Source organism: Arthrobacter sp. SAFR-179 (assembly GCF_059414945.1).
The window spans coordinates 1-56310 of the sequence record NZ_JBPFDM010000007.1; the positions used below are offsets into that span (position 1 = coordinate 1).

Genomic DNA, 56310 nt, shown 5'->3' on the forward strand with positions numbered 1-56310 from the left:
CCACAGCGCGGAACGGCCAGTACCAACTCTGCCAGCCAGTCCCAGACCAGCCACTCCAATCCTCACAGTCGTTTTGAAGCATCAAAGCGACACTTAGTGCTACTTACTTGGGGGGGGTCAGCCGGCGAAGAACTCGCTCAGTTCCTTGATCAGCCTGTCCGGAGCCTTGATGGCGCCGTCGTGGCCGAGGCCGGGCAGGATGGTGTAGCTGGAGCCGGAGAGCACGTCGTGGATCTGGCCGCAGGCGATGCCGAAGTAGGCGGGGCTCTTTTCGCCCACCACAATCAGGGTCTCCAGGGGGAGCGCCTGGAACGGCTCGGCCGGCATGTCGGCGGCAATGATGGCCTTGATCTCGCGGACGCCGGTGCGCATCAGCTCGCGCTGCTGCTTGCCTTCGGTGGTGCCGGCCGTCAATTTGTTGGCCAGGGTCAGCATGGACAACGGCATGCGCGATGAGAAGGAACCGCCGGCTTCCAGGCCCCGCTGAATCACGGCGAGGGCGCGGTCATGGTCTCCGGCGGCAATGGCGCGCTCATACTCCACAATCCAGTCGGCGGTGACGCTGCCGTTCACGGAGACGGCGGGGTCGTAGACGGCGAGTCGTTCCACCGGCAGTGTCCGGGCCGCGTGCAGGGCGACGGCGCCGCCGAAGCTGTGCCCAAACACATCGGTGCTGGAGGTGTGCTTCATGACGGTATCCAGGTCGCGGATGTCCACGTCCAGCGTGTAATCCTCGGGCTGCGGGGACGAGGATCCGCGCCCGCGCCGGTTGAAGGTGTGCACCGGGCGGCCCAGGGCGGCGCTCAGTTTCTGGGCGAACTTGGTGTAATCCGCAGCCGTCACCATGGAAGGCGGCACAACCACCACGCCCGAGCCCGCAGAAGCAAGTTCAGCGCCGGTGGAGAAGAGCTCCACAGTGCCGCCGTCGGGGGTCCTGATGTTCTCTCGCGTCATGCTCCGAGCCTAGCCGAGCAAGCCGGGTGGGGCATCCCGGCGGCCGGCGGTACGCAGGGTCACGCCAGGCGGTTGATGAGGGCCTGGCTCGCCGCGCGGATGGCCGGCAGCCGGTCCCCGAGTCCGCACAGGATCAGCCCGGCGTCGGCGGCCTGCATAGCGGAGTCAGCGCCGTCCGCGCCGTCCGCGCGAAGGTAGATCAGGGATTCCACTAAGCGGAAGGTGAAGTCGCCGCCGTCCGGTCCGCCCGGCGCGGCTGACACCCCCGCGCCCAGTGCCCCGTACAAACGCCTGAGCTCCTGGCGGTGGCTGTGGAACCGGGCAAAGCGGTCGCTCCGGACCTCGGGCAGGTGGTACAGCACGCCAAGGTTCCACCGTGCGCTGCACAGCTGGGTGCCGTCATAAAGCGCGACGGCGTGAAGGCGGCTTCCAGCCGGACTTTCGGTTCCCGGGGTGTCGGTGGGCAGGGCGGCCACGGCACGTGCGAACGTCAGCCCGCCGGACACCGTCCCCTCGAGCAGGTCCTCGAGGATATCGTCCTTGGTCTTGAAGTGGTGGTAGAGGGATGACTGCCGGATGCCCACCGCGTCCGCGATGGACCGCGTGGAGGTGCTGGCGAAGCCCTGGGTGGTGAACAGCTCCGCCGCGGCGTCGAGGATTTCATCGCGGGCGGTGGCGCCCGGCCGCGAGGGCTGCTGGTGGCGGGGGCGGCCCGGTCCTACGGAAGTCACGGCCCCATTCTTGCACTGCCGGGTGCGCCGAAAATCACCGGCGGGCATGGTGAGGGGACGGAAATCTGCCCGAAACAAGATGTCTATCCGCCTTTTACAGAGGTGAAACTGTTTGGGGACATCCCGCTGGAAAACTATCAAGTGACCGGTAATCAGCAGCCTTCGGCCGAGCGCTGCAGTACCGGGAGGCTTCGCCCCCAAGATCCCTTTCCAGTTCCGGAGATTCCCGATGACATCCACCGTTCTCCCCACCGTCCACCAGGACGATGCAGACCTGACGTCCCTTGGCTACCAGCCCACCCTCCACCGAAAGCTCGGCCGCTACGCTTCCTTTGCCGCGGGCTTCTCGTTCGTTTCCATCCTCACCACCATCTTCCAGCTCTTCGCGTTCGGCTACTCGTTCGCCGGGCCGGCGTTCTTCTGGACCTGGCCGGTGGTCCTGGTGGGCCAGCTGCTGGTGGCCCTGAACTTCGCCGAACTCGCAGCCCGCTACCCCCTTTCCGGTGCCGTTTACCAGTGGGCGCGGCGCGTCGGCGGGGAAGGCGTGGGCTGGTTCGCCGGCTGGTTCATGGCCATCGCACAGGTGGTCACCGCAGCCGCGGCCGCCATCGCCCTGCAGGTGGTCCTGCCCCAGCTCTGGGACGGATTCCAGGTGGTGGGCGGCGATCCCGCGCTCAACACGGTGACCGGTGCCTCCAACGCCGTGGTCCTGGGCGCCGTCCTCCTGGTGGCCACCACCATCATTAACTCCCTCGGCGTAAAGCTCATGGCGCACGTCAACTCCGTGGGCGTCACCTGCGAGATCGTGGGCGTCGCGGCCGTGATCCTGGCCCTCATCAGTGCCGCCCAGCGCGGTCCGGAGGTGGTTGCGGACACCACCGTGCTGCAGGGATCGGACCTCGGTGCTGTTGGAGCCTTCCTGGTCTCCGGGCTGATGGCCGCGTACGTCATGGTGGGCTTCAACTCCGCCGGTGAACTGTCCGAAGAAACCAAGGACCCACGCCGCACCGCACCCCGGACCATCCTCTCCGCCCTGCTCATCTCCGGCGTCGGCGGTGCTCTGATGATCATCACCGCCCTGATGGCGGCGCCGAGCCTCGACGACGGCCGCCTCGCCACCGAAGGCCTCCCGTACGTCCTCACCGCGGTCCTGGGCACCTTCTGGGGCAAGGTCCTGCTGGTGGATGTGGCCATAGCCATCTTCGTCTGCACCCTGGCGATCCAGACTGCAGGTTCCCGCCTGGTCTTCTCCATGGCCCGCGACGGCAAGCTCCCGGCGTCGGCCCTGCTCTCCTCCGTCCACCCCACCCGCGGCACGCCCATGTGGCCCTCCATCGTCATCGGGGCCCTTGCAGTTGCGGTGCTGGCCATCAACGTAGGCAACGCCGCCCTGTTCACCACCCTGTGCAGCGTCTGCATCGTGATGGTCTACCTTGCCTACCTCCTGGTCACCGTCCCGCAGCTGCTCAACCGCCTCCGCGGCGACTGGGATCGGGTGGGGCAGACCATGCCCGCCGGACTGTTCTCGCTGGGCCGCTGGGGCCTTCCCGTCAACATCCTCGCCGTCCTTTACGGCGGCGTGATGGTGGTCAACCTGGCGTGGCCCCGGCCCGAGGTGTACGACCCCTCCGGCGAGAACGGCCTCCTCCTCTGGTCCGCGCCCCTGATGGTCACCGCCGTGCTGCTCCTGGGCCTCTGGGTCAGGAGCCGGAACGTGGCAGCCAAGGCCTGACACCCATTTCCCTCATCTTTTCGACACAACCCAGGACTGACATGACACAGACCCTCGAAACACCAGCAACCGGGACCGCCACCACGGCCGGCGCCCGGGCCCATGCCCGCGAACAGCACGGCAGGACCGCCGAAACCATGCGCCACGTGCCGGCAACTTCCGCCCCGGCGCACCTTCTGGCGGGAATGCCCGACGGCGCGTCCCCCACATGGGCCGAATCCCTCGCCTTTGGCCGCAACACCACCATGTCCCTGGCCCGGGGCACCAGGGTTCGGCTCACGGACACCGCCGGCGATGCCTGTGTGCACACCCTCCTGTACCGCGCCGGCGCCACCCACGAGCGGCTCAATGTCGCCGATACCGTCAAGGTCCCCTGGCAGGCCTACCCCGGCGCGGGCCACCCGCTGCTGTCGGACGCCGGGCGCCTGATGGCAACCATCGTTGCCGATACGTCGAACCGGCACGACGCACTGACCGGCGCCACCACTCTCGCCGGCAACACCGCAAAGTACGGTGCCGGAACCGTCTACAGCGCATCCCCGGCGGCACGGGAGCTGCTCACCCTGGGCGCCCTCAAGAATGGCCTGGGCACCCGGGACGTGGCGCCGTCGATCTCCTTCTTCAAAGGCATCACCGTGAACCCGGCCGGAACCATCACCTTCACCGGCAGCGCCGGGCCGGGTGCCGTCGTCGAACTCCTGCTCCAGATGGACGCCGTGCTGGTCCTGGCCAACACCGCCCACCCGCTGGACCCGCGCACGGACTTCACTGGGACGGCCGTCGACATCACCGCCTGGCACGCGCCCCAGGACCTCGCCGCACTGGAAGCCGGCAGCCTGGCCGGACCACTGGCCCCGGAACACCTGCAGGCCCTCCGCAACACCGAACACGACCTCGCCGCAAGGAACGCCCGATGAACACTGCAATCGATACCAGGTCAACCCCTGACGCCGCCGACGCCGCCGACGCCGCGCTCGCCCCAGGCGCCGTAGTCCTGGACGAATTCGTCGAAGCCCGCGGCCCCTGGTCCGCAGTGGTGGCAGCCGGCGACGTGCTGACCATCGTGGACCTCGAAGGCAACCAGGCCGTGGACTGCCTGCTCTACGCCGTGGCCGACACCGCCGTCCGCTACTCGGCGGCGGCCACCATTGCCGCCCAGCAGTCAATCGTCCTCACCACCGGTTCGGTCCTCCGCGCAGACACCGGCGCGCCCATGATGACCGTCGTGGCAGACGAAGTGGGCGTGCACGACACCATCGGCGGCGCCTGCTCCCAGGAATCCAACACCCTCCGCTACGGACAGCACACCCGCGAACAGCACGCCTGCGTGGAGAACTTCCTGATCGAGGGCTCCCGCTGGGGCCTGGGCAAGCGGGACCTGGTGTCCAACATCAACTGGTTCATGAACGTCCCGGTGGACCCGGACGGCGCCCTGGGCATCGTGGACGGCCTCTCCGCCCCCGGCAAGCGGGTGGCACTCAAGGCTGAGGTGGACACCCTGGTTCTCGTCTCCAACTGCCCGCAGATCAACAACCCGTGCAACGGCTTCAACCCCACCCCCGTCCGCATGATCGTCACCCGGCCGGAGGCAGCCAAGTGAACAGCAGGAACGAGAACACTTTCGACACCCTCCTGATCGCCAACCGCGGTGAAATCGCATGCCGCATCATCGAATCCGCCCGCAAACTGGGACTCCGGACCGTCGCCGTCTTCTCCGAAGCAGACCGCGGCGCCAAGCACGTCCGGCTCGCCGATGAAGCCGTGCTGCTGGGGCCTGCGCCGGCCAAGGAGTCCTACCTCCGGGTTGACGCAATCCTGGCAGCGGCCAAGGAAACAGGCGCCGGCGCCATCCACCCCGGTTACGGTTTCCTCTCCGAGGACGCAGCCTTCGCCGAGGCCGTGGAGGCAGCCGGCCTGGTGTTCGTGGGCCCCACCCCCGAGCAGTTGCGCATCTTCGGCACCAAGCACACAGCGCGCGACGCCGCCCGGGCGGCCGGGGTGCCCATGATCGCCGGTTCCGGGCTGCTTGAGGATGTGGACGCCGCCGTCGCGGCCTCCGCCGCGATCGGCTTCCCGCTGATGCTCAAGGCCACCGGCGGTGGCGGCGGCATCGGCATGACGGTCTGCCGTTCCGAGGCCGAACTCGTGGAAAGCTTCCCCCGCGTGGCCCGCCTGGCCGGTGCCAGCTTCGGAACGGCCGGCGTCTTCGCCGAACGGTACGTCGAAAACGCCAGGCACGTCGAGGTACAAATCTTCGGCGACGGCGAAGGCCGGGTGGTCAGCCTGGGCGACCGGGACTGCTCCCTGCAGCGGCGCCACCAGAAAGTCCTCGAGGAAGCACCCGCCCCGGACCTGCCGGACGAGCTGCGGGAGGAACTGCACCGCAGCTCCCGCGCCCTCTGCGCCTCCCTTAACTACCGCTCCGCCGGCACCGTGGAGTTCGTCTACGACTCCGTCCGCCAGGAAGCCTCCTTCCTGGAAGTCAACGCCCGGCTCCAGGTGGAGCACCCGGTCACTGAAGCCGTCACCGGCGTAGACCTGGTGGAATGGATGCTGCGCCTGGCCCAGGGCGGCAGCGACGCCCAGGCAGTCCTGGCCGGCGTGCCGGACAGCCTCCCGGTGGCCGGCCACGCCGTGGAAGCCCGGGTTTACGCCGAGGACCCGGCCAGGGGTTTCCAGCCCAGCGCCGGAACCGTCACCAACGCCGCCTACCCCACTGCGGCAGAAGCCCGCGTGGACGCCTGGGTGGAAACCGGCACCGATGTCTCCACCAGCTACGACCCCCTCATGGGCAAAATCATCACGTCCGGCGCAAACCGCGCCGACGCCTTCGACCGGCTCGCCGCAGCCCTGGAAGACACCCGGATCGACGGGATCGAGACCAATTTGGGTATGCTGCGCGCCGTGAGCGGCCTGGACGTGGTCCGCGCGGTCCAGCATTCCACCAGCACCCTGGACAACGTGGGGGACCCGGAGCCCCGCATCACGGTGGGCCGCCCCGGCCTGCAGACCAGCGTGCAGGACTGGCCGGGCCGCACCGGCCTCTGGCAGATCGGTGTCCCGCCGAGCGGCCCCATGGACGATCTGTCGTTCCGGCTTGGCAACACCGCCCTGGGCAATCCGGAAGGCGCGCCGGGTCTCGAGTTCACCATGACCGGCCCAAGCCTGACTTTCACGCACGCCACGACCGTCTGCGTCACCGGCGCGGAAGCCACGGTGACTGTTGATGGAACGGAGGTGCCCGCCTGGACCCCCGTGACCGTCCCGGCAGGGGGAACGCTCGACGCGGGCACGGCCGCCGGCAAGGGCCTGCGCGGCTACATCCTGTTCCAGGGCGGCCTGGACATCCCCAAGTACCTGGGCAGCGCCTCCACCTTCACCTTGGGCCAGTTCGGCGGCCACGCCGGGCGGGTGCTCCGCACGGGCGACGTGCTCCGTGCTGTGAAGCAGGCCGCAGGGCAGGAAGCACCCACGGCAGCCGTCCCGCTCGACAGCCGTCCCGCCCTCACCTCCACCTGGGAATTGGCCGTGGCCGAAGGCCCACACGGAGCCCCGGAGTTCTTCCAGCGTGAGGATATCGAGGAGCTGTACAGCGCGGAGTACGAGGTCCACTTCAACTCCGCCCGCACCGGCGTGCGCCTCATCGGCCCCAAACCGCGCTGGGCGCGGACCGACGGCGGCGAAGCAGGCCTGCACCCCTCCAACATCCACGACACCGCCTACTCGGTGGGTGCCCTGGACTTCACCGGCGACACCCCCATCCTGCTTGGCCCGGACGGACCCAGCCTGGGCGGCTTCGTCTGCCCCGTCACCGTCGTGACGGCCGAACGCTGGAAGCTCGGCCAGCTCCGCCCGGGGGACAAGGTCCGGTTCGTGCCCATCAAAGCCGGCCAGGCGCCGTCGGCCAAGGACCTGGGACCCGGCCGCCAACTGGTCCTCCCGGGTGACGCTGATTGGTCGTCAAACCCGTCCATGGCAGCCACGGGGACCAGCCGCGGCTTCCGCGGCGATGGCGACGACGGCGTGCTGGGCCGGGTGCCGGAAGGTTCCGGCCGGCCCGCGGTCACCTACCGCCGCTCCGGCGACGACAACCTGCTGGTGGAATATGGCGAGATGGTGCTGGACCTGGGCCTGCGTGCCCGCGTCCACGCCCTGCACCAGCAGATCGAAGCGCTCAGGGTGCCGGGCGTCGTGGACCTCACGCCGGGCATCCGGTCGCTGCAGATCAAGGTGGACCCGTCCGTCCTGTCCACTGCCCGTCTGCTGGACCTGGTCCAGGAAATCGAGGCCGCGCTGCCCGCGAGCTCCGAACTGGTGGTTCCCAGCCGCACCGTCCGGCTGCCGCTGTCCTGGGATGATCCGGCCACCCGCGAGGCAATCGAACGGTACATGGCGGGTGTCCGGGACGACGCGCCCTGGTGCCCCTGGAACATCGAGTTCATCCGCCGGATCAACGGCCTGGACTCCGTCAACGACGTCTTCGACACCGTCTTCAATGCCGAGTACCTGGTGCTGGGCCTGGGCGACGTGTACCTGGGCGCGCCGGTGGCCACCCCGCTGGACCCGCGGCACCGCCTGGTCACCACCAAGTACAACCCGGCCCGCACGTGGACGCCGGAGAACGCGGTGGGCATTGGCGGCGCGTACATGTGCATCTACGGGATGGAAGGCCCCGGCGGCTACCAGTTCGTGGGCCGCACCACCCAAGTGTGGTCGCGGTATGCCGATACCGCCCCGTTCGAACCCGGATCGCCCTGGCTGCTGCGTTTCTTCGACCGGATCTCCTGGTACCCCGTCAGCCCCGAGGAACTCCTGGACCTGCGCGCCGACATGGCCGCGGGGCGTGGCCGGGGCGTCGAGATCGAGGAAGGGACTTTCTCGCTTGCCGAGCACGAGAAGTTCCTGGCGGAGAACAGCCGGTCCATCGAGGCGTTCCGGGAAAAGCAGGGTGCAGCGTTCGCCGTGGAACGGCAGGCATGGGCCGACGCCGGTGAGTTCGACCGCGCGGACACGCTGGCCGCCGTCGTCACTCCCGTGGTGGACGACGTGGTGGTTCCGGACGGCGGCTCGCTCGTCTCGGCGCCCTTCGCCGCGAGCGTCTGGAAGGTGGACGTGGCGGCCGGGGACCGGGTGGTGAAAGGCCAGCCGCTGGTATCGCTGGAGGCAATGAAGATGGAAACGGTCCTGGAGGCTCCCTGCGACGGCGTGGTGCTCCGCGTCCTGCCGGCGGCCGGGGGCCAGGTAGTGGCGGGCGAGGCAGTGGTGGTCCTCGGTGCCGACCAACCTGCGGGGCTGGAAGAGCTGGAACTGGAAGAGGTAGCAGTATGAGCACGGCAATCAACGGCAGTGCCACGCGGCGTGCCACAGCAGCCCTGGCAGCGCTGGAAACAGTGGACCGGCCGGAAATCTGGATCACGCTCCGCAGTGCGGAGGACCTTCTGGCCGAGGCAGCGTCGATCGACGCCGCCGTGGCAGCCGGCGCGGACCTCCAGCTTGCCGGGCTGCTGCTGGCCGTCAAGAACAACGTCGACCTGGCAGGCATCCCCACCACGGCCGCCTGCCCGGACTTTGCCTACACCCCGGACAACGATGCCGAAGCGGTGGCCCGGCTCCGCGCTGCCGGTGCCCTGGTCCTGGGCGCCACCAACCTGGACCAGTTCGCCACCGGATTGGTGGGGACGCGCAGCCCCTACGGCGCCGTCCGCGACTCGCGCCGGCCGGAGTACATCTCCGGCGGATCCAGCTCCGGCTCAGCCGTGGCGGTGGCGCTGGGACTGGTGGACATCGCGATCGGTACGGACACGGCAGGCTCCGGCCGGGTCCCCGCCGGGCTTCAGGGCATCGTGGGCATCAAGGCAACCCTGAGTGTCGTCTCCACAGCGGGCGTTGTGCCCGCCTGCCGGTCCTGGGACGCCGTCACCATCTTTGCCCGGAACCTGTCCACTGCCGAGCTCGCCATGGGCGTCATGGCCGGCAACTCCCGGGGCTGGCCAGCGGACATCCGTTTGGCTGCACCGGAACGGCCCCGGGTGGCCTATCCCGCAACCCTGCCGGCGCTACCGGACACCTGGGCAGCCGCATTCAACCGCCACGTGGACCGGCTTCAGTCCTTGGAAGTGGAGGTGGAAGCCATCGAATTCGATGCCTTCCTCGAAGCCGCCCGGCTGTTGTACGACGGCGGGCTGGTGGCCGAACGCCACGCTGCCGTGGGCAGCTTCCTGGAAAAGTACGACGCCGGCATGGCCGGTCAGGCGGGCATCGACCCCACCGTGGAACGCATCATCCGCGCGGCCGGCACAGTGCCCGCGCACCGGTACGTCAACGACACCGACAAGCTGGAAGCACTAAAGCAGATGGCGATGGCACAGCTCAAAGGGTTCGACGCCCTGCTGATCCCCACCGCCCCGTTCCACCCCACCCTGGCTGAAGTCGCCGCGGACCCGGTGGGAGTGAACTCGCTGATGGGCACCTATACCAACTTCTGCAACCTGTTCGACCTCTGCGCCGTGGCAGTGCCCGCCGGGGAAGTGGACGGCGCCCAATTCGGGCTCACGGTGGTGGGCAGGACCTTCGATGATGCCGTGGCGGCGGATATCGCCCGCCGCCTGGAGGTCACCCCGGACGCTCCCGCCCTCTTCGCTCCCGGTGCGGCAGCCGAGGTTGACCGCGCCGGTGCCCGTTCGTCGTCGTCCGCGCCCTGGCCGCTGGCAGCCGGTGCAACCGCCGTGCCGCTGGTGGTGGTGGGTGCGCACCGCAAGGGCCAGCCGCTGGCGCCGCAGCTGGAGGAACTCGGGGCGTTCTGGGATGGCCCGGTCCGGACCGCGGCCCGCTACCGCATGGTGGCACTGGACACGGTGCCGCCCAAGCCGGGCGTGTACCGCTCCGAGGACGGCGCGGAACTGGTGGGGGAGAAGTGGCTGCTGTCGCCCGCGGCCCTGGGGATCTTCCTGGCTGCCCTTCCCGAGCCCATGCTCCTGGGATCTGTGCGGCTGGCGGACGGCTCCACCGCCGTCGGGTTCGCCTGTGATGCCGTTGCCGCCGCAGGTGCTGAGGACATCACCGCCTGGGGTGACTGGCTGGCGGACCGGAGCGTGGAACCCAAGCCCCGGACGGTGTGGCGGGACCTGGGGGAGGCTGCCCTCGCGGGGTTCAGCCGCGGGGAGCGCGGATAGCCTCAGCTTCGTCCGGGCGGGATTCCCCGTCCGGACGTTCTTCCTTGAAGTACGCCGCGATGTCCGCCACCAGTTCCTTGACCGCTGCCGGGATGGACCCGTGGAAGCACTTGGGGGAGAGCAGGTAGGTGCTGCCCCGAACCGCCTGGTGCAGCCGCTGGGCTGTTTCCCTGTAGTAGGCAGGACTCTTGCCGCCGGCCATGAAATGGGTATTTGCAGGCAGCACGCTGAAGTCCCGGGCATGGTCCTTTTCGTCGTAGGCTGCGCGCAGTTCGCCCACCCCGCTGGGCATGACCTGGCGGAACATCCTGTTGATCCTGGTCCGGGACAACACGGCCATCAGGCCGGCCAGGACCGGTTCCGGGATCCTGGCCATGGTTGAGCCGGGGCTGGTGGCCTTCTTCATATGCGCCAGCGCATGGCCCACCCTGCCTTGGTTCACGGCATCCTCGAACCCGTCCAGCCACGCGGTGTCGATGCTGCCGTCAATATTCACCGCGGCGTCGTAGACCGCAAGCTTGTCCGGGACCAACGCGGTTCCGGTGAACTCCTGCACCGCATTCAGGGCCACCGCTCCACCCAGGCTGTGGCCCAGGATGTTCCGGGCGCCGGTGGCTTTGAGGACAGTCCGGACATCCTCGATTTCGGTGGCCATGGAGTAGTCCGCCGGCTGCTCGGACGACTTTCCCCGGCCCCGGCGGTCATAGACGTCAACCGCCCAGCCGTCCCCCAGGCCCTTCGCCAGGGCAATCGAGAACGGGCGGTAGATCAACGCCGTCAGGAACGCGCCGCCGATCAGCAGCACCCGCCGTTCGCCGGGCGCCTCTTCGGTGCCGTAGCTGTATAAAGCCAGCCTGCCGCCGTCGTGCGTTGGAAGTACGCGTTCTTTCACCAGCCCATCGTAGGGTGTGCACCTGCGGGGCAACTGGGAGCCCGGGTACCCAATGCCCGGTAAACTTGTGGATTGTGACTTCCCAAAACACCCCCTCGCCCAAGAACGCCCCTGAGCCCGTCGATGCCAGCGAGCAGATGCGGATCCGCATGGAAAAGCGCGCCAAACTCCTGGAGCGCGGCGCTGAGGCGTACCCGGTGGGTGTGGAGCGGACGCATTCGCTCGCCGAGATCCGGGAAAAGTACGCCCACCTCGAGGCGGACGACACCACTGGTGACGTGGTGGGCGTTACCGGCCGCGTCGTCTTCATCCGCAACACCGGCAAGCTCTGCTTCGCCACCCTGCAGGAAGGCGGCACCGACGGCAAGGCCACCCGCCTGCAGGCCATGCTGAGCCTGGCCAACGTGGGCGAGGAAGCGCTGGCAGACTGGAAGGCGCTGGTTGACCTTGGCGACCACGTGTTCATCAAGGGCGAGGTCATCTCCTCACGCCGCGGCGAGCTGTCCATCATGGCCGATTCCTGGTCAATGGCCTCCAAGGCCCTGCGCCCGCTGCCCGTCCTGCACGCGGACCTGAACGAGGAAACCCGCGTCCGCCAGCGCTACGTCGACCTGATGGTCCGTGACGAGGCCCGCGAAATGGTCTACACCCGCGCGGCCATCACCCGCTCCATCCGCGAGACACTGTTCCGGCGCCGCTACGTGGAAGTGGAAACCCCCATCCTCAACCTGGTCCATGGCGGTGCCCTTGCGCGGCCGTTCGAGACCCACATGAACGCCTTCGACCAGAAGATGACCCTGCGCATCGCCACCGAGCTGTACCTCAAGCGCGCCGTGGTGGGCGGGATCGACCGCGTGTACGACATGGGCCGCGTGTTCCGCAACGAGGGCGTGGACTCCACCCACAGCCCTGAATTCACCACCCTTGAGTGCTACGAGGCCTGGGCAGACCAGTTCGTCATGGCCGAGCGGATCAAGGAGATCATCCTCGACGCCGCCGACGCCGTGGGTGCCGGCCGTGTCCTGCAGACCGAGGCCGGCGAGATCAACCTCGACGGCGAGTGGGCGTGGCTGGCCGTCTACCCCGGACTTTCCGACGCCGTTGGGCAGGAAATCACGCCGGACACGCCCGTTGAGGTGCTGCGCGGGATTGCGGAAAAGCACGACGTCAAGGTGGACCCCAAATGGGACGCCGAAAAGCTGGTGGTGGAACTCTTCGGCGAAATCGTGGAGCCCACCCTGCTGAACCCCACCTTCGTCTACGACTACCCGCCGTCCGCCCAGCCGCTGGCCCGCCCGCACCGCGAGGACGGCCGGCTGATCGAAGCCTGGGACCTGATCATTGGCGGCATGGAGCGCGGCACCGCGTTCTCGGAGCTGATCGACCCCGTCATCCAGCGCGAACGGCTCACCGAGCAGTCCATGCATGCCGCCGCCGGCGACGTGGAGGCAATGCAGCTCGACGAGGACTTCCTGCGCGCCCTGGAATACGGTGCCCCGCCCATGGGCGGCATCGGCCTGGGCATCGACCGGCTGGTCATGCTCTTCACGGGCGCCGGCATCCGCGAAACCATCCTGTTCCCCCTGCTGAAGCCCGAAGGGCACTGATCATGGAATACGTGGCAGTTATTCTTCCCTCCCTGGTGGTGGGCCTGCTGTTCTGGTTCGCCATGAAGGCAATCTTCAACGCGGACAAGGCCGAGCGGCAGGCGGAGGCCCGGGCGCAGGCCGAGGCCGACTCCCTCCCGGTGCAGCCCGTGGACCGCCCGGGCCCGGAATCCAAATAGATAAATCCCCCTTCTTTCCGGTTTTATCCCCAAGGAACCAATAGGCGCTTTGACGCGTTGCCAACATAAGAGTCATAATTTTTTTGGGAAACATCCTGCTTTTCTGAAAACCCAAGAGGAAGACCTTTAATGGCACAGAAAGTAAACATCATCCTCGTTGATGATCTGGATGGGGGATCCGCAGACGAGAATGTTAAGTTCGGCCTCGATGGGGTCAACTACGAGATTGACCTGTCGGCAGGCAATGCCGCTGAACTTCGGTCTTCACTGGAGAGGTTCATCAACGCTGCACGCAAGGCATCCGGCGGCCGCAGCACCCAGAGGGCGAAAGCTCCAACGGGAGGGCGCAGCCACGACTCGGCACAAATCCGGCAATGGGCCCGGGATAACGGCTACACCGTTAACAGCCGCGGCCGAATTCAGGCTGAAATCCAGGAAGCCTACCAAAAGGCAAATTCCTAGGACTGCCTTTAGCTTCACTGAAACCCCGCTTACCGCCGCCAGGCGGGGCGGGGTTTTTCAATTCCCGGCATAATCCTGCTATGAGGGGCTGCGCGGGCGGCTCAATTGGCCAAAATATGGAGGTGCTCCAAACGCCCGGCGTCCGTCCGTATTTCATGGCCGTGGACAACCGGGGATGTACGTTCCAGCCACTGGCTGTCTCCATGCGGACCCGGTTCACGGGCCCGCAGCCCGGCGCCGTCCTTATTCCCGCAAGGGCCCGGGTTTCCCCTGTGGCGAACACGCTCCACATCTCCGGAACGGCCACGTAGCATCAAAGTACGTCGTAGCTAGGAGTGTGGCGAAATGTTTGAGCGATTTACGGACCGTGCCCGTCGCGTAGTTGTGCTTGCCCAAGAAGAGGCACGCATGCTGAACCACAATTACATCGGTACCGAACACATCCTCTTGGGTCTGATCCATGAGGGTGAGGGTGTTGCCGCCAAAGCTCTTGAGTCCTTGAGCATTTCGCTCGACGGCGTTCGCGAGCAGGTGCAGGAGATCATCGGACAGGGCCAGCAGGCCCCCTCCGGCCACATCCCCTTCACCCCCCGCGCCAAGAAGGTGCTGGAACTCTCGCTGCGCGAAGCCCTGCAGCTGGGCCACAACTACATCGGCACGGAGCACATCCTGCTCGGCCTCATCCGCGAGGGTGAGGGCGTTGCCGCCCAGGTTCTGGTCAAGCTCGGCGCCGACCTCAACCGGGTCCGCCAGCAGGTCATCCAGCTCCTCTCCGGCTACCAGGGCAAGGAAACCACCGGCGCAGGCGTCGGCGGCGGACAGCCCGAAGGCGCACCCGCCGGTTCCGTGGTCCTGGACCAGTTCGGCCGCAACCTGACCCAGGCTGCGCGCGAGAACAAGCTGGACCCGGTCATCGGGCGCGAGCAGGAAATGGAACGGGTCATGCAGGTCCTTTCCCGCCGCACCAAGAACAACCCCGTCCTGATCGGTGAGCCCGGCGTCGGCAAGACTGCCGTCGTCGAAGGCCTGGCCCAGGCGATTGTCCGCGGGGACGTCCCGGAGACCATTCGTGACAAGCAGCTCTACACCCTGGACCTCGGTTCCCTGGTGGCAGGCTCCCGCTACCGCGGTGACTTCGAAGAGCGCCTGAAGAAGGTCCTCAAGGAGATCCGCACCCGCGGCGACATCATCCTGTTCATCGATGAGATCCACACGCTGGTGGGTGCCGGTGCCGCCGAAGGCGCCATCGACGCAGCCTCGATCCTGAAGCCCATGCTGGCCCGCGGCGAGCTGCAGACCATCGGCGCCACCACGCTGGACGAGTACCGCAAGCACATCGAGAAGGACGCCGCCCTGGAGCGCCGCTTCCAGCCGATCCAGGTCAAGGAACCCTCCGTGGCACATGCCATCGAGATCCTCAAGGGCCTGCGCGACCGGTACGAGGCACACCACCGCGTCACCATCACCGACGGCGCCCTGGCCTCCGCTGCAAGCCTGGCCGAACGCTACATCTCGGACCGCTTCCTGCCGGACAAGGCGATCGACCTGATCGACGAAGCCGGCGCCCGGCTGCGCATCCGCCGCATGACCGCTCCGCCGGAGCTCAAGGCCATGGACGAGCGCATCGCCAAGCTGAAGATGGAGAAGGAATCCGCCATCGACGCGCAGGACTTCGAAGGTGCCGCCTCGCTCCGCGACAAGGAACAGAAGATGATTTCCGAGCGCGCGGAGAAGGAACGCCACTGGAAGTCCGGCGGCATGGACGACATCTCCGAGGTGGACGAGGATCTCATCGCCGAGGTGCTGGCCAACTCCACCGGCATCCCCGTCTTCAAGCTGACCGAGGAAGAATCCTCGCGGCTGCTCAAGATGGAAGATGAACTGCACAAGCGCGTCGTTGGCCAGGATGAGGCCATCAAGGCACTCTCGCAGGCCATCCGCCGCACCCGTGCAGGGCTCAAGGACCCCAAGCGCCCCGGTGGCTCGTTCATCTTCGCCGGCCCCACCGGCGTCGGCAAGACCGAGCTCGCCAAGGCACTCGCGGAGTTCCTGTTCGGTGAAGAGGATGCCCTCATCACGCTGGACATGTCCGAGTACTCCGAGAAGCACACCGTCTCGCGGCTCTTCGGTGCCCCTCCGGGCTACGTGGGCTACGAAGAGGGCGGCCAGCTGACCGAGAAGGTCCGCCGCCGTCCGTTCTCCGTGGTGCTGTTCGACGAAGTGGAAAAGGCCCACGCGGACCTCTTCAACTCGCTGCTGCAGATCCTGGAAGACGGTCGCCTGACCGACTCCCAGGGCCGCGTAGTGGACTTCAAGAACACCGTGATCATCATGACCACCAACCTGGGTACCCGGGACATCTCCAAGAGCGTTGCCACCGGCTTCCAGTCCGGCACCGACACGCAGACCGGCTACAACCGCATGCGTGCCCGTGTCACCGAGGAGCTCAAGCAGCACTTCCGCCCCGAGTTCCTGAACCGTGTTGACGACGTCGTGGTGTTCCCGCAGCTGACCCAGGACGAGATCATCGAGATCGTGGACCTGTTCGTCACCCGCCTGGAGAAGCGCCTCAAGGACAAGGACATGGGCATCGAGCTCACCAAGGCCGCCAAGGTGCTCCTGGCCACCCGCGGCTACGATCCCGCAATGGGCGCCCGGCCGCTGCGCCGCACCATCCAGCGTGAGATCGAGGACCAGCTCTCCGAGAAGATCCTCTTCGGCGAGATCCACCCCGGCGACATCGTCGTGGTGGATGTCGAAGGCGAAGGCGACGACGCGAAGTTCACCTTCGCCGGCAACGCCAAGCCGCGCATCCCGGAAATCGCCCCGAGCGTCTAGCCTCCACAGCCAAAGCCCCGCCACTCCGCAAGGAGCGGCGGGGCTTTCTGCGTTCACGCCACCGTCCGTGGCTGGGTCCGGCGCCGGACATCAGAGATTTCCCGGCGCCTGCTCCTTCGTCGCTTTGACGGCGCCTACATAAATCCCTGATGCCCGGCACCTCGTGCGGAAGGCGGCTTTTGGGACAACCCTGGGGCTGGGCCCTGGAGAGTCCTTGAGCGGCCCTTCCCCGCATAACCGGTGCTGCCCGCGACCGTTTATGCGGTCCAGGACCGGTCCTGTCGCTGGCCTACCGTGGCACCCTCTGTGCTTAGCCTCAAGCGCAGGTGCCGGGGTCATTTGTGTAGCTTGCGTCAAAGCGACGAAGGAGCAGCAAGCGGCAAATGGCGCCGGGGCCGGAGCGGGCCCAACCACGGAAACGCACCCAAGCCCAGGCGCCGGGGCCGGAGCGGGCCCAACCACGGAAACGCACCCAAGCCCAGGCGCCGGGGCCGGAGCGGACCCGGCCATGGGAGCGCACGCAAACCGCAGGGGAGCGTGGCGGCTGTGATGCGGGGCACAAACCGTGTTGAATCGGGGGCATGGCTAACTTGGAACCGGCGATCCCGGAAGAGCAACCACAGACCCCATTCCACGACCTCGACCACTACCTGTCCATCCCGCGGGTAAGCGGACTGGCCCTGAGCCCGGACGGCTCGCGGCTGGTCACCACTGTCGGCACCCTGAACGGCAAGGGCACGGAGTTTGCCACTGCACTGTGGGAGCTTGACCCCGCCGGGCAGAAGCACGCGCGGCGCATTACCCGCAGCGCCAAGGGTGAGGCCGGTGCGGCCTTCGCTGCCAACGGCGACGTCTACTTCACATCCGCGCGTCCCGACCCCGACAGCCCCGACGAAGAGCCGGTGAACGCGCTGTGGCTGCTTCCGGCCGACGGCGGGGAAGCCCGCGTGGTCCTCAGCCGGCCCGGCGGCGTCAGCAAAGTGATGACGGCCCGGGACGCCGACGCGGCGTTCGTGACGGCAGACGTTTTGGCTGGGTCCACTAACGAGGAGGACGACGCCGAGCGGCGCAAGGCGCGCAAGGACGGGAAGGTCTCGGCCATCCTGCACAGCGAATACCCGGTCCGCTACTGGGACGCGGACTTGGGCCCGGGACAGCCGCGGATCTTTGCGGTGGAGGAGGGGGAGGACAAGGGGCCAGGCAAGCCGGCAACCGTTGACGCCACCGCGCCCTTGGTCCTGCGCAACCTGACACCGGAGGCCGGGCCGCGGCTGCGGGAAGCGGAGGCGGTGGTCAGCCCTGACGGCAGGACCATCTACAGCAGCTACACCAAACCACTGGCCAAGGCGGACAGCCGTTCCATCCTGGTGGCGGTGGATGTGGCATCCGGCGGCATGAAGGTGCTGCTGGACCAGGAGGGAATGAGCTACTTCCCGGGCCCCGTCAGCCCGGACGGCGGGACGCTGGTGGTGGTCAGCGAAAGCGACTCCACTCCGGAGGAGGCCCCCGAAATCAAAATGCACCTGCTCGATGTCTCCGGCGCTGCTGCCGGCGAAGCTGCGGGCCTGCAGCCCCTGGCCCACGACTGGGACCGCTGGCCCAAGCCATCAGGGTGGCTCCCGGACGGCTCCGCCATCCTCGTCACGGCAGACGACGACGGCGCGTCGCCGGTCTTCCGGGTCAGCGTTCCGCCGGCTGCGGCTGAGGTGGGCGTCACCCGGGTGACGCAGGACGCCGCGGCCTACTCCGACGTCGTCATTTCCCCTGAGGCGCGAAACGCGTATGCCCTGCGCAGCTCCTATGGATTCCCTGCCGAAGCCGTACGCATCGACCTGTCCACAGGCGAAACCACCCGGCTGCCTGCCCCGGCAGAACGTCCCGACTGCCCGGGGCGCCTTGAGCGCATCGCCGCAACCGCGGCCGACGGATCCCGGGTACCTGCCTACCTGGCGCTGCCGGACGGTGCCTCAGCGGACAATCCGGCGCCGCTGCTCCTGTGGATCCACGGCGGTCCGCTGGGATCCTGGAATGCCTGGACGTGGCGCTGGAACCCGTGGCTGCTGACAGCCAGGGGATACGCGGTGCTGCTGCCGGATCCTGCCTTGTCCACGGGGTACGGACAGTCCTACATCCAGCGGGGCTGGGGCTCCTGGGGGAAAGCGCCGTTCACCGACCTGATGGCCGTCACCGACGCCGCCGTTGAACGGCCGGACATCGATGAATCCCGGACTGCGGCGATGGGCGGTTCCTTTGGCGGCTACATGGCCAACTGGGTGGCAGGCAACACGGACCGGTTCAAGGCCGTGGTCACCCACGCGAGCCTGTGGGCGCTGGACCAGTTCGGGCCCACCACGGATGCCTCGCAGTACTGGCTGAAGGAAATGACGGCGGAGATGGCGCTTGAGAACTCCCCACACCTGCATGCCGAGAACATCAGCACACCCATGCTGGTGATCCACGGCGACAAGGACTACAGGGTTCCCATCGGCGAGGGACTGCGGCTTTGGTACGAACTGCTGTCCAAGTCCCGGCTGGCGGCGGACCAGGACGGGCAGACGCCCCACCGGTTCCTGTACTTCCCGGATGAAAACCACTGGGTCCTCCAGCCGCAGCACGCCAAGGTCTGGTACCAGGTGGTGGAGTGGTTCCTGGCAAAGAACGTCCTGGGCAAGGACATACAACTGCCCGCGGAACTGGGACTGTAGGTGGTTGGCTTCGCGCCGTCGGCCGAGGCATGTGCCGGCGCCCGCACAAATGCCTGACCGCCGCCGCGTGTGGGCGGCGCACCTTTAGTGAAGTGAAGGTGCCGGCGCCATTTGTGTAGCTTGCGTCAGAGCGACGAAGGAGCAGCAAGCGGCAAATGACGCCGGTACCGGAACGCCCCAACCCCATCCGCAACCAGTAGCAGCCGTCCCGCCTCGTAGGATGGCTGTGTGACCGACTCCTTCCATATCCGCCCAGCACGCACCAGTGACGTCCCTGCCATCAAGAAACTGGTGGCGCCCCTGGCAGAGGAGCGCATCCTGATGGCAAAGGAGACGGTGGCGTATTACGAGAGCCTGCAGGAGTTCCGTATTGCCGAGTCCAATGACGGCGGGATGATCGGCTGCGGCGCCCTGCACGTGATGTGGGAGGACCTCGCGGAAATCCGTACCCTGGCAACTTCCGGGGAATGGCGCGGCAAGGGGGTGGGGCACGTCCTGGTGGAAAGCCTGCTGGAGGAGGCCCGTGCCCTTGGTGTTGCGCGGGTCTTCTGCCTCACGTTCGAGGTGGACTTCTTCAAGCGCCACGGCTTCGAGGTTATGGCGGACCAGTCGGCAGTGGACCCGGAAGTGTATTCGGAGCTGCTGCGCTCCCATGACGAAGGCGTGGCCGAATTCCTGGACCTGGCACGGGTGAAGCCCAATACCCTGGGCAACACCCGGATGATCCGCACCCTCTAAGTCCTTGTACAGGTGTTTTGCGCGCTCCCGTCTTGGCTTTACTCGATTTGATGGATAAACTGTTCGCGGCCGATATGTGGGGGGCCTCAGGAAAGGGACAGTCATTGGGGGCTGTCCCTTTGCTGCGTCCCGGGACGGCCGGCCGGGGGAGCGGCGGGCAAACCGGGGCGGAAGGAACCTACCGCCACCTGCGATGACGGTAGTAGGGTCGAAAAACACATCCTTCAGGAGCACAGCCAGGAGCAACGCCGTGAAGAAACTCATCAACGATCCAAAATCCGTCGTCCAGGAAGCTGTCCAGGGCTTTGGCCTGGCGCACGCCGGGCTGGTCACGGTCAGCGAAGACCCCATCTACATCACCCGCAAGGACGCGCCGGTGGCAGGCAAGGTGGGGCTGGTTTCGGGCGGCGGAAGCGGGCATGAGCCGCTGCATGCCGGCTACGTGGGGCAGGGAATGCTCGACGCCGCGGTGCCGGGGGCGGTGTTCACCTCACCGACGCCCGACCAGATCCTTCCCGCCACCCTGGCAGTCAACTCTGGCGCCGGCGTCGTCCATATCGTCAAGAACTACACCGGCGACGTCCTGAACTTCGAGACAGCCGCGGAACTGGCCGAGGCGGAGGGCGTGAGCGTCCGCACGGTGCTGGTCAATGACGACGTCGCGGTGGAGGACTCGCTCTACACGGCCGGCCGCCGCGGCGTGGGCGGCACCGTTCTGGTGGAGAAAATTGCGGGAGCGGCTGCGGAGCGCGGTGACGACCTGGACGCGGTTGCTGCCATCGGGGAACGGGTGAACGCCAACGTCAGGACCATGGGCGTTGCCCTGTCCGCCTGCACCGTCCCGCACGCGGGGACGCCCAGTTTCGACCTGGCCGAGGATGAGATTGAAATTGGCATCGGGATCCACGGGGAACCCGGCAGGCACCGGATCCCGATGGAAAGCGCGGACGGCATCACCAACCGCCTGCTGGAACCCGTCTTGTCCGACCTGAAGATAAGCTCCGGGGACAAGGTGCTGCTGTTCGTCAACGGCATGGGCGGCACTCCGTTGAGCGAGCTCTACATCGTGTACCGGCGGGCCGTGCAGGTGCTCGCCGATGCCGGTGCCACGGTGGAACGCTCGCTGGTGGGCAACTACATCACGGCCCTGGAGATGCAGGGCTGCTCCATTTCGGTCCTCCGGCTCGACGATGAGCTCACCCAACTGTGGGACGCACCCGTGCACACCGCCGCGCTGCGCTGGGGCGTGTGACTGTGGTCCTGGACGTCAACTGGGCCGTGAAATGGCTGACCCTTTGCGCGCAGGCCATGGCCGAACACCGTGTCGAACTGATCGAACTGGACCGTGCCATCGGGGACTCGGACCACGGCGAAAACATGGACCGTGGCTTCCAGGCCGTCCTGGCGAAGCTCGGTGAAGCCACGCCGGAGACCCCCGGTGCGGCCCTGAAGATGACCGCCATGACCCTGATGTCCAAAGTGGGCGGTGCCGCCGGGCCCCTTTACGGCACGGCGTTCCTTCGTGCCGCCACCGCCCTTGGTGATGCCGCTGAGATCGATCCGGGAGCGTGGGCCGGTGCCCTGGCGGCCGCCAGGGACGGGATCGTGGCGCGGGGGAAGGCGGAGCCGGGCGACAAGACGATGGTGGATGCGTGGACACCGGCGGTTGATGCTGCCCGCGCCGCTGCGGACGGCGACGGCGCGGACGTCCTGAGCGTCCTGGTGGCCGCCGCGGAAGCTGCCGAAGCCGGGGCGGTGGCCACCGATCCGCTCATCGCGCGGAAAGGCCGGGCCAGCTATCTCGGCGAACGAAGTGCCGGCCACCGGGATCCCGGAGCTGTCTCCAGTGCGTTGATCCTGCGCGCGGCCGTTGGGGCAGCTGCGTGACCGTAAGCATCGTGGTGGTCTCCCACAGTGAAAAAATTGCCGACGGCGCCGTGGAGCTTGCCACCCAGATGGCACCCGATGTGATGATCCTGGCTGCCGGCGGCACCGACGACGGCAGGATCGGCACCAGCCTGGAGAAGGTCCTTGCCGCCCTTGAACGGGCCGGTGGAGAGTCGGGCGGGGAACAGGCCGGCGCTGAACAGGCCGCCGCGCAGCCCAGCGGCACGGTGGTCCTGACGGACCTCGGATCGGCGGTGATGACGGCCGAATCGGCGCTGGAGTTCCTGGCGAATCCCGCCGGCGTCCTGCTCGCCGACGCACCGCTGGTGGAAGGCCTGGCGGCGGCTGCGGTGGCCGCGCAGGGCGGAGCTGACGTGCAGGCAGTGCGGGAGGCGGCCGAGGCGGCGGCTGGTCCGCCGCGCCAGCCGGAACCTGCCCGGACGGAAGCGACGGACGCGGGACCTGTCAGCAGCGCCTCACCTGATTGCACAGGCGACTTCGAACTGGTCAACCAGGCAGGCATGCATGCCCGTCCTGCCGCGAGAGTGGCAGGCGGCCTGGCGTCGCTTGACGCCGAGGTCACCATCAATGGGGTGGACGGGGCGTCCATGACGGGGCTGATGACCCTCGGGGCGGGCAAGGGCACTGTGCTGCACGTGGAAGCGTGGGGCGCAGATGCGGAGCGTGCAGTGGAGTACGTCGGCGGGCTGGTGGAGGCCGGCTTCGGCGAGCCCTAGCCCCCGTGGCGGGTTCCTGCGAATAAGCTCAATGCCATGGAACGGCCGCTTGCAGAGAACTCCCAGGAAATCGAAGTGCTGGACGGCCAAATCTCCGTAGAGGAACTGCTGGCCGAACTCGGCTTCAACTGGAGTGCTGAACCCGTGGTCGGCGGTGCGGAACCCGGAGCCCCCGGGGGCGAAACCTTCACGCAGCCGGCGCTGTTCTAGTCCACTTCCAAACTCAAGGCCGGGCCTGCTGGTGCAGCCCGGCGTCGTCCAAAACCACCGACGCCGACAGGACCCTCCCGCACTGCTCGCCGAAGGGATACGCCGCATGCGGACTGAACTCCAGGCTGCGAACCGGGAGCGCGGTTCCGTCCGGGGCTGTGGCGGACACTGTCACGGCCATGGGTGATTCGGTCAGGGCGTCCAGCATCAGCACACCAACTTTGGTGCCGTCCGGAGAGGCGGTGGCCGAACAGGCACCCTCCGAGTTGCATCCCGAGTCCACGGAAGTACTGCCCGGGCGGAGCTCGACGTCGCCCTCCTTGCAGGTGCCGTCCTGGCAGGCCCGCACGTGCAGCGCCCCCACCTTCGGCGAGTAACCGGCGGTAACGGTTATGGAGACAGCGGTGGCCTGCGCGATAGCCGGGCAGGCGCTGCCGCGGAAATCGCAGGCGGAGACAAAGGCAGACAGCAGTGCCGCCGTCGATAACACCAGGAGCCGCCCGGGCCTGTGCATGCCTTCAGGCTACGTCGGGTGGGTGCTCAGGGGGCCGGCGGGCGTCAATTGGAGGCAGCATTGTTATGCCGCCGGCCTAACCCACCGGGAAAATGCCGATGAACCAGAACAGTGCCAGGGCAAACACCGCGAAAAAGGCAATCAGGCAGCCGACGGCGGTGCGCGGCTCTGAGGAAACCTGGAGGGATTCGTTGGGGTTCTGCGGGTTGTAGGCCACCTCGATCAGCGACCCCGGCACCGGCTGCTCCACCCCGGAGACCTCGGACTTCCCCATGAAAAGGGTGCCCTGCGGATCGGTGAACTGGTAGGTGGGGTAGTAGCGGAGGTTCCGGTTGGAGCCGCCCACGCCGCTGGTCCAGCCGGTGGCGCTGCCGGTGACGGTCGCCTGCACCTTGGGCCAGGCCGCCATCAGCCGTTCCCGGCGCCTGGTCCTGCGGCCCGCATGGACCAGCGGAAAGATCGCGGCGGCAACGAACAAGGCCCACACGATGTACAGAATGGTTTTCATGGCTTCCCCCGGTTCCGGTCACAAGAAGTATGCCATTTCCGGCATGTGCCTGGCCCGTGGCGGGTCAGGCGGGGAGCCGGTAGCCGCCGTCGTGCATCTCGGCCAGGCCGTCCGCCAGCAGCCCCGCCAGCGCCCGCTCAAGCTGTTCCGGGGCGGTGTTGAGCCGGTGCAGCGCGGCAAGGGGCACGCCGATTCCCTCGGGTGCATAGCCAAGATCTGCCGGCTCCCGCTGGAACATGTCCGCCGGCACGGGGGTTTCGGCCAGCCGCAGCACGGCCAGCACGGCGCCGCGGACCTGGCGGTCGGTGCCGTGCCACGCCTGGCCTTTGGGAACGTACGACGGCGGGGGCTCACCCGCAGCGAGCCAGGCGCAGGAGTCCTGTACCGGGCAGGCAGCGCACTTGGGCGCCCGTGCCGTGCAGACCAGCGCCCCCAGTTCCATGACCGCAGCGTTCCAGCGCACGGAGGTTTCGTCGTCGTCCGGCAACAGGGCGGCGGCCAGCCGCATCTCCGCCGCGGTCAGCGCGGGGGCGGGAAGCGCGACGCCGGAGACCAGGCGGGCGTGCACCCGCCGGATGTTGGTGTCCACCACAGTTTCGCGACGGCCGTACGCGAAGGCGGCCACGGCCGCGGCCGTGTAACTGCCCACGCCGGGCAGGGCCAGCAGTTCCGGGTAGGTATCCGGGACCAGGCCGGCGTGGTCCTGGACAATGGCGGTGGCTGCGGCATGCAGCCGGAGGGCGCGCCGGGGATAGCCGAGCCGACCCCAGGAACGGACCGCTTCGCCTGCCGGTTCGCCTGCCAGTCCGGCGGGGGTGGGCCAGCGCTTGAGCCATTCGTGCCAGACGGGGAGTACCCGGACCACGGGGGTCTGCTGCAGCATGATCTCACTGACCAGCACGCCCCATGGGGAGCAGTGGGGTTCGCGCCAGGGCAGGTCGCGGGCGATTCCGGCGAACCAGGAGTTGATCCGGTGATGGAGCATCTCGAGGTCTGCAGGGCCCGGGGGAGTGACCGCAGCGGCGGCGGTGGAGGTTTGAGTGTCGATGCCACATACCTTAGTTGATGCGTTCAGGCGGGCTGAAAACCGCGTGTGGCCAGTGCGGTGTGACCAGCTCGATCCGGCGTGCGGCGGCGTGGTGGCAGTGCAGAACCGGCGGCGTTCCCTAGCCTAGGAGGATGGGCAGGCAAGGCGATTCAGCAGCACGCGGCACGGCATCCGGTTCCAGCAGCGTCCGGAAGCCCAGCCCTGCTGTGTACCGCCGCCGTCGCCTGGTTGTCGGCGCGGCGCTGCTGCTGGTGCTTGCGCTTGTGGTCAGCGGTTTTGCCCTGGCGGGAGCTTTCAAGGGCGATTCGCAGCAGGCGTCCTCCACGCAGCCTTCTCCAGGCGGCACGGCCGCCCCGTCCGCCTCCGCAAGTCCGTCTGCTGCCGCCACTCCTTCCGGCCCGGCGTCGGCAACCACGTCCGCGACGCCGTCGCCCACTGCCTCTGCCACCCCTTCGTGCAACCAGAACCAGGTGACTGTTTCGGCGTCCACTGACAAACCCGCTTATGGCCCGGGAGAAAACCCGATGCTGACACTGAAGGTGACCAATGGCGGCAGCGTCCCCTGTGAAGTCAACATCGGAACCTCGCAGATGGAATTCCTGGTCACCAGCGGCTCCGACCGGATCTTCTCTTCAAAGGACTGCCAGGCCTCCAGCGAAGACCTGGTGAAGGTGATTGCCCCCGGCGCCAGCGAAACCGCGAACTTCCCGTGGAACCGGAACCGCAGTGCCGAGGGCTGCAAGGCAGTCTCTGCAGCGCCTGGCGGCGGTGGCGCCTACTACATCTTCACCGCCAAGCTGGGTTCACGGGCCAGCCCCAAGGCCGTCTTTCAGCTGAACTGACCCCCACCCTGCATCGATTGCTGAGTAACTGTCGTTTTCGGGGCTGAAAACGGCACCTGCTCAGCAATCGATGGGGGAAGCGCGGGGATGCTTGATAGGGAAGAAGCCTGCGGGGTTCGCCGGGGAAGGGTGAATCTGGTTTAGAGGAAGCGGTCCAGGAGGCTTGCCTCGGCCATCCGGCTGAGCCCCTCACGCAACTGTCCGGGCGCGCTGGTCGCCGATGCCGTCGACGGTCATGAGGTCATCGATGGTGGCTGCCATCAGGAACTGCAGGCCGCCGAAGTGGTCCACCAGGCGGTCCGCCACGGCCTTTGGAACAGCCTTCAGGCCGGACAGCAGCCGGTAGCCACGGGGCTGCACCACGGCATCGAGGTTTACTTCACCGCCCGCAAATCCCACGATTGACGAAATCTTGCCGAGGTCGATCAGCTCCGTTGGCCCCAGGCTGACGAGTTCATTGACGGCCTTTTCGATGTCCTCCGCGGACGCATCGGGGCTGGCGTAGTCGCGGATGATCACGTCACTGCCCGGGCCGCGTCCCACGGTAAGCTCGTCCAGCTGGAGGGAGAGGAGCCGGCCGTCGTCGCCCAGTTCCAGGACGTACTGCGAGATTTCCTCCGAAATACGGCGGACCATTTCCTGCCGCTGCAGGGTGACCGCAACGTCGCGCACGGTCACCATGGCCTCGATTTCCAGGGCCGAGAGCGAACTGGTGACCTGGTCCAGGCGGGCCACGTAGCGCTCCAGGGTGGCAAGGGCCTGGTTGGCGCGGGCCAGGACGTTCTCGGATCCCTCCAGGACATGCCGCAACCCGTTTACGTACAGGGCAATGATCTGCATGGACTGGCTCACGGAGATGACGGGGGCCCCGGTCTGCTTGGCCACCCGCTCCGCCGTACGGTGGCGGGTGCCGGACTCCTGCGTTTCGATGCTTGAGTCCGGGACCAGCTGGACTGCGGCCCGCAGGATGTTGCCCGCGTCCTTGTCGCAGATGATGGCGCCGTCCATCTTGGCCAGTTCGCGCAGGCGGGTGGGGGAGAATTCGATCCCGATATCAAATCCGCCGGAGCAGATGGAATCGATGGTGCGGTCCGAACCCAGGACGATCAGAGCGCCGGTGCGTCCGCGGAGGATCCGTTCCAGGCCGTCGCGGAGGGGCGTTCCGGGTGCAACCCTGCCCAGAGTGGCCCTCAGCGATTCTTCGGGGCTCCGCGCCATAGGTGTTTCCCTTCAAAGATGCGGACCGCCGCCCGCAGGAATGCCGGCGTCCGCAGTTTGCCGGCAGGATCAAAAAGTGCACTGATTCCCGCAAGCTCAATGATAGGGGCAAGAAACTCAACTTCCGCACGGTCAAGCCCCAAAGTGCCCCATTAGGGGGTGCCCCGAACGGCCGGGAAAACGGGCTTTGGGCGGCTGGCCGGGTGGGTACTTTCGACCCGTTTGATGCCTGGCGCTGAGGTGGTGGTCAGCCGGACGGTCCCAGGGGCGTGACCGTTTTGGTGCTGCTGTCCCAGATCCGCGCGCCTGTGCAGCGGCCTTCGAGGCGCAGGGCCAGCAGGTCCAATGCAGTTCCGAGTTGATGCGCGGGAATCCGCCGGGAGATGGTGACGTGCGGTGTCCAGGCCCCCGGACAGGTCTGCGGCAGTGCCCCGGACAGGCCCTGGTGGAGGAGGCGGTGCAGGTCCAGCAGGGGTGAGGTCAACAGAACGGACCGGGCAAGGACATATCTTCCGGTACCGGCGGGAAAGACGATCGCCCCGGAGAAGATGACATCGATGGGCAACCCTTCCCAGGGGCCTTCGTCGGCGGCAACCACGTCCGGGCCGGCGGCAAGCGTGATGTGCGGGCTGTTGCTGGCGGAAGTATGGGCGGCAAGGCTGGGGAGGCCCGCTGCCGCGAGCCGCGCCCAGTCGGCCCTGACGAGTGAGTCCGTGGCGTCGTCAAAGACCAACTCGATGCTGCGCATGAACACATCATGCCCCCACCGGCGTGCTGCCGGCGCCTGCCGGATGTTGCCCCCGCCCGGGGGCTTCAGCGTCCCAGGTCCCGAAGCATCCGTTCCAGGTCCCGGCTGACTTTGGAAAGCGATGCAGCCCGGAGGGCCTTGTGCTCAGCCGCTGTCTGCACTCCGCGTTTCCGGGACGGTCCTGAGGGAAGGGCCGACGCCGGTGCCTGGGTTGGCGCGCCAAGGCCCGCCGGGGCGTTGGCGGGCACATTCGTTGCCAGGTTGGTGGCGAGGGGGTCGAAGAAGAGGTTGCCGGTGAAGGTGGCGCCATGCATCATGCGCCCAAGCTAACCGGCCCGCATTTCACTGCTTTGAACACCCGGTTTCGCCCGCGTTAAGCCGGACCGGTCCCGTTTGCAGCCCTGCGATAAACTTGTACTTTGGCCGTTTGCCAATGACATTCCCCGCCCTCGAGTCGCAGCGCAATACCCGAAAGGCCCCAGGGCAGCCACAACCGCAGCGAAGGTAACACCGTGTCCCAAGATGTCCTGACCCCCGCCCGGATCTCCGGTATCCACAAAGAGGCCGGCCGCCGCAGGACCTTTGCTGTCATCTCGCACCCGGACGCCGGCAAGTCCACGCTCACCGAGGCCTTGGCCCTGCACGCAAAGGTCATCGGAACCGCCGGCGCCTCCAGCGGCAAGGCCAACCGCAAGGAGACGGTCTCCGACTGGATGCAGATGGAAAAGGACCGCGGCATCTCCATCAGCTCCGCGGCCCTGCAGTTCTCCTACCGCGACACCGTGATCAACCTCCTGGACACCCCCGGCCACGCCGACTTCTCCGAGGACACGTACCGGGTGCTGGCCGCCGTCGACTGCGCGGTGATGCTGGTGGACGCCGCCAAGGGCCTGGAAACCCAGACCATGAAGCTGTTCGAGGTCTGCAAGCAGCGGAACCTGCCCATCATCACCGTCATCAACAAGTGGGACCGTCCCGGCCTGGACGCGCTGGCGCTGATGGACGAAATCACCGAGCGGACCGGGCTGCAGCCCATGCCGCTGACCTGGGCCGTTGGGATATCCGGCGATTTCCGCGGCGTTTGGGACCTCCGCAATGACCGCTTCGCCAGGTTCCAGCGCAACAACGCAGGCGCCCAGATCGCGCTCACCGAGTACTTCACCCCGGAGGAAGCCGCGGAAAGCCAGGGCAGCAACTGGTCCGACGCCGTGGACGAGGCCGGACTGGTGATCGAGTCCAACCTGGAGTTCGACGTCGACGCCTTCCACGCCGGCAAGGCCACCCCCATCCTGTTCAGCTCCGCCGCCCTGAACTTCGGCGTCAAGGAACTGCTGGACGCGCTGGTGGACTTCGCGCCGCCGGCGGCGCCCCGCCCCGACGTGGACGGCACCCCGCGGCCCGTTGAGTCGCCGTTCTCCGGCTTCGTCTTCAAGGTCCAGGCCGGCATGAACAAGGCCCACCGCGACCACGTGGCCTTCATCCGTGTCTGCTCGGGGGTCTTTGAGCGCGGCATGGTGGTCACCCAGACCCGCACCGGCAAGTCCTTCGCCACCAAGTACGCCCAGCAGGTGTTCGGCCGCGAACGCGAAGTCATCGACGAGGCCTACCCCGGTGACGTTGTTGGCCTGGTCAACGCCTCCTCCCTGCGAGTCGGCGACAGCCTGTTCCTTGAGGACCCGGTGGAATACCCGGCCATCCCGCTGTTCGCCCCCGAACATTTCCAGGTGGCCCGGTCCAAGGACCCCAGCAAGTTCAAGCAGTTCCGCCGCGGAATCGAACAGCTGGAGCACGAGGGCGTCATCCAGGTGCTCCGCTCCGATGTCCGCGGTGACCAGGCGCCGGTGCTTGCCGCCGTCGGACCCATGCAGTTCGAGGTGGTGGAGGACCGCATGGCGCACGACTTCAGTGCACCCATGCGCCTGGAACGCCTGCCCTACTCGCTGGCCAGGATTTCGACGGCGGAAGCCATGCCTGCGCTGGCCAACGTCATCGGCGCGGAGGTGCTGTTGCGGTCCGACGGCGAATACCTGGCTTTGTTCAACGACGTTTGGGCGCTGCGCCGGATCGAGAAGAACCACCCGGACCTTACCCTCGTGCCCATCGGCACGCACAACCCCGCAAAGTAGGGCCCCATGGCTGAAATCCAACCCCGCGCACTGATCACCGGTGTGGGCACCATCAATCCCCTGGGTTCCAACACCAAGGAAACCTGGGAGGCCCTGCTTGACGGGCGTTCCGGGATTGCGGCGCTGGAGCACGACTGGGCGGAGCAGCTGCCGGTCAGGATCGCCGGGCAGGTCAGGGCGGACCTCTCGGAGCACCTCAGCACCCGCGAGATGAAGCGGATGGACCGGTGCGGCCAGTTCGCGCTGATTGCGGCACGGGAGGCGTGGACACAGGCCGGCGCCCCGGAGGTGGACCCGGAGCGGTTCGCCGTGGTGATCGGCTCCGCGTATGGCGGCCTGGGTTCCACGCTCGAGCAGGACCGCGTGCTGGGACAGTCAGGCCCCCGCAAGGTCTCGCCGCATACCCTCACCCGGCTCATGGTCAACGGCCCGGCCGCGTGGGTATCCATGGACCTGGGTGCCCGTGGCGGCGCCCGGACGCCTGTCAGCGCCTGCGCTTCCGGGGCTGAGGCGATTGTCCAGGCAGCCGAGATGATCCGCGCCGGTGCTGCCGACGTCGTGATTGCCGGCGGTGTGGATGCCTCCGTGAATGACCTGGTGATCAGCGGCTTTTCGCAGATCCGTGCCCTCTCCACCCGTCCGGGTGATCCCCAGCTTGCCTCGCGGCCGTTCGACGGCGGCCGGGACGGCTTTGTGCTCGCGGAGGGCGCCGGGGTGGTGGTGCTTGAGAGCGAGGAGCACGCCCGTGCCCGTGGCGCCGCCGTGCTTGGGGCCGTTGCCGGGGGGGCCGTAACCTCCGACGCAAATGACATCGTGGCCGCAGATCCCGCCATGCAGCGGCGGGTCATGCAGAAGGCCCTGGATTCGGCGGGCATGCAGCCTGCGGACATCGGATTCGTCCACGCACATGCCACCTCCACTCCCGTGGGGGACCGGCTTGAAGGCCAGTCCATCAACGCGGTCTTCGGCAGCGACGTACCGGTCACTTCCACCAAGGGGCATACCGGACACCTGCTGGGCGGCGCGGGCGCCCTGGCCGCCGTCGTGGTGGTTGAAGCCCTGCGGACCGGCAAGGTGCCGGGGACGCTGAACGTGGAGGCGCTGGACCCGGAAGTGGACCTTAACGTCCTCACCGAAGGCGCCCACCAGCTTCCCCCGGGTTACGCCCCGGCCGGGCTGGTGAACGCCTTCGGTTTTGGTGGCCACAGCGTGGCTTTGGTGATCACGGGCGCCTGACTTCAGCCAGAACGCCGGAACGGTGCCGGGACGCCGGAACGTTACAGCGTCCCGGCACCGTTCCGGCGATTTCGGAGCAAACGGTCCCTCACCTCAGTTGCCCGTCCTTGACGAGTGCGTCAAGGATTGGCAACTGGCCTTTCACGAGTTTGCGCCGCGCCTCCTGCTCGGGGAACCAGCGGGCGTCATCAATTTCGGGGTAGTGCTGGATCCTGCCGGACCCCTTGGGCCATTCCAGCGCAAAGGTGTTGCTGCTGATCACGGCGGGGGCGAAATCCACTTGCGCCGCGAAGACCGTGATCAGCTTTCCCGAGGGTTGCCGGAACTCGCCAAGCAGCCGGTATTCGGCCTCGGGGGCAGGGGTGCCCATTTCCTCGGCGAATTCGCGAAGTGCGGCAGTGCGTGGATCCTCGCCATCGTTGTATTCACCCTTTGGGATTGACCAGGCGTGGGCGTCCTTGCGGGCCCAGAACGGCCCGCCCATATGTGCGATCCACACCTGAAGCCCGTCCCGGGCACCGGCGGGGGCGGCCGGGTCCTGGCGGTACAGCAGGACGCCGGCGCTGCGAATGGGCATTGATCCTCCAAGAAGCCAGTTTCAACAGGAAGCGAAGTTGCCGTCCGCCGTTAACGCGGAGTTCACGGCCCTGCTTTAGGTTATTCCTTCAGGCACTCTGCCAGGCACTCTGCCTGGCACCCTGGTCGAAGGGACGGGACCACTCATGGCCAACATTGCCGAGGTTTTGGGACGGCTTACGCCGGAAGAAGTCGATGAGCTCCGCAGCATTGGTCCCCAGGGCCACCTGCCGCGGCATTTGGTGGACGCCCTGGACCGGGCAGCCGGGGGAGCGGGTTCCGGCCGCGGCTATTACGTGGTGAACGGCAACGTGAGCGCCACCGGCGGCCCCCTCCTGGTGCTGCGCAGCGACGTCTCCACATGGCTGGCCGGTACGGCTTCCTGAGCGCTGGCAGGGGCACCCCTGCTTCACGGGGCAGTCCGGAACCTCCCGGATCCCTGTCAGGATTCCGGCAGGATGAAAGTGGCCCTGGTACCGCCACCGGGCCCACTGTCCAGGCTGATTGATCCACCGTGGCCCTCAACAATGGTCTTGCTGACCGGCAGGCCCAGGCCGGCACCCGGAATGGCTGTCTCACGCGAGCGTTCCGAACGGAAGAACTTGGTGAAGGCCTGGTCCTGTTCGTCCCTGGTCATCCCCGTGCCGGTGTCGGTGACCGAGCAGGCCACGCCCGCCCCTGTCCTGAAGGCCCTGACGGTGATCAGGCCGCCGTTAGGGGAGTATTTGATGGCATTCGAGAGCAGGTTCCGGACCACTTGGGCGATCCGTTCCGGATCCATCATGGCGGGCAGCGGCTCCTCCGCATCCAACACCAACTGCAGTCCGTGACCGGCAGCCTTGGGACTGGCTGCGTCCACCTCCAGTGCCACCAGCCGGGAAAGGTCAGCCTTCTCCAGCGAGAGGTCCACGCGTTCTGAGGCCACCGCAATGAGGTCATTGACGAGGCCCAGCAGGTGTTCCGCGTTCCGGCGCACCACCAGGAGCTCCTCGCGGATCTCCTCGTGCCCGGGTTCGTCCAGGATCAGTTCCAGGTAGCCGAGGATGGATGTCAACGGGGTGCGCAGCTCGTGGGAAACAGTGGCAACGAAGCGGTCCTTTGCCGCCATCGCAGCGATCAGGCTGGTGACGTCCACAAACGTGATGACGGAGCCCCCTTCCTGCCCGCCCGCAGGAGGGAAGCTGTGGGAACTTACGGAATAGGCCCGTTGGCGCTCTATCGGACCGGCCCAGTACAACTCATCGGCAAATGCTTCCCCCGCTGCAGCGCGGGCAGCGGGAAGCAGGTTTGCCGGCACGGGAGTGGAGCGGTCGGCCGACCTGAGGCATGCCTGCCCGGTGGCGGGATCAACGACGCCGGCAAGGGCGGGGTCCACCTGCATGGCCCTGTTGGCCAGCACGGTGTTCCCTTTGGCATCCACCACCCAAACGCCCACTCCAACGGCCTTGAGCACAGCGTCGAGCAGTGCCTGCCGGCGGATGCTTTCACGGAGTGTGCGGAACAGGGCCTGCTCGTTTTCAATCAGCCGGGTCCGGTGGCGGCGGATGGTGGTGGCCACCACATGTGCTGTCACCGCGATGATCGACAGGACCAGGGGCAGGATAAGGGTGCGGATCATCGATCCGCCCACCGTCGACGAGCCGCGGACAGCGGCGGGGACAACAGTGCTGAGGACCGCCCCCGCAATGCCCAGGACAGGCATGTACGGCCGGACGTGGGCGGAGAGCCAGATGACGGGGAACACCAGCATCATGCTGAGGACGCTGAAGGGTGGTCCGCCCGCCTCCCGGGTGAACCCGATGGCCAGGCAATCCAGAAGCGGGATGACGACGAACGCCGGTGCAGGGAGCCGGCCCCACGGCACGGCAATGGACGCTGCGGCGATTGCCAGGTGGAACAGCAGCGCCGCCAGGAACAGCCTGTTGGTGAACGTCTCCGGGCTGAAGACCGCCGCGGCCGCCACCACCAGTGCAACGGTCAACGTCACGGGCAGTTGGCTTGCCACTACGCGCTTACGGGCGCTGAGGCTTCCGAACAGTCCGTCAAGACGGTCCGACACTACCGGCTCAGCCGGCACCCTGCGTTCGCGGCCCGCACCTTCGGCAGTGGCCTGCTGTTCTTTGATTGCCAAGCTTCCCCCAGCGCAGAAACCAAAAGCCGCCGTTTGCAGGACGGCCTGGCACCAACAGTACCCGCCGGGAGTGCGTCAGCGGCAAGGGCTTTGCGGGCGCGTGCCCTGGCGAGCCCCTTCTGCTAGCCGATTAGAAGGCTGAGCGCTTCGGTCAGGTGCTCAACTTCGCGGACCGAGAAGCCTGCCGGAACCGGGCCCGGTCCGGTGTGGCTGGCTGGAACCACGGCGTGGGTGAATCCCAGCCGGTGCGCCTCCTGGATGCGCTGGTTGATGCCCGGGACCGGCCGGACCTCCCCGGCGAGCCCCACCTCGCCAAAGGCAATCAGCCGGATGGGCAGGGGCTTGCGGGCCTTGGCCGAGGCGACGGCGAGGGCCACGGCGAGGTCCGTGGCCGGTTCACTGAGTTTCACGCCGCCCACGGTGGCAACATAGGAATCATCCTTGTGCAGAAGGGTCCCCGCCCGTTGCTGCAGCACGGCAAGGAGCATGGATACGCGTGAACTGTCCAGCCCGCTGGTGGCCCGCCGGGGCTGTGAGTTGGGGCTTTCGGCGAGCAGTGACTGCACCTCCGCCAGCAGGGGGCGTCGGCCCTCCATGGTGACCGTGATGCAGGTTCCGGAAACCGGCTCCTTGGTGCGGCTGACAAAAAGCCCGCTGGGATCGGCCAGTCCCTCAATGCCGTTCTCATTCAGGTCGAAGCAGCCCACGTCGTCCGTGGGACCGTACCGGTTCTTGACGGCCCTGAGCAGCCGCAGCCTGGAATGCCGCTCGCCCTCGAACTGGCACACTACGTCCACCAGGTGTTCCAGCAGCCGCGGCCCGGCGATGGAACCGTCCTTGGTGACGTGGCCCACCAGCAGGGTGGTCATGTTCCGGCGCTTGGCTGCGGCAATGATGGATGCAGCCACTTCACGGACCTGGGACACGCCGCCGGCGCTGCCGTCAACGTCCGCGCTGCTGAGGGTCTGCACTGAGTCCACGATCAGCAGCCGGGGTTCGATCTTCTCCACCTGCCCCAGCGCCTGCCCGAGGTCCGTCTCCGCGGAAAGGTACAGCGATTCGGCGACGGCATCGATCCGCTCCGCCCGCAGCTTCACCTGGGCGGCCGACTCTTCGCCGGTGACATAGAGGACGTCCTGGGCAGTCCGTGCGAACTTGGCGGCAACGTCCAGGAGCAGGGTGGACTTGCCCACCCCGGGCTCGCCGGCCAGCAGGATGACGGCGCCGGGAACCAGTCCGCCGCCCAGTACCCGGTCCAGTTCGGCCACCCCGGTAGGCAGGAACGCCGCAGTGGTGGCGTCCACGTCTGCGATCCGGCGGGCCGGCTCTACGACTGTTGTGGCCGCCGTGGTCCGCGCCACCGCCGTGCCTGTTTCCTCAACCGTGCCCCATGCCTGGCATTCGCCGCAGCGGCCCACCCATTTGACAGTGGTCCAGCCGCATTCGGCGCATTTGTATGCGGGCGCCTTGGAGGCCCGGGAAGTCTTTGTTGCCATGCGTTCAACCCTAGTGGCGGCCACTGACATTGGGCGCCTACAGTGCGGGCAGCACGTCCCTGGCTTCGTCCGCGTCCATGCCCGTAGCTTCCAGCAGGTCCACCATCAGGGGCCGGAACAGCATCACCACCGTTTCACCCTCCAGCCGCTGCACCTCCAGCAGCTTGGGGTGCAGGCGCAGGGCGATCTCGCTCAGGTCGCGCCGGGCAGTGCGCAGGTGGGCGCGGCGGACGCCGTCGTGCGATTCCGCAAGGCCCAGCGAAAGCTCGTCAATCGCGGCAGCGGTCTCCTGCAGCACCTCCGCAATGCTGTCCGTCGCCTCGTCCGAGAGGGCGGCGTGGTTGATGGCGCTGGTCAGCCGCCGCGCAAATACGCGGCTGTTGCGCAGCGCAAGGTCGATGAAGTCCAGCGACTGCTTGAGCCTGTCCAGCTCATCCCGGTGCCGGCGGTAGGCAGGTGCCAGGGTGGCCACTTCGCCGGAGGCGCGCAGGGACTGGCGCATGGTGTCCACCAGGGGCTGGCAGTTCCGGCCACGGATCAGCGCGTGCCAGGCCTGCGTGGAGTCGCTGTTGACCAGGGCCCCGGCGCACTCCCGCAGTACTTCCGCCAGTTCATGCAGCAGTTTCTGGACGTCGCGTCGCGGCTCCCGGCGCGGATCCTTGGGCATGAGGATGGTCACCAGCAGCGCGAAAAGCCCACCCACCACGGCGTCGATGCTGCGGGTGAACGGGCCGCCCGCGGGCGCGGGGAGCAGCACCACCAGCAGCGACTGCAGGGCCAGCTGGGTGGTGAAGATGTTTCCGCTGTCCAGGAACCGCGCCAGCAGGATGGAGAAGAGAAGAACGACGGCGGCCACCCAGATGTCGCCGCCCAGCCAGTGCAGGAGCAGGTCACCCACGGCGATGCCGATGGTGCAGCCCAGGCCGACTTCCATGACGCGCCGCAACCGCGGCTCCCGGGAAAATCCGAGCGCGATCAGCGAGGAGGTAGCGGCGAACAGCGGCCCGTGGTGGCCAAGGATCTTCTCCGCGAATGCGTAGGCGCCCACCGCGCAGACTGTCATCTGGATGGCGGGGACGAAGGAGTTGCGGCTGCGGATCAACCCGGTCCGGACGCGGCTGCGCAGGAACCGCCTGCTTGCTGAAAGTCCTGAGGGGATGGCCATGGGTTCAAGTCTATTCAGTGGCGGTGGAGCACCCGGCGAAGGCCACTACGGCCGGACATGTGATCGGCGCAATGGTGACCCGGCATTTGTCAGCCAATATCCCGCCGTCGTTAATCCTCCGTTCACTTTGTACCGCCCATCCCGTTACCTGCGGCCCATAACTTACTTGAAGGTACACAACGTACGCATCGCGCAGCAGGGTTCTCCGTCCCTGTCCCGCACCTGAATAACCCTGGAAGGGGTACATCTAGTGAAGGCACTTCGCTTCGGCCGCCACGCGGCTATCGCTGTCATCGCAGCCGGCGCACTCGCGCTCAGCGCCTGCGGTTCAGACAACGCCACGGGCACCGCGCCTGCCGGCAGCCAGTCCGCCGGCGGCACCAAGGTCACCGGTACCCTGACCGGCATCGGGTCCTCCGCCCAGGGCGCCGCCATGGACGCCTGGAAGACCAACTTCGCTTCCGCCAACTCCGGCGCCACCGTGCAGTACTCCCCGGACGGCTCCGGCGCAGGCCGCAAGGCCATCCTGGACGGCTCGGCCCAGTTCGCCGGCTCGGACGCCTACCTGAAGGATGACGAATACGCGTCCTCCAAGTCCGTTTGCGGCCCCGACGGCGCCCTCAACGTCCCGGTGTACATCTCCCCGATCGCCGTTGCCTTCAACGTCCCCGGCGTCACCGACCTGAAGCTGGACGCCACCACCGTGGCCAAGATCTTCCGCGGCCAGATCGCCAAGTGGAACGACCCCGCCATCGCAGCCCTGAACGCGGGCGTCTCCCTTCCTGATCTCAAGGTCACCCCGGTGAACCGCTCCGACGACTCGGGCACCACCCAGAACTTCACCGACTACCTGGCCGCCGCGGCCTCCGACGTCTGGACCGACAAGGCCGCCGGCATCTGGCCTGCCAGCCTCCAGGGTGAAAACGCCAAGGGAACCTCCGGAGTGGTCAAGACCGTGACGGACACCCCCGGTGCCGTGACCTACGCTGATGACTCCGCCGTGAGCGGCAAGCTGGGCGTGGCACAGATCAAGGTGGGCGATTCCTTCACCAAGATCTCCGCCGACGCCGCTGCCAAGGCCGTGGACGCAGGCAAGCCGGTTGAAGGCCGCGCCGCCAACGACCTCTCCATCAAGCTGGACCGCAAGACCACCATCGCCGGCGCCTACCCGATCGTCCTGGTGTCCTTCCACATCCTGTGCACCACCTACGACAAGCAGGAGACCGTCGACCTGGTCAAGGGCTTCGAGCACTACGTAGTTTCGGCTGAAGGCCAGAAGGCCGCAGCAGAGTCGGCCAAGTCCGCTCCGCTGTCCTCCGACTTGGCAGCCAAGGCTGCCAAGGCCATCGACTCGATCAAGGTCAAGTCCTAGCCAGTGCCGTAAACCGGGTTCCCCGCCTGCCGGAAGGCAGTGCGGGGAACTTGGCTTTGCACCCGCATCCCCAGTCCAGCAAAACGAATCGAAGGGCCGTCGAATGACCGCCACCCCCTTGACCAGTACCCAGGGCGCCGGGCGCGCCGGGGACAAAGTCTTCTCCGGCGCCACGCTGGCCGCCGGGTGCCTGATCCTCGCCGTCCTGTTCGGCGTCGCACTCTTCCTGGTCGTCCAGGCAATTCCCGCGCTCACCGCGCCCGCCGACAAAATCCAGGGCGGCCAGGGCTTCTTTGCCTACATCTGGCCAATCGTCATCGGTACGCTCATCGCCGCTGCCATTGCACTGGTAATCGCCACCCCCATCGCCATTGGCGTGGCGCTGTTCATCTCGCACTTCGCACCGCGCGGCCTGGCCTCCGGACTCGGCTACGTGGTGGACCTGCTCGCCGCCATCCCGTCCGTGGTCTACGGCGCCTGGGGTGCCGCGTTCCTGGCCAAGGAGATTTCGCCGGCCTACGGCTGGCTCGCGGCCAACATGGGCTGGCTCCCCATCTTCCAGGGGCCCGCCTCCACCACCGGCAAGACCATCCTCACCGCGGGCATCGTCCTGGCGGTCATGGTCCTGCCGATCATCACCTCGCTGTCCCGGGAAATTTTCCTGCAGACCCCCAAGCTGCATGAAGAAGCCGCACTGGCGCTGGGCGCCACCCGCTGGGAAATGATCAAGATGGCGGTGCTGCCCTTCGCCCGTCCGGGCATCATCAGCGCCGTCATGCTGGGCCTGGGCCGCGCGCTGGGCGAAACCATGGCCGTTGCCCTGGTGCTCTCCTCCGGTGCCCTGACCGCAAGCCTGATCCAGTCCGGCAACCAGACCATCGCTGCCGAGATTGCCCTGAACTTCCCCGAAGCCAGCGGCCTCAAGGTCAGCACGCTGATCGCCGCCGGCCTGGTGCTGTTCATCATTACCCTGGCCGTGAACATGATCGCCCGCTGGGTCATCACCCGGCACAAAGAATTTTCGGGAGCCAACTAAATGACCTCCACCCTTACCCCCGTCCGCAGCAAGCGGTCGGCGCTCACCAAGGGCCAGCTGCCCAAGTACGCACCCTATGCCGTACTTGCTGCCGCCCTGATCATCGGCGCCGCCATCCTTGCCCTGGTGGGTTTCAACCCGTTCGGCTGGGGAGTGGTCTCCGCCATCCTGTTCGCGGTGGGACTGGTGTCCTGGAGCGCTGCCGTGGAAGGCTCCCGCAAGGCCAAGGACAAACTGGCCACCTGCCTGGTGGTGGGTTCGTTCCTGGTGGCGCTGCTGCCCCTGGTTTCGGTGATCTGGACCGTGCTGGTCAACGGCATCCCCGGGCTCCTGGACCCCGGATTCCTCACCACCTCAATGAACGGCGTGACGGGCGCCTTCGACAACAAAGCTGTGGAGAGCGGCGGTCCGGTAATGGGCGGCATCTACCACGCCCTCCTGGGCACCGTGCAGATCACGCTGCTTGCCACCGTGATCTCCGTTCCCGTGGGGCTGCTCACGGCCATCTACCTGGTGGAGTATGGCAACGACGGCCGCCTGGCCAAGGCCATCACGTTCTTCGTGGATGTCATGACCGGAATCCCTTCCATCGTGGCTGGCCTGTTCGCTGCCGCGTTCTTCTTCGCGGTGGTGGGTCCGGGCACCAAGACCGGTGCCGTGGCCGCCGTCGCGCTTTCGGTGCTGATGATCCCCGTGGTGGTCCGTTCCAGCGAGGAAATGCTCAAGATCGTCCCCAACGAACTCCGCGAGGCCGCCTACGCCCTGGGCGTGCGCAAGTGGCGGACCATCCTCAAGGTGGTTATTCCGACGGCGATTTCAGGCATTGCGTCCGGCGTCACCCTGGCGATCGCCCGGGTCATCGGCGAGACGGCGCCCATCCTGGTCACCGCCGGCTTTGCCACCAGCATCAACTCGAACGTGTTCGGCGGCTGGATGGCTTCGCTGCCCACGTTCATCTACACCCAGATCCTCAACCCCACCTCGCCCTCCAACCCGGACCCCTCCTCGCAGCGGGCATGGGGCGCGGCGCTGGTGCTGATCATCCTGGTGATGGTCCTGAACCTGGTGGCCCGCCTGATCGCCAGGATCTTCGCCCCCAAGACCGGCCGCTGACCAGGGCGCCCTGAAACCAGGCCGTACCCGCCTTCCGCCTTCCCGCGGCGGCTCCTAGACTTCAATCCATACCCAGCAAGTGAAGGAACACCATGTCTAAGCGCATCGACGTCAAGGACCTGAACGTGTACTACGGCGATTTCCTTGCCGTGGAGGACGTCAGCATCAACATCGAGGCCAAGTCCGTTACCGCGTTCATCGGACCCTCCGGTTGCGGAAAGTCCACCTTCCTCCGCACCTTGAACCGCATGCACGAGGTCATCCCCGGCGCCCGGGTTGAAGGTGAGGTCCTCCTGGACGGCGATAACCTCTACGGCCCCGGCGTGGATCCCGTGACCGTGCGCTCGCAGATCGGCATGGTGTTCCAGCGCCCCAACCCGTTCCCCACCATGTCCATCCGGGACAACGTGCTGGCCGGCGTCAAGCTGAACAACAAGAAGATCTCCAAGGGTGAGGCCGACGTCCTGGTGGAGCGCTCGCTCAAGGGCGCCAACCTGTGGAACGAAGTCAAGGACCGGCTGGAGAAGCCAGGTTCCGGCCTTTCCGGCGGCCAGCAGCAGCGGCTCTGCATTGCCCGCGCCATCGCCGTGGAGCCCCAGGTGATCCTCATGGACGAGCCCTGCTCCGCCCTGGACCCCATCTCCACCTTGGCCATTGAGGACCTGATCAATGAGCTCAAGGACCAGTACACGGTGGTGATCGTGACCCACAACATGCAGCAGGCCGCCCGCGTCTCCGACAGGACGGCATTCTTCAACATCGCGGGCACCGGCAAGCCGGGCAAGCTGATCGAATATGGGGACACCCACACCATCTTCAGCAACCCGGTCCAGAAGGCCACTGAGGACTACGTCTCTGGCCGTTTCGGGTAGGCATCGCCCCCGTTGGCGATCTACTGGCCGACTTAGTACGCTCAGCCAGATACTTACAGAACTAGTAGTAAGCCAGCACAAGGAGTTTTGCCATGACGCAGACGGCCAGCAGCCCCCAGCTTACGGTTTCCGTGCCCGCGCAGGATGCAGCTGCACAGGAAGCGAAAGTGCAGGATTTCCTGCCGGAGGTACAGGGTATTGCCGGCGTCGCTGGCCCCCTTGCCGGCGAACCCCTTGCCGCCATCCCGCTCAGTGCCGTCCCCATTGCCGCCGTTCCCCTTGTCCAGGAGCTCGAACCAGCCCTCGGGCTGGCTGCAGCGGCTATTGAGGAAGAGGGCGATGCCCTGTCGGAGGTGTGGCGCACCAGTTCGCACCTTGAAAGCATGCAGTGGGAACTGGACAGCGCCCAGGAGTCCCTGCGCCAGGCGGTCCGAAATGCCTCCGCTGCGGGAGTGGCGCGTGAAGAGCTCTGCACCGCCGCGAACCTGACGACCGACGAGCTCACAGCCGTCCTGATGCCCGCATCCGGCGGCCCGGGGGTCATCCAGCTCTGACCAGTGCCTGCCTCACCGGACAGGAGCCCGCGCCAATAACGGAGCTCACTGTGCGGGGACTGCCCCTGCGCACTGAGGTGCCCGCTCGCTGCGCAGGGACATGCACGGAACCTCCTGCCGTGGTCACTCAGGGATTTCCAGCTGGAATCCGCAGTGGCAGCGCAGGACCCGGGTGGGCAGCGACACCGCGTTGAGGCCGCTGCCCGTGGTGCTGGTTCGGTAGCAAAGCCGCTCAACCTCGTGCTCCGCTTCCTCCATTGGATAACCGCAGTGGATGTACTCATCGCCAAAGAGGATCACCTTGGCCATCCAGCGGACCTGGTTCAGGGCGGCCGCGACGTCGGCGGCGAAGGCGCTGTGTTCCTGGAAGAGGTTGCAGTCATTGCAGGTGTAGGAGACGGTCACGAGGTCCCCACCGGCGGCGCCAATGGCCGTGATGGCGTGGATGGTCAGCTGGTGCCCGGTTCCGCAGGCCTCGCACTGAAGTTGCCGTGGCTGTGGAAGGGGGCGCCGGGAATACGAGGAAGACATGACGCCTGCCTTTTCCGCGTTGTGCATCCAAGCCGCCGTGTTGCTGCAGCGGCGCTTATCCGCAGCCCTGCACGAGGCCCGGACGCCGGTTCCCGGCAACGTTGCCCAGGACCCATTTTTTCGAATCTACGTCACGTCCGTGCCCCTGTACAGGGGAGTTTCGCCCTTCAGTACGCGCGTTCAGCAAGGGCGCGGCCACAGCGGGCAGGCCCACCCGTTGCGGGCTGGACGGGTGCCGGCTAGACAGCGATGGGGGAGAGGGCCAGTGCGAGCACGAAGGCCAGGCCGCAGGTCGCCAGGGGAGTCAGGGCCCAGAGCCACAGGATTCGGATGACCAGTTTGCGGTTCGTCACCGAAAAGTGCTGGTTTTCCCCTGCCCCGAGGGCGCCCGCAGTGACGGTGTGGGTGGTGGAGAGCGGCCAATGGAGCCCGATGGCGCCCACAAAAAGCATCAGTGCGCTGAACGTCTGGGCCACAGATCCGCGCAGCGGATCGATCCTGGTGATTTTGTATCCGATGGTGTGCGAGATCCGCCATCCTCCGAGGAGTGTCCCGGCCGTCATCATCACTGCGGAGAGCCCTGCCACCCAAAGGGGGATCCCGCCGTCGGAATAGCCTGCCGCCAGGAGGGCCAGCAGCAGCACTGCGCTGACGCGCTGCCCGTCCTGCAGGCCGTGGCCGAAGGCAACGGCTCCGGCTGCGACGGCCTGGCCACGGCGGAAGCGCTGGTTCACCACATTGGGTTGCGTGTAGCGGGCCACCCACGTGGCCGGATAGACCAGCAGGAAGGAGCCGCTGTAGGCCACGAGCGGGGACAGCACCAGCGGCAGCACCACCTGGAACAGCAGCGACTGGTCCACCCCGGCAACCCCCGGCCCGCCAATCGCCAGGCTGGCAAGGCCGGCGCCGGCGAGGCCGCCCACCAGGGCATGGGTGGAGGATGCGGGAATGCCGCGCCGCCACATCAGCAGGCCCCAGGCGCAGGCGCTCGCCAGCCCGGCCACCAGGATGGCGAGTCCGTCGGGACCGGCGGGAAGGCTGATCCAGGTCTGGCTGGCCGCGACGGCGAGCAGGGCGCTGAGGAGGGCGCCGATGAAGTTGAAGAACGCGGCAAGGAGCACGCCCACGCTGGGGGTAAGGGCCCGGTTCCGCACGGCCAGGGCAACGGAGTTGGACGCATCGCGGAAGCCGTTGAGGAAGGCAAACGCCGCCGCCAGCAGGACTACCGCGGCGAAGATGACTGCCGCCACCTCAGGATTCCTTGACGATGATGCTGCCTACCTGGGTAGCCACCCGGCGCATGTCCTTGGTGACCTCCACCAGCTGGTTGGCGATGTCCCGGTTGCGGGAGTACTGCGCCCATTTCATGTCCGCGATCATGTCCGCCACCCACACCCGGTGGGTCCGCTCGGCACGCTTGGCCAGGCGCAGGATCTCGATCCAGTAGTCCTCGAGGTCATCAAGGTTGTTGAGCCTGCACATGGCGTCCACCGTCAGCTCGGCCTGCCGGCTGATGATCTCCAGCTGGTCCGCGGCCCGCTTGGGCAGGCGGTCCAGCTTGTACAGGGCCACCAGTTCCGCGGCGGCATCCATCTTCTCCATCGCCTCGTTGAGGTACCGGGACAGGGCGTACATGTCCTCGCGGGGGAGCGGGTTCACGAAGCTGGTGCGCATGTGGGTCAGCAGGGCGAAATGCAGTTCGGCGGATTTGGCCTCGAGGTTGTGCATGTCCTCCACGAGGTTCCCGTGCTCGTCCGCCGGTACGCCAAGGATCTCGGCCAGGGTGGCGGTGGCCAGCACGATCTGTTGTGCCATCTGCGAGAGCAGGTTCAGCCCTTCGGGCTCCTGGGGAAAAAGGCGCAGCTTCACGTGTTTACCGGTCTCCGGGGACTTATCAAGGCGGGGGTTGCTGCCGTGTGACTTGACTCCGGCGGGCAACTGTCGCCTACTCTACCGGCCCATTACAGCAGCCTCTGAATTGGCCCCGGGAAGAGGGCAGAAAAATGGTGCCGAACCGGATACGCCTCTCGGCGGTAGGCCGCTCTAGGCGGCTAATTGTTGAAGCCCGGGGGTTTCGCGGCTCGGCACCGGTTTCAGTCTTCTACTTCACCCGGCCCAAGTCAATCTTGACAGCGGGGCCTTATCCGTCCCGGAAAATGGATCCGCCGGGGCCCGCAGCGGCTCCAGCAAGGAAGCCCAGTTCAGCAGGCAACCCGGCCGGCGAAGCGGCCCCAGCCAGCGAAAAAAATTCGGCCAGGGAAGCTCAGTCCAGCTCGCCCAGGCGCCACGCGTTGGCGGCGTGCTCCAGGTCCTCGGCCGTCTTGACCAACTGGTGGGAATTGCGGGTCAGCTTGCTGGCGTGGGCCTCGTTGGCGTGCTCCGCGCCGTCGGCAAGCGTGGCCTGGCCGAGCGCCACCACCCGGCAGAAGGCGGCGGACCGTTCCAGCGCGACGTCGAAATCGCCGTCGAACGCCCCGGAAAGGATGGCATCGGCCATGGTGCGCATTTCCTCTGCACCCGGCGGCTCAGCAGCGCCGGCCACCACGTTGGAAACCTGCGCGGTGTCCCGGCCCGCCCGGAAGTATACGGAGATGCGTTCGGGATCCTGGACCGTGGCAGCGCGCAGCGCATAGAGCCGCCACAGGGCGCCGGGAAGGGAACGGGCGGGGCTCTCGGCCCACATCTCGGCGATGGCTTCCAGGCCCTGCTCGTCGGCGAGCTTCACCAGGCGTTGGGTGACGACAGGATCATCGCTGTCCCGGCCATGCCGGACCAGGGCCTGCGCGGCAAGGTGGGCGGCCTCCGAGACGCGGGCGGGATCGGCCCCGCCGGCGAAGGGCTCGAAATCCATCGGGGCGAAGGGCTTGGGCTTATGGTGCCGGTTGCTGCCGCCGTATGGACTGGTTCCTGCTTGCTCGCTCATGCCCCCCACGCTACTCCTGTGCGGACGCGGAAATCGAGCATCTGCAGCGCCCGTTGCACGTGCCGCTGAAGGGCGTTTGACGGGGGTTGTCAGTGCACGACGACGGCCCATTGGCCTTGTGCGAAGACGCCGGAACCATGGGTTAGAGTATTAACGTCCAGAAATGGATTGGGCCGGACGGACGGACACAGCGTGTTTGACCGGGCGGCAGGGGCCTTTAGCTCAGTTGGTAGAGCATCGGACTTTTAATCCGTGGGTCGTGGGTTCGAGCCCCACAGGGCCCACCCGCAGGAACCGTGAGGGTCCGCCGCGAAAGCCGGCGGACCCGTTCCATTTAAGTCCCTGCTTTCCGGACTCAGGCGTGAACAATACTTCCGTTGCGCGCAGGCCGCCCCGGAATGCGATGGGAACGGCGGAAGCCCGTCCGGGATCCGCCGAATCCATTGCCTGCACATGCAGATGAGGTTCCGTGCTGTTGCCGGAATTGCCGCACCGTCCCACCGGATCCCCGCAATTAACCAACTGGCCCGGCCGCACGCACAGGCTCCCACGCTTCAAATGGCACAGGGCGATGAAGACACCACTGCCCTCGATGATCACGTGGTTGCCTGCAAGCGCCGGCCACCCCTCCCGCAGCCGTTTGGCCTGCGCCGCTGCGTATCCGATGGACGGAAAGCCGCGGTAGGCGGCGTGGTCCGGCTCCCCGTCATGGGCGGCCTGCACAATCCCGGAGACGGGAGCCGTCACGGCCCTGCCGAACCCCACGAACTGTTCCGTCGGCTGGGGCCGGAACAGCGCCACAAACGTGATTGGTGCAGACCGCCCGTTCCCGTCCACCGGGGTGAAATCGATGGCGTGGCCCGTGGCGAAGAGCTGTGTGCCGTGGCTGGGTACGCGGTTCGCCGGTGAATTCTGCACCAGCCAAGGGCCTGTGAACGGATACTCCAGGTCCACTGCTCCTGCCGGTTTCACCGGCTTGCCTGGTTCACGCGCTTGCCGGGGTCAGCTGGCGGGATCGTATTGGAAGGCCCGCACTTCCTGGGCACAGCGGCAGGCCGCAGCGATCTTCGCGGCCCAGTGCAGCGCCGCTTCGTAGGTGGGCAGCTCCAGCACCGTGTAGCCGCCTTCGATCTGCGCCGTCTGGGGATAGGTGCCCTGGCTGACCGTACCGTCGCCGTCGACCATCACGGGTGGAACGCTCTCATCAATGCCGCCGCCGAAAACCCAAACGCCGGCGTCCTTCGCCTCCTGGACAACTGCGTGCGCCGCGTCCGCCACTGCCTGCAGGCCGCCGTCCGGGATATCCATGGCGCCGCTGAGAAACGAGATCAGATACTTGGTCATTCCGCCGGCTCCTTCATCGCAAAGGCTGGTTCAGCTTCATCCTTCCCACTGCCCGGCTGCCGCGCAAGGATGCGGCAGGACCCGCAACATTGAGCCGCCAGGCGGGGGCCGCAGCGGCTGCAACAGGCACAATAGGCTCATGGCAAAAACCAGCAAGGGCCGGATGCCGCGCCTGGAAGACGTGGCCAAGGTGGCAGGTGTCTCCCACCAGACCGTGTCCCGCGTGGTGAACAACCACCCCAACGTCAGCAAGGCCACCCGGGAAAGGGTGGAGGCGGCCATTGCCGAGCTGGGATACCGGCGCAACACCGCAGCCCGGAGCCTGGTGACGCGGCGCTCGCAGACCATTGGCGTGCTGGCAAGCGAGCTTTCCCAGTACGGCCCGGCGAACACCCTGCTGGGGGTTGAACACGCAGCCCGCAACGCCGGCTATTTCGTCAGTATCGCCGCCCTGCGGGAAGTCAACCGGGATGCCATCTCCAACGCCGTGGGCCACTTCATGGACCAGGCCGTGGACGGGATCGCCGTGCTGGTGCCGCACTCGGACACCCTTGCCGTTCTGGAGCAGATGAATCTTCCCGTGCCCGTGGTGGCCGTGGGTTCGGCCGGCAGCGCTTCCGTTAGCGGCGCCATGGTGGACCAGCGGGCGGGCGCCAGGCTCGCCGTCGAACATCTCATCAAGGAGGGCCACCACCAGATCGGGCATATCGCCGGCCCCCCTGACTGGACGGACGGTGCCGAGCGGGCAGCAGGGTGGCGTGCTGCCCTCCGGGAGGCCGGACTGGATGAGTCCCTGCTGGTGGAAGGGGACTGGAGCGCGGGCAGCGGCTACGCCATTGGCCGCAAGCTGGCGTCAGGACGCACGGCCACGGCCATCTTCGTTGGTAATGACCAGATGGCCCTGGGCCTGCTGCGCGCCTTCACCGAAGCGGGGGTCAGGGTGCCCGACGACGTCTCCGTGGTGGGCTTCGACGACCAGCCGGAGGCGGGGTACTTTACGCCTCCGCTGACCACCGTCCGCCAGGACTTCGAGGAACTGGGACGCCGCTGCATGGACATCATGCTGAAGGAGATCGAGTCCGGCGCCGCAGTGAGCTCCACCGTCGTTCCGCCTGAACTGATCCTGCGGGCCAGCACGGCTGCCCCCGCCTAACCGGCAGCTTTAGCGGCCCGCACAAGGAGCCCAAAAAATATCTCCATGATTCTGCATCCAAATCCGGGGTTGCGCCGGTAGTAGGAGTGTCAGCAAAAAACGCCCGGCAGCCGGGCCGTTCAAGGAGATGGACATGCGCAACAAAATCTTCACCGCAGGTGCCGGTGCAGCAGCCATTGCAGCCGCAATCGCTCTGGCCGGTCCGGCCCACGCAGCAGACGGGGACGCCCAGCTGTCCGTGCTGCACGGTGTTCCCGGACTGACCGTGGATGTGTGGGTCAACGGTGACCGCACCCTGGATGACTTCGCCCCCGGAGCCCTTGCCGGGCCGCTGGCCCTGCCGGCCGGCACCTACGAGATCGCCATTACGGCAGCCGATGCCGCCGACGCCTCCGCGCCCGCCATTGGACCGGTCAGCGTAAACCTGGCTGCAAACGGAAACTACACGGCCGCAGCCCACCTGGGCGCCGACGGCAAGCCCACCGCCAGCCTGTTCACCAACGATGTGTCCCAAATCCCTGCAGGTAAAGGCAAACTGACCGTCCGGCACGCGGCCGCTGCCCCCGCCGTCGATGTCCTGGCAGGCGGCACCGCCGTCATCACCAACCTTGCCAACCCGAACGAGAAGACGCTCACCCTCGATCCCGGCACCGTCCCCGCCGCGGTGGCCGCCGCAGGCACCACCACCCCGGTGATCGGACCGGCGGACGTGGCAGTGGCCGAAGGTACCCACACCATCGTCTACGCCTGGGGCAGCCTGGCCGACCAGAACCTGAAACTCGCCGTCCAGACCATCGAGGGCCTCCATTCCGCACCGGCATCGGTGCCCGGTGCCCTTGACGGTTCCGCGGCTGCCGGTGGAGCGGGCACTGCCGTTGCCACTGCCGGATTCGGCCTGGCCGCGCTGGCCCTCCTCGCCGGGGCCGTGGGCGCAGCCCGCGCGGTCAACACCCGGCGGGCGCAGCTGTAACCGGGGCAGAAACCGGTTGAAGGACCGAACGCAGGGGCCCGGCCAGCACGGTCGGGCCCCTGCGCCGGACACCAAATAACAAGCAGCAACGGAAGGGAGGCGGCAGGCATGAAGGCAGGCACGACGCTGGCAGCGGAGTACCGCCGTCGCCGTCCGGCAGGTGGGGCGGCAGCAGCGATGGTGGCTGTGGCGGTGATTCTGTCCGGCTGCGGTTCCACCGGTTCAGGCAGTTCCGGCAGCGCAAGCGGGCAGGCGGCCCAATCAACGGCTGCCACCATCGTTGCCGATCCCCCGCTTTCCCCACCGTCGCAGGGCTCTGCTGCCCCCAGCGGTCCGGCAGCCGCAACTGTCCCCACCGGACCGGCTGGTTCCCCAGGTCCTGCCGGCCATTCCACCAGCCCGATCCCGGTCCGGCCTGCCACTCTGCCGGCCGCCGCGGCGGTGCCGGCGCCAACGTCACTGGCCGTGGCGGGCACCGCCATCAACATGCCGGTGGTGGCCGGGGGAGTGTCCGCGGAGGGAGCAATGGAAATACCTGACGCCTTTGACCGCGCGGCCTGGTATAAATTCGGCCCGGCGCCGGGAGCGGCTGAGGGAACCGCCGTCATCGCCGGACACATCGACACGAAGTCCGACCGGGCGCCGTTCTCGGCACTGAAGTCGCTCGCGGCCGGAACTTTGATCCGGGTGGGACGGGATGGGGCCGCCCCGCTCACCTACCGGGTGGTGGGAGTGGAAATGATGGCAAAGGACAAGTTCGACGGCGGCGCGCTGTTCCGCCGGTCCGGTCCGCACCAACTGAAACTGGTTACCTGCGGCGGCAGATGGCTGGACGAGCGCATGGACTACAGCGACAATGTGATTGTCACCGCAGTTCCTGAATGAGCCGGTTCCTTTATGAGCCCGTTCCTGCATGATTGGTGGCCAGCCAGTAGCTCGTGCGCCGAAGCCGGGAAGGAGTTGCCTGTGACGCTTCCCGGGCACGCTTCCCGCGGGTGGGATGACGCTCTCACTGACTCCTTCCTGGCCGGGGATGAGCACGCGCTGGCAGCGGCCTACCGTGAGTTCGCGCCCCTGGTGCACACCCTGGCCCTGCGTTCCCTGCCGGACAGGGCGGCGGCGGACGACGTGACCCAGGAGGTCTTCATCCGGGCCTGGCGCTCGCGGAACACTTTCAACCCGCAGGTGGCAAGGCTGCCTGCGTGGATCGTGGGAATCACGCGGAACGCCATCACCGACGCGCACTCGGCCGCGGCCCGGGAAGCACGAAAGGCCTTCGCCGCGGCCGGAGCCGGCATGGGGGAAGACACCGGCACAGGAACAGAGGCAGCGGAAATGCTGGCGGACCGGCTGCTCCTGGACGGTGAATTGGAGAGGCTGGGCGAGCCGCAGGGGTCCATCATGAAGCTCGCCTTCTACGAGGACCTGACGCACGAGCAGATTTCACGCAAGCTGGGCCTTCCCCTTGGTACGGTCAAGAGCCACATCCGCCGGAGCCTGTCGCATTTACGAAGCAGATTGGAGGTAGACCATGCCGCATCTTGATCCGGAACAGTTGAGCCTCCTTGCGCTCTATGACGGCTGGGAGGACCCGGCCGGCCGGGAGCACCTTGCTGCCTGCCCCGAATGCGCCGCCGACTACGCCGCCCTGCGCCGCACCGTGGATGCGGTGAAGACAACCCCTGACACCAGCCGCTTGACCGTCCCCGGACCGCAGGTATGGGCTGGAATCCACCGGGAACTGGGTCTGTCCGAGTCGGTGCGGGAGGATCCGCTGTCCCCGGACTCGGCCAAGGGCGCGGCCGAGGGTGCGGCCAAGGAAACCCCCGCAGCCCCTGCCGTTAAGCCGGCACCTGCGCACGTGCCGCCGTCGAACGTGGTTCCCCTGCGCCGCCGCCGGACCTGGTGGCAGCGCCCCGGCACTTGGGTGGCAGCTGCCGCGGCAGCCGTCCTGGTGGTTGTTGGCGCAGTGTTGACGGTGACCCGTCCGCCCCAGCCCCAGCAGCTGGCCGCTGCCCAGCTGACACCGCTGGCCCAGCACTCCGCCGCAGGATCGGCCAAGGTGGTGACGGCGGGCGACGGGTCCCGCAATCTGGAAATCAACCTGGACAAGGATGAGGCCAAGGGCTACCAGGAGGTGTGGCTGATCGCCCCGGACCTTTCCCGGCTGGTCAGCCTGGGCGTCATGAACTCCACGTCCGGAACCTTCCAAGTGCCCGCGGGCCTGGACCTCGCCCAGTACCCGGTGGTGGATGTGTCAGACGAGCCCATGGACGGCAACCCGGCGCATTCCAGCGTGAGCATCGCCAGGGGCACGCTCACGTCCTGACGGGAGCCTGCCTCCGGCGCAGTGCCCGGGCCCACCGGCTGAGCCTGTTCCACCCCACCACAGTGGCGGCGGTAAGGAGCGCCGCGCCGGCATGCAGATACAGCATCAGGTGCAGCGAGTGGGTTGCCGGGGAGGTGGGCGACGACGGGGCGTCCGGAGTGGGCGGCCCGCCATGGTCGTGGCCCGGCAACGGGACGGCACTGGCCGTGGCGAAGGCGGCGAAGGCCAGGTGCAGCAATTGCTGCGCGGCAGCGGCCGCCACCAGGACTGCCCAGCCGGGAAGCTGCGCCGACGCCGGCCGGTTCCGCCGCAGGGCAAGTCGCTCCAGGACCACCGCCGCCAGGCTGAGCAACGCTGCCAGCGCCGCAACAATGGCGGCTGCGGGCGGCTGGCCCCCACCTGCAAGATGGGCAGCCAGTCCCGGGAGGGTGGCGAGTGGTCCGGCGAGCCAGCTGGGGGCGCTGATGAGGGCACGCCGGCCGTCCGGCTCTTCGCCTTCCATCCGTGCGCCCCCTCCCGCTGCTTGGTCCTGGTTCTCCCCTACCCAATCGGGCCGGCGTCAACCGTGAACCGCGTCAGCGGCCGAAGTGTGAGCGCGGTGCACCTTCCGGCAGCCGGTCCAGCAGCTCTTCTGCCACCTTGCGCACCTTGATGTTCCGGTGGCTCGACGCCTTTGCGAGGATGGAGAAGGCCTCCTCGTAGGAGCATCTGTTCTGCGCCATGATCACGCCGCAGGCAACGTTGATGGACGTGCGGCTGTCCAGGGCCGAGCGGAGGTCGGTGGCCAGCGAGCGGGCGGCGTGCAGGTTGATTGCCATTTGCAGGCTCTTGGTTGCCAGTGCCGCGAACGTGCGTGCCTCGGCAATGGCCTGCAGCGGGAAGGCTTTGGAGTCGTGGGCGAAGAAGGCCAGCGCAGCGGCGGACTGGCCCGGCTCGCTGCTGCCGTTGCCCCGGTCATCTGCCGGGAGGTCAGTATCCAGGCGAAGCCGCACGGCCAGGGCGCTGCCGAACCCGGAGAGCTGCAGCTGTGCGGAGTAGTTCTGCCACCGGAAGTCCCCGTTCCGCTGGAGCACCGCAACCGGGTGCCCGCCGGACATCACGTCGGTGACCGGGCCCTCGGCCATGTCCCGTTCCCAGTCCAGCAGGCGCTCCACTTCAACGGTGGTGCCCGTAACGGCAGGCGTCCGTTTGGGCTGGTGCAGCACCAGGCCGCAGCCGACGTCGATCCCGGCCGTGGCGGCCACATGCCCGGCTGACGCAGCCACCAGCAGGTCGAGGGATTCGGAGAGGGTTTGCGCGCCGTTGACCAGGTCCAGCACGAGGGCCGGGTTCCGGGGCGCACCGCGTTCCTGGCCTGCGGGCTCCGGATGGGGCACGCGCAGCCTGCGGGCGCCCGCAGGGTGGGGAGGGCCGGCGACGGCTGGGGGAGAGCCCTTGGTCTCGAAGGACTCCTCGTCGCCGGCCCCGCTTGATACCCGTGTCCTATGGACCGGGAAGCCTGGGTTTACCTGTCGTGCATGCATTGCCAGTCTCACACCCCCTAGTGAGCCAAGTACCGCCGAAGCAGAACAGGTCTTGTCTCTGTGAAAAACCTAATTGCCGTCCAGCCTCCGGTGGATGCGTATCCAGTACCTGTTTTTTCGATTAGGTAGTACTTGGCCCTGCACGCTGTGGCACCGCTTTGGATTGTTGCCGCAGGTGAGCGCCGCCTGGGACTGCAATCCAAGGCAGCGGCAGCGCTGCGCCGCGGCGGAAGAAAACACTTGACTCACGGCACGGGGCCCTCAACAATATTTCTATAACGTTGTAAAAACCGAGCCGAGGATGCTTTCGTGACCCAGCCAGAACCCGCCGCAGCAAAAATCACCGTTGACCCGTCGTTCACCGTGGGGCCCGTCCGCCGTCGTACTTTCGGTGCCTTTGTTGAGCACCTTGGCCGGTGCGTGTACACCGGCATCTTTGAACCGGACCACCCGGATGCTGACGGCGACGGCTTCCGCAGGGATGTCCTTGAGCTCACCCGTGAACTGGGAGTGTCCACCGTCCGGTACCCGGGCGGGAACTTCGTGTCCGGCTACCGCTGGGAGGACGGCGTAGGCCCGGTGGACCAGCGGCCCGTGCGCCTGGACCTCGCCTGGCATTCCACCGATCCCAACACCGTGGGCGTGGACGAGTTCGCCAAGTGGTCCGCCAAGGCCGGCGTGGAACCCATGATGGCGGTGAACCTGGGCACCCGCGGGGTCCAGGAGGCGCTGGACCTCCTCGAGTACTGCAACATCGACGGCGGCACCGCCCTTTCCGGACAGCGGCGCGCAAATGCGGCCGCCGACGCCTACGGCATCCGGATGTGGTGCCTTGGCAACGAAATGGACGGCCCCTGGCAGATCGGGCATAAGAATGCCCTGGAATACGGGCGCCTGGCCGCGGACACCGCCCGAGCCATGCGCATGGTAGAACCGGACCTGGAGCTGGTGGCCTGCGGCAGCTCCGGGCCCACCATGCCCACCTTCGGTGAGTGGGAGCGCGTTGTCCTGGCCGAGACCTACGAGCTGGTGGACCTGATCTCGGCGCACCAGTATTTCGAGGACTTCGGCGACCTGCAGGAGCACCTCGCCGCCGGACACAAGATGGACGCGTTCATCCATGACATCGTCAGCCACATCGACCACGTGAAGTCGGTGAAGAAGTCCACCAAGCAGGTGAACATCTCCTTCGACGAGTGGAACGTCTGGCACATGAGCCGCGACGAATCCAAGGTACCCACCGGGAAGGACTGGCCGGTGGCCCCCGTCCTGCTGGAGGACACCTACACGGTGGCAGACGCCGTCGTGGTGGGAGACCTGCTGGTCACGCTGCTCCGGAACACCGACCGTGTCCACTCGGCAAGCCTGGCGCAGCTGGTGAACGTCATCGCACCCATCATGACCGAGCCCGGCGGGCGGGCCTGGAAGCAGACCACCTTCCACCCGTTCGCCCTGACCTCCCGGCACGCTTCCGGCACGGTCCTGAAGCTCGCCGTCGAATCCCCGCTGGTCAGCGGCGGCAAGACAACCGATGTGGCCGCCCTGTCCGCCGTCGCCACCTACGACGCGGACAAGGGCGAGGCCGTGGTGTTCGCCGTCAACCGGTCTGCGGAGAAGGCATTGGCGCTGGATGCAGCCGTGGCGGGACTGGGCGATGTCCGGCTGGTGGAGGCGGTGACCTATGCCAACAAGGACCCGTACTGGAAGGCCAGCGCCGATGATTCCACCTCGGTCCTGCCCACTGAAAACGGCTCCGTGAAGGTGGACGGCGGCCGGCTTACCGCCGAACTCCCCGCCGTTTCCTGGTCCATGATCCGGCTGGCCGTGAACAGCTGACCCACCGGGGCAGCAGGGCGTGGGCATCCTTATGACGACGGCGGCCCGTAGGTGGGAGGATGGACGGCATGGAACTGCACATCACTGGCGATCCCGCCGCGGACAAGTTGTTGAGTGAGGACGACTTCGCCCTGCTGACCGGCATGCTGCTGGACCAGCAGGTGACGATGGAATCGGCCTTCGCCGGTCCCGAGAAGATCCGCAGCCGGGTGGGGTCGCTGAAGCCGGAAGCCATTGCCGCCCAGGACCCCCAGGCGTTCGTGGAGATGTTCAAGGAACGGCCCGCCGTCCACCGGTTCCCGGGTTCCATGGCGGCCCGTGTCCAGGCGTTGGCCGAGGCCGTCCAAAGCGAGTGGGACGGCGACGCTGCTGCCATCTGGACCAAAGGTTCACCGGACGGCGCCGAGGTGCTGCGCCGGCTCAAGGCCCTGCCCGGATTCGGTGAGCAGAAGGCGAAGATTTTCCTGGCGCTCCTGGGCAAGCAGCGCGGCCTCCAGGCGCCCGGATGGCGTGAAGCCGCCGGTCACTACGGCGAGGACGGAAGCTACCTCTCGGTGGCAGACATCGTGGATCCGGAATCCCTGGCAAAGGTGCGGGCCAGCAAGCAGGCTGCCAAAGCGGCGGCGAAAGCAGGAAAAGAACGTTAATGGCAGTCACCATGAACGACGTCGCGCGGGCGGCCGGCGTTTCCCTCAAGACCGTTTCCAATGTCCTGAACGACTACGAATTCATCCGGCCGGCCACCAAGCAGCGGGTGCAGGACGCCATCGCGGAGCTGGGCTACGAGGCAAACCTCACTGCCCGCAGCCTCCGGTCCGGCAAGACCTCCATGTTGGGGCTGGTCCTGTCCGATCTCTCGGCCCCGTACTACGCCGAGCTCGCCTCCAAACTGATGAAGGCCGCCTCCCGCCGCGGCTACCGTGTGCTGGTGGAGCAGTCCGATGCCGAGGCGGCCGTTGAACTTGGCGCCCTGCAGGGGACGTTCCGGCAACTCACGGACGGCCTGCTGTTCACGCCGCTGGTGGTGGACGCCGAGGCCATTGCCGCGCGGGCAGGCACCAAGCCGCTGGTGATGCTCGGCGAGCACATCAAGGATCCCCGCTTTGACCTGGTGACCATGAAGAACGAGGAAGCCGCGGCTGCGCTCACGGCGCACCTGCTGGCCGCCGGCCGCCGTCGTATCGCCGTGATCGGAGCCAATGCCGCGGAAACCGCCGGCAGCGCGGGCCTGCGCCTGAACGGGTACCGGAAGGCGCTGGGGGAGGCGGGCATCCCGTTCGACCCTGCGCTCGTGGCGCCCGCGGAATGGCGCCGCGACACCGGGGCCGCAGCCGTTGCCGGGCTGCTGGAATCGGGCGTGGAATTCGACGCCGTCTTCGGGCTCAATGACGTACTGGCACTCGGCGCACTGCACGAACTGCTGATCCGCGGGGTCAAAGTGCCGCAGGATGTGGCCGTGGCCGGCTTTGACGACATCGACGAAGCCCGGTTCGCTTCACCGTCCCTGACCACGGTTTCTCCGGGAATGAACGAGATCGCCGAACGCTCGATCGGCCTGCTGCTGGACCGGATCGCCGGCCGTGAAACATCCAGTGCCGGCGTGCACGTGGAGGCCGGCTTCGAGCTGAAAATCCGGGAATCGGCGCCCTAGATTCTGCGTCTGCAGGTTTTGCCTGCGCCGCTTGCGGGTACAGAGATGGCACCGGTTCAAGAGGCGGAAAGGTGCCCCATGATTGCCCTCCTGGTCATCGACATGCAGAACGCGTTCTTCGAAGCCCCAGAGCTGGCAGCCCAGCAGGAGCGGGTGGTCAGCGAGTGCAACCGCCTGCTGGAGGGGTTCACAGCAGCCGGGCACAAGGCGCTGCTGGTGGGCACCGAACACGAGCGGGACAAATCCACCTGGACCCTCAGCATGCTCGACGACGACCAGGGGTTCATCTTCCGCGGCAGTGAGCAGGCCCAGTCCGTGCCGGGGCTCATCACCGGGGATCTGCCCCAGCTGAACAAAACCAGGGACAGCGCTTTTGTGGGCACCAACTTGCTGGCCCGGCTGCGGAACTGGGGAGCCGACGAGGTGGTGCTCGCCGGCGTTTCCACCCACAACTGCATCGCCCAGACTGCCGCTGACGCCTTCGCGCACAACGTCCGCGTGACGTATGCCAAGGACGCCATGGCCTCCGAAGACGACCAGGACGCCGCCGACATGCTTCGCATCCTCTCCACCACTTACCGCCAGCCGGTCCAGTCCAGCGGGGAGATCCTCGGCCGGCTCAATAAGTGAGGTCTGCTGGATAGAGCGGCC

General features: G+C 67.1%; 53 protein-coding genes, 1 tRNA gene and 2 pseudogenes. 35 read left to right on the forward strand and 21 right to left on the reverse strand.

The window, feature by feature from the left end; genetic code table 11:
* Positions 1-117: 117 nt before the first annotated feature.
* Entirely contained in the window at positions 118-954 is an 837-nt protein-coding gene (locus ACR65K_RS12365; protein ID WP_440153090.1) for an alpha/beta fold hydrolase, read from the reverse strand.
* 59 nt (positions 955-1013) lie between these two features.
* The gene (locus ACR65K_RS12370) at positions 1014-1685 is read right to left on the reverse strand and encodes a TetR/AcrR family transcriptional regulator (RefSeq protein WP_440153091.1); all 672 of its coding nucleotides are present in this window, start codon (positions 1683-1685) and stop codon (positions 1014-1016) included.
* A 229-nt stretch (positions 1686-1914) separates the two neighbouring features.
* Between ACR65K_RS12370 and ACR65K_RS12375 the strand changes: the two genes are divergently transcribed.
* Genes ACR65K_RS12375 through atzF form a run of 5 tightly spaced genes read left to right on the forward strand, consistent with a single transcriptional unit; the run spans position 1915 to position 10589 of the window.
* Positions 1915-3417 carry an amino acid permease gene (locus tag ACR65K_RS12375; protein ID WP_440153093.1) on the forward strand — a complete coding sequence of 501 codons (1503 nt, stop codon included), beginning with the start codon at positions 1915-1917 and terminating at the stop codon, positions 3415-3417.
* A 41-nt stretch (positions 3418-3458) separates the two neighbouring features.
* The gene (locus tag ACR65K_RS12380; protein ID WP_440153095.1) at positions 3459-4334 is read left to right on the forward strand and encodes an urea amidolyase associated protein UAAP1; all 876 of its coding nucleotides are present in this window, start codon (positions 3459-3461) and stop codon (positions 4332-4334) included.
* Positions 4331-5017 (forward strand): urea amidolyase associated protein UAAP2, encoded by a 687-nt coding sequence (locus ACR65K_RS12385; protein ID WP_440153097.1) that lies wholly within the window; start codon positions 4331-4333, stop codon positions 5015-5017. The genes ACR65K_RS12380 and ACR65K_RS12385 overlap by 4 nt, the downstream gene beginning before the upstream one ends.
* Entirely contained in the window at positions 5014-8745 is a 3732-nt protein-coding gene (gene uca, locus ACR65K_RS12390) for an urea carboxylase (protein ID WP_440153099.1), read from the forward strand. The genes ACR65K_RS12385 and uca overlap by 4 nt, the downstream gene beginning before the upstream one ends.
* Entirely contained in the window at positions 8742-10589 is a 1848-nt protein-coding gene (atzF, locus tag ACR65K_RS12395; RefSeq protein ID WP_440153100.1) for an allophanate hydrolase, read from the forward strand. The genes uca and atzF overlap by 4 nt, the downstream gene beginning before the upstream one ends.
* On the opposite strand, the gene ACR65K_RS12400 is transcribed toward atzF, so the two are convergent.
* The gene (locus tag ACR65K_RS12400) at positions 10567-11481 is read right to left on the reverse strand and encodes an alpha/beta fold hydrolase (RefSeq protein ID WP_440153102.1); all 915 of its coding nucleotides are present in this window, start codon (positions 11479-11481) and stop codon (positions 10567-10569) included. The genes atzF and ACR65K_RS12400 overlap by 23 nt on opposite strands.
* Before the next feature lie 74 nt (positions 11482-11555).
* Between ACR65K_RS12400 and lysS the strand changes: the two genes are divergently transcribed.
* From lysS to ACR65K_RS12455, 11 genes are all read left to right on the forward strand, one after another.
* A complete protein-coding gene (lysS, locus tag ACR65K_RS12405) occupies positions 11556-13088 on the forward strand; it encodes a lysine--tRNA ligase (protein WP_440153103.1) in 1533 nt (510 codons plus the stop codon).
* A gap of 11 nt (positions 13089-13099) precedes the next feature.
* The gene (locus ACR65K_RS12410; protein ID WP_162253501.1) at positions 13100-13267 is read left to right on the forward strand and encodes a hypothetical protein; all 168 of its coding nucleotides are present in this window, start codon (positions 13100-13102) and stop codon (positions 13265-13267) included.
* A gap of 129 nt (positions 13268-13396) precedes the next feature.
* Positions 13397-13729: a histone-like nucleoid-structuring protein Lsr2 gene (locus ACR65K_RS12415; RefSeq protein WP_056337539.1), complete on the forward strand. Its 333-nt coding sequence runs from the start codon at positions 13397-13399 to the stop codon at positions 13727-13729.
* Positions 13730-13851: 122 nt separating this feature from the next.
* Positions 13852-14040, forward strand: a complete 189-nt coding sequence (locus ACR65K_RS12420; protein WP_440153105.1) for a hypothetical protein — start codon at positions 13852-13854, stop codon at positions 14038-14040.
* Positions 14041-14074: 34 nt separating this feature from the next.
* Entirely contained in the window at positions 14075-16567 is a 2493-nt protein-coding gene (locus ACR65K_RS12425; protein ID WP_026266017.1) for an ATP-dependent Clp protease ATP-binding subunit, read from the forward strand.
* 581 nt (positions 16568-17148) lie between these two features.
* Complete coding sequence (locus ACR65K_RS12430; protein ID WP_440153107.1) at positions 17149-19272, forward strand: S9 family peptidase; 2124 nt, start codon at positions 17149-17151, stop codon at positions 19270-19272.
* 228 nt (positions 19273-19500) lie between these two features.
* Entirely contained in the window at positions 19501-20010 is a 510-nt protein-coding gene (locus ACR65K_RS12435; protein WP_440153109.1) for an amino-acid N-acetyltransferase, read from the forward strand.
* A gap of 250 nt (positions 20011-20260) precedes the next feature.
* Positions 20261-21262: a dihydroxyacetone kinase subunit DhaK gene (gene dhaK, locus ACR65K_RS12440; RefSeq protein ID WP_440153111.1), complete on the forward strand. Its 1002-nt coding sequence runs from the start codon at positions 20261-20263 to the stop codon at positions 21260-21262.
* 2 nt (positions 21263-21264) lie between these two features.
* Positions 21265-21897 (forward strand): dihydroxyacetone kinase subunit DhaL, encoded by a 633-nt coding sequence (dhaL, locus tag ACR65K_RS12445; protein WP_440153306.1) that lies wholly within the window; start codon positions 21265-21267, stop codon positions 21895-21897.
* Entirely contained in the window at positions 21894-22634 is a 741-nt protein-coding gene (dhaM, locus tag ACR65K_RS12450) for a dihydroxyacetone kinase phosphoryl donor subunit DhaM (RefSeq protein ID WP_440153113.1), read from the forward strand. The genes dhaL and dhaM overlap by 4 nt, the downstream gene beginning before the upstream one ends.
* 36 nt (positions 22635-22670) lie before the next feature.
* On the forward strand, positions 22671-22844 hold the full coding sequence (locus tag ACR65K_RS12455) for a hypothetical protein (RefSeq protein WP_200946289.1): 174 nt from the start codon (positions 22671-22673) through the stop codon (positions 22842-22844).
* A 13-nt stretch (positions 22845-22857) separates the two neighbouring features.
* Here the strand turns inward: ACR65K_RS12455 and ACR65K_RS12460 are convergent, their stop codons facing one another.
* From ACR65K_RS12460 to ACR65K_RS12470, 3 genes are all read right to left on the reverse strand, one after another.
* Positions 22858-23358 (reverse strand): hypothetical protein, encoded by a 501-nt coding sequence (locus ACR65K_RS12460; RefSeq protein WP_440153114.1) that lies wholly within the window; start codon positions 23356-23358, stop codon positions 22858-22860.
* Positions 23359-23434: 76 nt separating this feature from the next.
* Positions 23435-23866: a DUF3592 domain-containing protein gene (locus tag ACR65K_RS12465; RefSeq protein ID WP_440153116.1), complete on the reverse strand. Its 432-nt coding sequence runs from the start codon at positions 23864-23866 to the stop codon at positions 23435-23437.
* Between the two features lie 64 nt (positions 23867-23930).
* Positions 23931-24851: an HhH-GPD family protein gene (locus ACR65K_RS12470; RefSeq protein ID WP_440153117.1), complete on the reverse strand. Its 921-nt coding sequence runs from the start codon at positions 24849-24851 to the stop codon at positions 23931-23933.
* A gap of 194 nt (positions 24852-25045) precedes the next feature.
* Between ACR65K_RS12470 and ACR65K_RS12475 the strand changes: the two genes are divergently transcribed.
* A complete protein-coding gene (locus tag ACR65K_RS12475; protein ID WP_440153118.1) occupies positions 25046-25756 on the forward strand; it encodes a hypothetical protein in 711 nt (236 codons plus the stop codon).
* 140 nt (positions 25757-25896) lie between these two features.
* Here ACR65K_RS12475 and disA read toward each other — a convergent pair.
* The 3 genes and pseudogenes from disA to ACR65K_RS12490 form a co-directional block, all read right to left on the reverse strand.
* Positions 25897-26974 (reverse strand): annotated as a pseudogene (gene disA, locus ACR65K_RS12480) (DNA integrity scanning diadenylate cyclase DisA).
* Positions 26975-27221: 247 nt separating this feature from the next.
* On the reverse strand, positions 27222-27722 hold the full coding sequence (locus ACR65K_RS12485; RefSeq protein WP_440153120.1) for a 2'-5' RNA ligase family protein: 501 nt from the start codon (positions 27720-27722) through the stop codon (positions 27222-27224).
* A gap of 65 nt (positions 27723-27787) precedes the next feature.
* Positions 27788-28039, reverse strand: coding sequence for a hypothetical protein (locus tag ACR65K_RS12490; protein WP_440153121.1), 252 nt, complete (start codon positions 28037-28039; stop codon positions 27788-27790).
* 195 nt (positions 28040-28234) lie between these two features.
* On the opposite strand from ACR65K_RS12490, the gene ACR65K_RS12495 reads away from it, so the two are divergent.
* A complete protein-coding gene (locus tag ACR65K_RS12495; RefSeq protein ID WP_440153123.1) occupies positions 28235-29848 on the forward strand; it encodes a peptide chain release factor 3 in 1614 nt (537 codons plus the stop codon).
* Positions 29849-29854: 6 nt separating this feature from the next.
* Positions 29855-31084, forward strand: a complete 1230-nt coding sequence (locus ACR65K_RS12500) for a beta-ketoacyl-[acyl-carrier-protein] synthase family protein (RefSeq protein WP_440153125.1) — start codon at positions 29855-29857, stop codon at positions 31082-31084.
* An 88-nt stretch (positions 31085-31172) separates the two neighbouring features.
* Here ACR65K_RS12500 and ACR65K_RS12505 read toward each other — a convergent pair whose 3' ends face one another.
* Positions 31173-31661: an NUDIX hydrolase gene (locus ACR65K_RS12505; protein ID WP_440153127.1), complete on the reverse strand. Its 489-nt coding sequence runs from the start codon at positions 31659-31661 to the stop codon at positions 31173-31175.
* A gap of 145 nt (positions 31662-31806) precedes the next feature.
* On the opposite strand from ACR65K_RS12505, the gene ACR65K_RS12510 reads away from it, so the two are divergent.
* A complete protein-coding gene (locus ACR65K_RS12510) occupies positions 31807-32046 on the forward strand; it encodes a hypothetical protein (protein ID WP_056337621.1) in 240 nt (79 codons plus the stop codon).
* Between the two features lie 56 nt (positions 32047-32102).
* Here ACR65K_RS12510 and ACR65K_RS12515 read toward each other — a convergent pair whose 3' ends face one another.
* From ACR65K_RS12515 to ACR65K_RS12525, 3 genes are all read right to left on the reverse strand, one after another.
* Positions 32103-33791 carry a sensor histidine kinase gene (locus ACR65K_RS12515; RefSeq protein ID WP_440153129.1) on the reverse strand — a complete coding sequence of 563 codons (1689 nt, stop codon included), beginning with the start codon at positions 33789-33791 and terminating at the stop codon, positions 32103-32105.
* A 122-nt stretch (positions 33792-33913) separates the two neighbouring features.
* A complete protein-coding gene (gene radA, locus ACR65K_RS12520; RefSeq protein ID WP_440153130.1) occupies positions 33914-35287 on the reverse strand; it encodes a DNA repair protein RadA in 1374 nt (457 codons plus the stop codon).
* Positions 35288-35324: 37 nt separating this feature from the next.
* On the reverse strand, positions 35325-36452 hold the full coding sequence (locus tag ACR65K_RS12525) for an FUSC family protein (RefSeq protein ID WP_056337629.1): 1128 nt from the start codon (positions 36450-36452) through the stop codon (positions 35325-35327).
* A 250-nt stretch (positions 36453-36702) separates the two neighbouring features.
* Between ACR65K_RS12525 and pstS the strand changes: the two genes are divergently transcribed.
* The 5 genes from pstS to ACR65K_RS12550 all read left to right on the forward strand — a co-directional run bounded on the left by pstS (position 36703) and on the right by ACR65K_RS12550 (position 41399).
* Entirely contained in the window at positions 36703-37824 is a 1122-nt protein-coding gene (gene pstS / locus ACR65K_RS12530) for a phosphate ABC transporter substrate-binding protein PstS (RefSeq protein WP_056337631.1), read from the forward strand.
* A 103-nt stretch (positions 37825-37927) separates the two neighbouring features.
* Positions 37928-38860, forward strand: coding sequence for a phosphate ABC transporter permease subunit PstC (gene pstC / locus ACR65K_RS12535; RefSeq protein WP_056337635.1), 933 nt, complete (start codon positions 37928-37930; stop codon positions 38858-38860).
* On the forward strand, positions 38861-39973 hold the full coding sequence (pstA, locus tag ACR65K_RS12540) for a phosphate ABC transporter permease PstA (RefSeq protein WP_440153133.1): 1113 nt from the start codon (positions 38861-38863) through the stop codon (positions 39971-39973).
* A 92-nt stretch (positions 39974-40065) separates the two neighbouring features.
* Positions 40066-40845 (forward strand): phosphate ABC transporter ATP-binding protein PstB, encoded by a 780-nt coding sequence (gene pstB / locus ACR65K_RS12545; protein WP_018770927.1) that lies wholly within the window; start codon positions 40066-40068, stop codon positions 40843-40845.
* Between the two features lie 92 nt (positions 40846-40937).
* Complete coding sequence (locus ACR65K_RS12550) at positions 40938-41399, forward strand: hypothetical protein (RefSeq protein WP_440153135.1); 462 nt, start codon at positions 40938-40940, stop codon at positions 41397-41399.
* 123 nt (positions 41400-41522) lie between these two features.
* On the opposite strand, the gene ACR65K_RS12555 is transcribed toward ACR65K_RS12550, so the two are convergent.
* From ACR65K_RS12555 to ACR65K_RS12570, 4 genes are all read right to left on the reverse strand, one after another.
* Positions 41523-41930 (reverse strand): hypothetical protein, encoded by a 408-nt coding sequence (locus ACR65K_RS12555; RefSeq protein WP_440153137.1) that lies wholly within the window; start codon positions 41928-41930, stop codon positions 41523-41525.
* Between the two features lie 239 nt (positions 41931-42169).
* A complete protein-coding gene (locus tag ACR65K_RS12560; protein WP_440153138.1) occupies positions 42170-43180 on the reverse strand; it encodes an inorganic phosphate transporter in 1011 nt (336 codons plus the stop codon).
* A 1-nt stretch (position 43181) separates the two neighbouring features.
* Positions 43182-43799, reverse strand: a complete 618-nt coding sequence (locus ACR65K_RS12565) for a DUF47 domain-containing protein (protein ID WP_056337647.1) — start codon at positions 43797-43799, stop codon at positions 43182-43184.
* 394 nt (positions 43800-44193) lie between these two features.
* The gene (locus tag ACR65K_RS12570) at positions 44194-44853 is read right to left on the reverse strand and encodes a hypothetical protein (protein ID WP_056337650.1); all 660 of its coding nucleotides are present in this window, start codon (positions 44851-44853) and stop codon (positions 44194-44196) included.
* Between the two features lie 211 nt (positions 44854-45064).
* On the opposite strand from ACR65K_RS12570, the gene ACR65K_RS12575 reads away from it, so the two are divergent.
* Positions 45065-45137 (forward strand) — tRNA-Lys (locus ACR65K_RS12575).
* 214 nt (positions 45138-45351) lie between these two features.
* On the opposite strand, the pseudogene ACR65K_RS12580 reads toward ACR65K_RS12575, so the two are convergent.
* Together ACR65K_RS12580 and ACR65K_RS12585 are read right to left on the reverse strand one after the other, a co-directional pair.
* Positions 45352-45825, reverse strand: a pseudogene (locus ACR65K_RS12580) (M23 family peptidase); the annotation flags it as partial.
* Positions 45826-45855: 30 nt separating this feature from the next.
* Positions 45856-46197: a YciI family protein gene (locus ACR65K_RS12585; RefSeq protein WP_440153140.1), complete on the reverse strand. Its 342-nt coding sequence runs from the start codon at positions 46195-46197 to the stop codon at positions 45856-45858.
* Positions 46198-46336: 139 nt separating this feature from the next.
* Here ACR65K_RS12585 and ACR65K_RS12590 point away from each other — a divergent pair, with 139 nt between their 5' ends.
* The 5 genes from ACR65K_RS12590 to ACR65K_RS12610 all read left to right on the forward strand — a co-directional run bounded on the left by ACR65K_RS12590 (position 46337) and on the right by ACR65K_RS12610 (position 50649).
* Positions 46337-47350 (forward strand): LacI family DNA-binding transcriptional regulator, encoded by a 1014-nt coding sequence (locus tag ACR65K_RS12590; protein WP_440153142.1) that lies wholly within the window; start codon positions 46337-46339, stop codon positions 47348-47350.
* Positions 47351-47483: 133 nt separating this feature from the next.
* Entirely contained in the window at positions 47484-48320 is an 837-nt protein-coding gene (locus tag ACR65K_RS12595) for a DUF4397 domain-containing protein (protein WP_440153144.1), read from the forward strand.
* Between the two features lie 108 nt (positions 48321-48428).
* Positions 48429-49205: a class F sortase gene (locus ACR65K_RS12600; protein WP_440153146.1), complete on the forward strand. Its 777-nt coding sequence runs from the start codon at positions 48429-48431 to the stop codon at positions 49203-49205.
* A gap of 81 nt (positions 49206-49286) precedes the next feature.
* On the forward strand, positions 49287-49865 hold the full coding sequence (locus ACR65K_RS12605; RefSeq protein ID WP_056337667.1) for an RNA polymerase sigma factor: 579 nt from the start codon (positions 49287-49289) through the stop codon (positions 49863-49865).
* A complete protein-coding gene (locus ACR65K_RS12610; RefSeq protein WP_440153148.1) occupies positions 49852-50649 on the forward strand; it encodes an anti-sigma factor in 798 nt (265 codons plus the stop codon). Before ACR65K_RS12605 ends, ACR65K_RS12610 begins: the two co-directional genes overlap by 14 nt.
* Here ACR65K_RS12610 and ACR65K_RS12615 read toward each other — a convergent pair.
* Complete coding sequence (locus ACR65K_RS12615; RefSeq protein WP_056337671.1) at positions 50639-51151, reverse strand: hypothetical protein; 513 nt, start codon at positions 51149-51151, stop codon at positions 50639-50641. The genes ACR65K_RS12610 and ACR65K_RS12615 overlap by 11 nt on opposite strands.
* 73 nt (positions 51152-51224) lie before the next feature.
* Positions 51225-52025 carry a GAF and ANTAR domain-containing protein gene (locus ACR65K_RS12620; RefSeq protein WP_056337674.1) on the reverse strand — a complete coding sequence of 267 codons (801 nt, stop codon included), beginning with the start codon at positions 52023-52025 and terminating at the stop codon, positions 51225-51227.
* A 456-nt stretch (positions 52026-52481) separates the two neighbouring features.
* Between ACR65K_RS12620 and arfA the strand changes: the two genes are divergently transcribed.
* From arfA to ACR65K_RS12640, 4 genes are all read left to right on the forward strand, one after another.
* Complete coding sequence (arfA, locus tag ACR65K_RS12625; RefSeq protein ID WP_440153150.1) at positions 52482-54008, forward strand: arabinosylfuranosidase ArfA; 1527 nt, start codon at positions 52482-52484, stop codon at positions 54006-54008.
* A 59-nt stretch (positions 54009-54067) separates the two neighbouring features.
* A complete protein-coding gene (locus ACR65K_RS12630; protein WP_056337681.1) occupies positions 54068-54655 on the forward strand; it encodes an HhH-GPD-type base excision DNA repair protein in 588 nt (195 codons plus the stop codon).
* Complete coding sequence (locus ACR65K_RS12635) at positions 54655-55659, forward strand: LacI family DNA-binding transcriptional regulator (protein WP_440153152.1); 1005 nt, start codon at positions 54655-54657, stop codon at positions 55657-55659. Before ACR65K_RS12630 ends, ACR65K_RS12635 begins: the two co-directional genes overlap by 1 nt.
* A 78-nt stretch (positions 55660-55737) precedes the next feature.
* Positions 55738-56289, forward strand: a complete 552-nt coding sequence (locus ACR65K_RS12640) for a cysteine hydrolase family protein (protein ID WP_440153154.1) — start codon at positions 55738-55740, stop codon at positions 56287-56289.
* Positions 56290-56310: the final 21 nt, after the last annotated feature.

What these genes read in the sequence shown, in the direction of transcription:
- ACR65K_RS12460 (WP_440153114.1), bottom strand. Translation starts at nt 23,358, where the DNA reads ATGCACAGGCCCGGGCGGCTCCTGGTGTTATCGACGGCGGCACTGCTG.
- ACR65K_RS12525 (WP_056337629.1), bottom strand. Translation starts at nt 36,452, where the DNA reads ATGGCCATCCCCTCAGGACTTTCAGCAAGCAGGCGGTTCCTGCGCAGC.
- ACR65K_RS12590 (WP_440153142.1), top strand. Translation starts at nt 46,337, where the DNA reads ATGGCAAAAACCAGCAAGGGCCGGATGCCGCGCCTGGAAGACGTGGCC.
- ACR65K_RS12490 (WP_440153121.1), bottom strand. Translation starts at nt 28,039, where the DNA reads ATGATGCATGGCGCCACCTTCACCGGCAACCTCTTCTTCGACCCCCTC.
- ACR65K_RS12500 (WP_440153125.1), top strand. Translation starts at nt 29,855, where the DNA reads ATGGCTGAAATCCAACCCCGCGCACTGATCACCGGTGTGGGCACCATC.
- ACR65K_RS12415 (WP_056337539.1), top strand. Translation starts at nt 13,397, where the DNA reads ATGGCACAGAAAGTAAACATCATCCTCGTTGATGATCTGGATGGGGGA.
- ACR65K_RS12595 (WP_440153144.1), top strand. Translation starts at nt 47,484, where the DNA reads ATGCGCAACAAAATCTTCACCGCAGGTGCCGGTGCAGCAGCCATTGCA.
- ACR65K_RS12550 (WP_440153135.1), top strand. Translation starts at nt 40,938, where the DNA reads ATGACGCAGACGGCCAGCAGCCCCCAGCTTACGGTTTCCGTGCCCGCG.
- ACR65K_RS12570 (WP_056337650.1), bottom strand. Translation starts at nt 44,853, where the DNA reads ATGAGCGAGCAAGCAGGAACCAGTCCATACGGCGGCAGCAACCGGCAC.
- radA (WP_440153130.1), bottom strand. Translation starts at nt 35,287, where the DNA reads ATGGCAACAAAGACTTCCCGGGCCTCCAAGGCGCCCGCATACAAATGC.
- ACR65K_RS12585 (WP_440153140.1), bottom strand. Translation starts at nt 46,197, where the DNA reads ATGACCAAGTATCTGATCTCGTTTCTCAGCGGCGCCATGGATATCCCG.
- ACR65K_RS12375 (WP_440153093.1), top strand. Translation starts at nt 1,915, where the DNA reads ATGACATCCACCGTTCTCCCCACCGTCCACCAGGACGATGCAGACCTG.
- ACR65K_RS12470 (WP_440153117.1), bottom strand. Translation starts at nt 24,851, where the DNA reads ATGCTCCATCACCGGATCAACTCCTGGTTCGCCGGAATCGCCCGCGAC.
- ACR65K_RS12425 (WP_026266017.1), top strand. Translation starts at nt 14,075, where the DNA reads ATGTTTGAGCGATTTACGGACCGTGCCCGTCGCGTAGTTGTGCTTGCC.
- pstA (WP_440153133.1), top strand. Translation starts at nt 38,861, where the DNA reads ATGACCTCCACCCTTACCCCCGTCCGCAGCAAGCGGTCGGCGCTCACC.
- ACR65K_RS12610 (WP_440153148.1), top strand. Translation starts at nt 49,852, where the DNA reads ATGCCGCATCTTGATCCGGAACAGTTGAGCCTCCTTGCGCTCTATGAC.
- ACR65K_RS12635 (WP_440153152.1), top strand. Translation starts at nt 54,655, where the DNA reads ATGGCAGTCACCATGAACGACGTCGCGCGGGCGGCCGGCGTTTCCCTC.
- ACR65K_RS12630 (WP_056337681.1), top strand. Translation starts at nt 54,068, where the DNA reads ATGGACGGCATGGAACTGCACATCACTGGCGATCCCGCCGCGGACAAG.
- ACR65K_RS12475 (WP_440153118.1), top strand. Translation starts at nt 25,046, where the DNA reads ATGGGCAGGCAAGGCGATTCAGCAGCACGCGGCACGGCATCCGGTTCC.
- ACR65K_RS12555 (WP_440153137.1), bottom strand. Translation starts at nt 41,930, where the DNA reads ATGTCTTCCTCGTATTCCCGGCGCCCCCTTCCACAGCCACGGCAACTT.
- ACR65K_RS12640 (WP_440153154.1), top strand. Translation starts at nt 55,738, where the DNA reads ATGATTGCCCTCCTGGTCATCGACATGCAGAACGCGTTCTTCGAAGCC.
- ACR65K_RS12510 (WP_056337621.1), top strand. Translation starts at nt 31,807, where the DNA reads ATGGCCAACATTGCCGAGGTTTTGGGACGGCTTACGCCGGAAGAAGTC.
- ACR65K_RS12505 (WP_440153127.1), bottom strand. Translation starts at nt 31,661, where the DNA reads ATGCCCATTCGCAGCGCCGGCGTCCTGCTGTACCGCCAGGACCCGGCC.
- ACR65K_RS12380 (WP_440153095.1), top strand. Translation starts at nt 3,459, where the DNA reads ATGACACAGACCCTCGAAACACCAGCAACCGGGACCGCCACCACGGCC.
- atzF (WP_440153100.1), top strand. Translation starts at nt 8,742, where the DNA reads ATGAGCACGGCAATCAACGGCAGTGCCACGCGGCGTGCCACAGCAGCC.
- ACR65K_RS12465 (WP_440153116.1), bottom strand. Translation starts at nt 23,866, where the DNA reads ATGAAAACCATTCTGTACATCGTGTGGGCCTTGTTCGTTGCCGCCGCG.
- pstC (WP_056337635.1), top strand. Translation starts at nt 37,928, where the DNA reads ATGACCGCCACCCCCTTGACCAGTACCCAGGGCGCCGGGCGCGCCGGG.
- ACR65K_RS12385 (WP_440153097.1), top strand. Translation starts at nt 4,331, where the DNA reads ATGAACACTGCAATCGATACCAGGTCAACCCCTGACGCCGCCGACGCC.
- ACR65K_RS12365 (WP_440153090.1), bottom strand. Translation starts at nt 954, where the DNA reads ATGACGCGAGAGAACATCAGGACCCCCGACGGCGGCACTGTGGAGCTC.
- ACR65K_RS12485 (WP_440153120.1), bottom strand. Translation starts at nt 27,722, where the DNA reads ATGCGCAGCATCGAGTTGGTCTTTGACGACGCCACGGACTCACTCGTC.
- ACR65K_RS12600 (WP_440153146.1), top strand. Translation starts at nt 48,429, where the DNA reads ATGAAGGCAGGCACGACGCTGGCAGCGGAGTACCGCCGTCGCCGTCCG.
- ACR65K_RS12455 (WP_200946289.1), top strand. Translation starts at nt 22,671, where the DNA reads ATGGAACGGCCGCTTGCAGAGAACTCCCAGGAAATCGAAGTGCTGGAC.
- ACR65K_RS12430 (WP_440153107.1), top strand. Translation starts at nt 17,149, where the DNA reads ATGGCTAACTTGGAACCGGCGATCCCGGAAGAGCAACCACAGACCCCA.
- pstB (WP_018770927.1), top strand. Translation starts at nt 40,066, where the DNA reads ATGTCTAAGCGCATCGACGTCAAGGACCTGAACGTGTACTACGGCGAT.
- ACR65K_RS12615 (WP_056337671.1), bottom strand. Translation starts at nt 51,151, where the DNA reads ATGGAAGGCGAAGAGCCGGACGGCCGGCGTGCCCTCATCAGCGCCCCC.